Source organism: Acinetobacter sp. BSP-28, from assembly GCF_044130285.1.
GTDB lineage: Bacteria > Pseudomonadota > Gammaproteobacteria > Pseudomonadales > Moraxellaceae > Acinetobacter.
Genome location: NZ_JBIQOB010000003.1, coordinates 1 through 57,272, shown reverse-complemented (window position 1 = coordinate 57,272; position 57,272 = coordinate 1). Strand labels below are relative to the sequence as shown.

The 57,272-nt window shown below is 40.4% G+C and carries 60 protein-coding genes, 5 tRNA genes and 2 pseudogenes (1 of these 67 running past the window's edge); 35 read left to right on the top strand and 32 right to left on the bottom strand.

Annotated elements, in window-relative coordinates; genetic code table 11:
• Window positions 1–426, bottom strand: partial view of an N-6 DNA methylase gene (locus ACE01R_RS02830; RefSeq protein WP_395546000.1) — the 5' portion only. 822 nt of this gene lie to the left of the window's left edge; the window shows 426 of its 1,248 coding nt (coding positions 1–426); the start codon lies at window positions 424–426; its stop codon lies off the left edge, out of view.
• A 12-nt stretch (window positions 427–438) separates the two neighbouring features.
• Complete coding sequence (locus ACE01R_RS02825; protein WP_395545999.1) at window positions 439–1,083, bottom strand: restriction endonuclease subunit S; 645 nt, start codon at window positions 1,081–1,083, stop codon at window positions 439–441.
• A gap of 427 nt (window positions 1,084–1,510) precedes the next feature.
• Here ACE01R_RS02825 and ACE01R_RS02820 point away from each other — a divergent pair, with 427 nt between their 5' ends.
• Both ACE01R_RS02820 and ACE01R_RS02815 read left to right on the top strand, forming a co-directional pair.
• Window positions 1,511–1,681: a YhfG family protein gene (locus ACE01R_RS02820; protein WP_154320570.1), complete on the top strand. Its 171-nt coding sequence runs from the start codon at window positions 1,511–1,513 to the stop codon at window positions 1,679–1,681.
• Between the two features lie 15 nt (window positions 1,682–1,696).
• A complete protein-coding gene (locus ACE01R_RS02815; RefSeq protein WP_395545998.1) occupies window positions 1,697–2,293 on the top strand; it encodes a putative adenosine monophosphate-protein transferase Fic in 597 nt (198 codons plus the stop codon).
• Between the two features lie 25 nt (window positions 2,294–2,318).
• On the opposite strand, the gene ACE01R_RS02810 is transcribed toward ACE01R_RS02815, so the two are convergent.
• From ACE01R_RS02810 to ACE01R_RS02785, 6 genes are all read right to left on the bottom strand, one after another.
• On the bottom strand, window positions 2,319–2,549 hold the full coding sequence (locus tag ACE01R_RS02810) for a helix-turn-helix transcriptional regulator (protein ID WP_395545997.1): 231 nt from the start codon (window positions 2,547–2,549) through the stop codon (window positions 2,319–2,321).
• 79 nt (window positions 2,550–2,628) lie between these two features.
• Window positions 2,629–3,513: a hydrolase or metal-binding protein gene (locus ACE01R_RS02805; protein WP_395545971.1), complete on the bottom strand. Its 885-nt coding sequence runs from the start codon at window positions 3,511–3,513 to the stop codon at window positions 2,629–2,631.
• A 194-nt stretch (window positions 3,514–3,707) separates the two neighbouring features.
• Window positions 3,708–4,766, bottom strand: a complete 1,059-nt coding sequence (locus ACE01R_RS02800) for a YqaJ viral recombinase family protein (RefSeq protein ID WP_395545945.1) — start codon at window positions 4,764–4,766, stop codon at window positions 3,708–3,710.
• Between the two features lie 188 nt (window positions 4,767–4,954).
• Window positions 4,955–5,989 carry a DUF932 domain-containing protein gene (locus ACE01R_RS02795; protein ID WP_395545894.1) on the bottom strand — a complete coding sequence of 345 codons (1,035 nt, stop codon included), beginning with the start codon at window positions 5,987–5,989 and terminating at the stop codon, window positions 4,955–4,957.
• Between the two features lie 22 nt (window positions 5,990–6,011).
• Window positions 6,012–6,290 carry a hypothetical protein gene (locus ACE01R_RS02790; protein WP_395545892.1) on the bottom strand — a complete coding sequence of 93 codons (279 nt, stop codon included), beginning with the start codon at window positions 6,288–6,290 and terminating at the stop codon, window positions 6,012–6,014.
• Between the two features lie 103 nt (window positions 6,291–6,393).
• A complete protein-coding gene (locus ACE01R_RS02785; protein WP_395545890.1) occupies window positions 6,394–7,302 on the bottom strand; it encodes an inovirus-type Gp2 protein in 909 nt (302 codons plus the stop codon).
• 381 nt (window positions 7,303–7,683) lie between these two features.
• Between ACE01R_RS02785 and ACE01R_RS02780 the strand changes: the two genes are divergently transcribed.
• Window positions 7,684–8,565 carry a hypothetical protein gene (locus tag ACE01R_RS02780; protein WP_395545888.1) on the top strand — a complete coding sequence of 294 codons (882 nt, stop codon included), beginning with the start codon at window positions 7,684–7,686 and terminating at the stop codon, window positions 8,563–8,565.
• Here the strand turns inward: ACE01R_RS02780 and ACE01R_RS02775 are convergent.
• A pseudogene (locus ACE01R_RS02775) lies at window positions 8,562–8,686 on the bottom strand (integrase); the annotation flags it as partial. The gene ACE01R_RS02780 and the pseudogene ACE01R_RS02775 sit on opposite strands and share 4 nt — an antisense overlap.
• A 92-nt stretch (window positions 8,687–8,778) precedes the next feature.
• Between ACE01R_RS02775 and add the strand changes: the two are divergent.
• A complete protein-coding gene (gene add / locus ACE01R_RS02770; RefSeq protein WP_395545887.1) occupies window positions 8,779–9,801 on the top strand; it encodes an adenosine deaminase in 1,023 nt (340 codons plus the stop codon).
• A 109-nt stretch (window positions 9,802–9,910) separates the two neighbouring features.
• Here add and ACE01R_RS02765 read toward each other — a convergent pair whose 3' ends face one another.
• Both ACE01R_RS02765 and ACE01R_RS02760 read right to left on the bottom strand, forming a co-directional pair.
• Window positions 9,911–11,143 (bottom strand): tyrosine-type recombinase/integrase, encoded by a 1,233-nt coding sequence (locus ACE01R_RS02765; RefSeq protein ID WP_395546201.1) that lies wholly within the window; start codon window positions 11,141–11,143, stop codon window positions 9,911–9,913.
• Window positions 11,144–11,307: 164 nt separating this feature from the next.
• Window positions 11,308–11,383 (bottom strand) — tRNA-Arg (locus ACE01R_RS02760).
• A gap of 179 nt (window positions 11,384–11,562) precedes the next feature.
• Between ACE01R_RS02760 and ACE01R_RS02755 the strand changes: the two genes are divergently transcribed.
• From ACE01R_RS02755 to ACE01R_RS02725, 7 genes are all read left to right on the top strand, one after another.
• Entirely contained in the window at window positions 11,563–12,498 is a 936-nt protein-coding gene (locus ACE01R_RS02755) for an ABC transporter ATP-binding protein (protein WP_395545884.1), read from the top strand.
• A complete protein-coding gene (locus ACE01R_RS02750; protein WP_086195004.1) occupies window positions 12,495–13,268 on the top strand; it encodes an ABC transporter permease in 774 nt (257 codons plus the stop codon). The genes ACE01R_RS02755 and ACE01R_RS02750 overlap by 4 nt, the downstream gene beginning before the upstream one ends.
• Window positions 13,268–14,083, top strand: a complete 816-nt coding sequence (queF, locus tag ACE01R_RS02745; protein ID WP_395545881.1) for an NADPH-dependent 7-cyano-7-deazaguanine reductase QueF — start codon at window positions 13,268–13,270, stop codon at window positions 14,081–14,083. The genes ACE01R_RS02750 and queF overlap by 1 nt, the downstream gene beginning before the upstream one ends.
• Before the next feature lie 26 nt (window positions 14,084–14,109).
• Window positions 14,110–14,760, top strand: coding sequence for a hypothetical protein (locus ACE01R_RS02740; protein ID WP_395545879.1), 651 nt, complete (start codon window positions 14,110–14,112; stop codon window positions 14,758–14,760).
• A gap of 925 nt (window positions 14,761–15,685) precedes the next feature.
• Window positions 15,686–16,687, top strand: coding sequence for a lytic murein transglycosylase B (mltB, locus tag ACE01R_RS02735; RefSeq protein WP_395545877.1), 1,002 nt, complete (start codon window positions 15,686–15,688; stop codon window positions 16,685–16,687).
• A gap of 286 nt (window positions 16,688–16,973) precedes the next feature.
• Complete coding sequence (locus ACE01R_RS02730; protein ID WP_395545871.1) at window positions 16,974–17,582, top strand: septal ring lytic transglycosylase RlpA family protein; 609 nt, start codon at window positions 16,974–16,976, stop codon at window positions 17,580–17,582.
• 180 nt (window positions 17,583–17,762) lie between these two features.
• Window positions 17,763–18,182, top strand: coding sequence for a DUF962 domain-containing protein (locus ACE01R_RS02725; RefSeq protein ID WP_395545846.1), 420 nt, complete (start codon window positions 17,763–17,765; stop codon window positions 18,180–18,182).
• Between the two features lie 130 nt (window positions 18,183–18,312).
• On the opposite strand, the gene ACE01R_RS02720 is transcribed toward ACE01R_RS02725, so the two are convergent.
• The 6 genes from ACE01R_RS02720 to rpsB all read right to left on the bottom strand — a co-directional run bounded on the left by ACE01R_RS02720 (window position 18,313) and on the right by rpsB (window position 22,822).
• On the bottom strand, window positions 18,313–18,630 hold the full coding sequence (locus ACE01R_RS02720) for an AzlD domain-containing protein (RefSeq protein ID WP_395545795.1): 318 nt from the start codon (window positions 18,628–18,630) through the stop codon (window positions 18,313–18,315).
• 3 nt (window positions 18,631–18,633) lie between these two features.
• On the bottom strand, window positions 18,634–19,335 hold the full coding sequence (locus ACE01R_RS02715; protein WP_395545766.1) for an AzlC family ABC transporter permease: 702 nt from the start codon (window positions 19,333–19,335) through the stop codon (window positions 18,634–18,636).
• Window positions 19,336–19,404: 69 nt separating this feature from the next.
• The gene (locus ACE01R_RS02710; RefSeq protein WP_395545762.1) at window positions 19,405–20,238 is read right to left on the bottom strand and encodes an AraC family transcriptional regulator; all 834 of its coding nucleotides are present in this window, start codon (window positions 20,236–20,238) and stop codon (window positions 19,405–19,407) included.
• A gap of 66 nt (window positions 20,239–20,304) precedes the next feature.
• Window positions 20,305–20,841, bottom strand: a complete 537-nt coding sequence (locus tag ACE01R_RS02705) for a DUF3465 domain-containing protein (protein ID WP_395545749.1) — start codon at window positions 20,839–20,841, stop codon at window positions 20,305–20,307.
• A 213-nt stretch (window positions 20,842–21,054) separates the two neighbouring features.
• On the bottom strand, window positions 21,055–21,930 hold the full coding sequence (gene tsf / locus ACE01R_RS02700) for a translation elongation factor Ts (RefSeq protein ID WP_395545747.1): 876 nt from the start codon (window positions 21,928–21,930) through the stop codon (window positions 21,055–21,057).
• Between the two features lie 139 nt (window positions 21,931–22,069).
• A complete protein-coding gene (rpsB, locus tag ACE01R_RS02695; protein WP_086175302.1) occupies window positions 22,070–22,822 on the bottom strand; it encodes a 30S ribosomal protein S2 in 753 nt (250 codons plus the stop codon).
• A gap of 207 nt (window positions 22,823–23,029) precedes the next feature.
• Here rpsB and map point away from each other — a divergent pair, with 207 nt between their 5' ends.
• The 3 genes from map to ACE01R_RS02680 all read left to right on the top strand — a co-directional run bounded on the left by map (window position 23,030) and on the right by ACE01R_RS02680 (window position 25,980).
• Entirely contained in the window at window positions 23,030–23,857 is an 828-nt protein-coding gene (map, locus tag ACE01R_RS02690; protein WP_395545745.1) for a type I methionyl aminopeptidase, read from the top strand.
• Window positions 23,858–24,018: 161 nt separating this feature from the next.
• A complete protein-coding gene (locus ACE01R_RS02685) occupies window positions 24,019–24,438 on the top strand; it encodes a hypothetical protein (protein WP_395545743.1) in 420 nt (139 codons plus the stop codon).
• Window positions 24,439–24,753: 315 nt separating this feature from the next.
• Window positions 24,754–25,980 (top strand): pyridoxal phosphate-dependent aminotransferase, encoded by a 1,227-nt coding sequence (locus ACE01R_RS02680; RefSeq protein ID WP_395545737.1) that lies wholly within the window; start codon window positions 24,754–24,756, stop codon window positions 25,978–25,980.
• Between the two features lie 118 nt (window positions 25,981–26,098).
• Here the strand turns inward: ACE01R_RS02680 and ACE01R_RS02675 are convergent, their stop codons facing one another.
• A complete protein-coding gene (locus tag ACE01R_RS02675; RefSeq protein ID WP_395545717.1) occupies window positions 26,099–26,950 on the bottom strand; it encodes a DMT family transporter in 852 nt (283 codons plus the stop codon).
• Between the two features lie 125 nt (window positions 26,951–27,075).
• A pseudogene (locus ACE01R_RS02670) lies at window positions 27,076–27,491 on the bottom strand (GFA family protein).
• A gap of 199 nt (window positions 27,492–27,690) precedes the next feature.
• On the opposite strand from ACE01R_RS02670, the gene ACE01R_RS02665 reads away from it, so the two are divergent.
• Complete coding sequence (locus tag ACE01R_RS02665; RefSeq protein ID WP_395545713.1) at window positions 27,691–28,122, top strand: PaaI family thioesterase; 432 nt, start codon at window positions 27,691–27,693, stop codon at window positions 28,120–28,122.
• Between the two features lie 60 nt (window positions 28,123–28,182).
• Here the strand turns inward: ACE01R_RS02665 and ACE01R_RS02660 are convergent, their stop codons facing one another.
• Window positions 28,183–28,641, bottom strand: a complete 459-nt coding sequence (locus ACE01R_RS02660) for a hypothetical protein (RefSeq protein ID WP_395545711.1) — start codon at window positions 28,639–28,641, stop codon at window positions 28,183–28,185.
• Window positions 28,642–28,879: 238 nt separating this feature from the next.
• On the opposite strand from ACE01R_RS02660, the gene ACE01R_RS02655 reads away from it, so the two are divergent.
• Window positions 28,880–28,955: transfer RNA gene (locus ACE01R_RS02655), tRNA-Asn, on the top strand.
• A 278-nt stretch (window positions 28,956–29,233) separates the two neighbouring features.
• Here ACE01R_RS02655 and ACE01R_RS02650 read toward each other — a convergent pair.
• Window positions 29,234–30,415: a S1C family serine protease gene (locus tag ACE01R_RS02650; protein WP_395545709.1), complete on the bottom strand. Its 1,182-nt coding sequence runs from the start codon at window positions 30,413–30,415 to the stop codon at window positions 29,234–29,236.
• 169 nt (window positions 30,416–30,584) lie between these two features.
• Here ACE01R_RS02650 and ACE01R_RS02645 point away from each other — a divergent pair, with 169 nt between their 5' ends.
• The 7 genes from ACE01R_RS02645 (at window position 30,585) to ACE01R_RS02615 (ending at window position 33,626) form a co-directional block, all read left to right on the top strand.
• On the top strand, window positions 30,585–31,343 hold the full coding sequence (locus ACE01R_RS02645) for a Nif3-like dinuclear metal center hexameric protein (RefSeq protein ID WP_395545707.1): 759 nt from the start codon (window positions 30,585–30,587) through the stop codon (window positions 31,341–31,343).
• Window positions 31,344–31,496: 153 nt separating this feature from the next.
• Window positions 31,497–32,123 carry a superoxide dismutase gene (locus ACE01R_RS02640; RefSeq protein ID WP_395545705.1) on the top strand — a complete coding sequence of 209 codons (627 nt, stop codon included), beginning with the start codon at window positions 31,497–31,499 and terminating at the stop codon, window positions 32,121–32,123.
• 158 nt (window positions 32,124–32,281) lie between these two features.
• Window positions 32,282–32,357 (top strand) — tRNA-Asn (locus ACE01R_RS02635).
• Window positions 32,358–32,362: 5 nt separating this feature from the next.
• Window positions 32,363–32,438, top strand: a tRNA-Asn gene (locus ACE01R_RS02630).
• Window positions 32,439–32,640: 202 nt separating this feature from the next.
• A complete protein-coding gene (locus tag ACE01R_RS02625; protein WP_395545691.1) occupies window positions 32,641–32,946 on the top strand; it encodes a hypothetical protein in 306 nt (101 codons plus the stop codon).
• Window positions 32,947–33,049: 103 nt separating this feature from the next.
• Window positions 33,050–33,125, top strand: a tRNA-Asn gene (locus ACE01R_RS02620).
• A 54-nt stretch (window positions 33,126–33,179) separates the two neighbouring features.
• Window positions 33,180–33,626: a DUF2726 domain-containing protein gene (locus ACE01R_RS02615; RefSeq protein WP_395545671.1), complete on the top strand. Its 447-nt coding sequence runs from the start codon at window positions 33,180–33,182 to the stop codon at window positions 33,624–33,626.
• 56 nt (window positions 33,627–33,682) lie between these two features.
• Here the strand turns inward: ACE01R_RS02615 and ACE01R_RS02610 are convergent, their stop codons facing one another.
• Together ACE01R_RS02610 and ACE01R_RS02605 are read right to left on the bottom strand one after the other, a co-directional pair.
• Window positions 33,683–33,925: a hypothetical protein gene (locus ACE01R_RS02610; protein ID WP_395545663.1), complete on the bottom strand. Its 243-nt coding sequence runs from the start codon at window positions 33,923–33,925 to the stop codon at window positions 33,683–33,685.
• A 140-nt stretch (window positions 33,926–34,065) separates the two neighbouring features.
• Window positions 34,066–35,808 (bottom strand): FAD-dependent monooxygenase, encoded by a 1,743-nt coding sequence (locus ACE01R_RS02605; protein WP_395545617.1) that lies wholly within the window; start codon window positions 35,806–35,808, stop codon window positions 34,066–34,068.
• A gap of 209 nt (window positions 35,809–36,017) precedes the next feature.
• On the opposite strand from ACE01R_RS02605, the gene ACE01R_RS02600 reads away from it, so the two are divergent.
• Window positions 36,018–36,902 (top strand): LysR family transcriptional regulator, encoded by an 885-nt coding sequence (locus ACE01R_RS02600; RefSeq protein ID WP_395545598.1) that lies wholly within the window; start codon window positions 36,018–36,020, stop codon window positions 36,900–36,902.
• Between the two features lie 120 nt (window positions 36,903–37,022).
• Here the strand turns inward: ACE01R_RS02600 and ubiA are convergent, their stop codons facing one another.
• Both ubiA and ACE01R_RS02590 read right to left on the bottom strand, forming a co-directional pair.
• Window positions 37,023–37,901: a 4-hydroxybenzoate octaprenyltransferase gene (gene ubiA / locus ACE01R_RS02595; RefSeq protein ID WP_395545573.1), complete on the bottom strand. Its 879-nt coding sequence runs from the start codon at window positions 37,899–37,901 to the stop codon at window positions 37,023–37,025.
• Between the two features lie 24 nt (window positions 37,902–37,925).
• The gene (locus ACE01R_RS02590; RefSeq protein WP_395545558.1) at window positions 37,926–38,417 is read right to left on the bottom strand and encodes a chorismate--pyruvate lyase family protein; all 492 of its coding nucleotides are present in this window, start codon (window positions 38,415–38,417) and stop codon (window positions 37,926–37,928) included.
• A 317-nt stretch (window positions 38,418–38,734) separates the two neighbouring features.
• Here ACE01R_RS02590 and ACE01R_RS02585 point away from each other — a divergent pair, with 317 nt between their 5' ends.
• The gene (locus ACE01R_RS02585) at window positions 38,735–39,595 is read left to right on the top strand and encodes a polysaccharide deacetylase family protein (protein WP_395545532.1); all 861 of its coding nucleotides are present in this window, start codon (window positions 38,735–38,737) and stop codon (window positions 39,593–39,595) included.
• Window positions 39,596–39,665: 70 nt separating this feature from the next.
• Here ACE01R_RS02585 and ACE01R_RS02580 read toward each other — a convergent pair whose 3' ends face one another.
• Window positions 39,666–39,941, bottom strand: coding sequence for a hypothetical protein (locus tag ACE01R_RS02580; protein WP_395545514.1), 276 nt, complete (start codon window positions 39,939–39,941; stop codon window positions 39,666–39,668).
• A gap of 91 nt (window positions 39,942–40,032) precedes the next feature.
• On the bottom strand, window positions 40,033–41,448 hold the full coding sequence (glnA, locus tag ACE01R_RS02575) for a type I glutamate--ammonia ligase (protein WP_395545474.1): 1,416 nt from the start codon (window positions 41,446–41,448) through the stop codon (window positions 40,033–40,035).
• Window positions 41,449–42,417: 969 nt separating this feature from the next.
• Here glnA and ACE01R_RS02570 point away from each other — a divergent pair.
• The 7 genes from ACE01R_RS02570 to ACE01R_RS02540 all read left to right on the top strand — a co-directional run bounded on the left by ACE01R_RS02570 (window position 42,418) and on the right by ACE01R_RS02540 (window position 47,324).
• Window positions 42,418–43,002: an anthranilate synthase component II gene (locus tag ACE01R_RS02570; RefSeq protein WP_395545448.1), complete on the top strand. Its 585-nt coding sequence runs from the start codon at window positions 42,418–42,420 to the stop codon at window positions 43,000–43,002.
• Between the two features lie 17 nt (window positions 43,003–43,019).
• Window positions 43,020–44,066, top strand: coding sequence for an anthranilate phosphoribosyltransferase (trpD, locus tag ACE01R_RS02565; protein ID WP_395545446.1), 1,047 nt, complete (start codon window positions 43,020–43,022; stop codon window positions 44,064–44,066).
• 17 nt (window positions 44,067–44,083) lie between these two features.
• Window positions 44,084–44,890, top strand: coding sequence for an indole-3-glycerol phosphate synthase TrpC (gene trpC, locus ACE01R_RS02560; RefSeq protein WP_395545443.1), 807 nt, complete (start codon window positions 44,084–44,086; stop codon window positions 44,888–44,890).
• Window positions 44,891–45,143: 253 nt separating this feature from the next.
• Entirely contained in the window at window positions 45,144–45,371 is a 228-nt protein-coding gene (locus ACE01R_RS02555; protein ID WP_395545430.1) for a hypothetical protein, read from the top strand.
• 149 nt (window positions 45,372–45,520) lie between these two features.
• Window positions 45,521–46,210 carry a Smr/MutS family protein gene (locus ACE01R_RS02550; protein WP_395545428.1) on the top strand — a complete coding sequence of 230 codons (690 nt, stop codon included), beginning with the start codon at window positions 45,521–45,523 and terminating at the stop codon, window positions 46,208–46,210.
• A 94-nt stretch (window positions 46,211–46,304) separates the two neighbouring features.
• Window positions 46,305–46,853, top strand: coding sequence for a GTP cyclohydrolase I FolE (folE, locus tag ACE01R_RS02545; protein ID WP_395546200.1), 549 nt, complete (start codon window positions 46,305–46,307; stop codon window positions 46,851–46,853).
• 111 nt (window positions 46,854–46,964) lie between these two features.
• A complete protein-coding gene (locus tag ACE01R_RS02540; protein ID WP_395545426.1) occupies window positions 46,965–47,324 on the top strand; it encodes a cupin domain-containing protein in 360 nt (119 codons plus the stop codon).
• Between the two features lie 90 nt (window positions 47,325–47,414).
• On the opposite strand, the gene ACE01R_RS02535 is transcribed toward ACE01R_RS02540, so the two are convergent.
• The 5 genes from ACE01R_RS02535 to hemE form a co-directional block, all read right to left on the bottom strand.
• Window positions 47,415–48,791, bottom strand: a complete 1,377-nt coding sequence (locus tag ACE01R_RS02535) for a diguanylate cyclase domain-containing protein (RefSeq protein ID WP_395545424.1) — start codon at window positions 48,789–48,791, stop codon at window positions 47,415–47,417.
• Window positions 48,792–48,928: 137 nt separating this feature from the next.
• On the bottom strand, window positions 48,929–50,815 hold the full coding sequence (locus ACE01R_RS02530; protein WP_395545422.1) for a DUF4105 domain-containing protein: 1,887 nt from the start codon (window positions 50,813–50,815) through the stop codon (window positions 48,929–48,931).
• 86 nt (window positions 50,816–50,901) lie between these two features.
• A complete protein-coding gene (locus ACE01R_RS02525) occupies window positions 50,902–51,372 on the bottom strand; it encodes a DUF3015 family protein (protein ID WP_395545403.1) in 471 nt (156 codons plus the stop codon).
• Between the two features lie 146 nt (window positions 51,373–51,518).
• Window positions 51,519–52,319: a DUF817 domain-containing protein gene (locus ACE01R_RS02520; protein ID WP_395546199.1), complete on the bottom strand. Its 801-nt coding sequence runs from the start codon at window positions 52,317–52,319 to the stop codon at window positions 51,519–51,521.
• A 38-nt stretch (window positions 52,320–52,357) separates the two neighbouring features.
• Complete coding sequence (gene hemE / locus ACE01R_RS02515; protein WP_395545401.1) at window positions 52,358–53,428, bottom strand: uroporphyrinogen decarboxylase; 1,071 nt, start codon at window positions 53,426–53,428, stop codon at window positions 52,358–52,360.
• Between the two features lie 203 nt (window positions 53,429–53,631).
• On the opposite strand from hemE, the gene ACE01R_RS02510 reads away from it, so the two are divergent.
• From ACE01R_RS02510 to ACE01R_RS02500, 3 genes are all read left to right on the top strand, one after another.
• Window positions 53,632–54,867 carry a L,D-transpeptidase family protein gene (locus tag ACE01R_RS02510; protein ID WP_395545399.1) on the top strand — a complete coding sequence of 412 codons (1,236 nt, stop codon included), beginning with the start codon at window positions 53,632–53,634 and terminating at the stop codon, window positions 54,865–54,867.
• A gap of 192 nt (window positions 54,868–55,059) precedes the next feature.
• The gene (locus ACE01R_RS02505) at window positions 55,060–55,758 is read left to right on the top strand and encodes a pirin family protein (protein WP_395545396.1); all 699 of its coding nucleotides are present in this window, start codon (window positions 55,060–55,062) and stop codon (window positions 55,756–55,758) included.
• Window positions 55,759–56,075: 317 nt separating this feature from the next.
• Complete coding sequence (locus ACE01R_RS02500; protein WP_395545378.1) at window positions 56,076–57,047, top strand: methyltransferase; 972 nt, start codon at window positions 56,076–56,078, stop codon at window positions 57,045–57,047.
• Window positions 57,048–57,272 lie beyond the last annotated feature (225 nt).

Genomic DNA, 57,272 nt, shown 5'->3' with positions numbered 1-57,272 from the left:
TCCGTCGTATAAGATTTTACCTTTGCATGAACCAATCAACTTCTCAAATATATTGGTAATCACCTCAGAATCTATACTTTCAAATTTTAACGAGAGATATAGCTCTTTCAGCATTGTAAATACTTGAATATCATAGTCTGAATTAGAACGATGCAGATCTACAAAAAATTGTATGATTTCTTGCAATTGAGCACTACTAACTGTAAATAAGTTCGAATTAAACCACTGTAACTTTTCAACTGATGCAGTCTGTAATTTCAGTTGTTCTACAGTGTCTTGCTTACTTAAGCGCAATAAATCACTGATCCCATCTACATCATTTTTTACCATGACAGCAATGACTGAAAACAACTGCACTGATTCTTGTACAGGCATTTCACCACGTAGTAAATCTACATATTTAAAAATTTCTTTTGAAATATTCATTCTCATAGCCTCCTAAGCAATCAGCTTCTGGATTGTTGCTTCCATCACGTTTAAATGCGCTTTTTTCATCTCGTCCAATAACATCAATGCCTGATGATGTTGGTATAATGCTTGCGCAATAATTTCTTGCTTAGAAAGGTCAGGTAAATTGATTTCAATATCCTTTAAGCCACTGACAGGGATATTCATAATTACAGTGCCTTTATTCAGACTAGTGAGTACCGCTTGACCATACTCACTATTTAAGAACACGGTTAAAAATTCAGGCAACACAAGGTTTGAATTAACCTTGATCACTAGACAGGTTGCGGGAGCCAACAAATTTAATTGTTCTTGTTCAGCCGTCACAATTGCAGCACGTAAATTTGTTCCTTTTGCTAAGAAGACAATATCACCTGCTTTTAGCTTCTTTTTTTCGATCAGGTCTTGATCAACAAATACTGTTTTTGTTGTATCAGTATTTACATGAAGAAAACCGTTGTCATTCAGGCTCTGCCCTGTCAGCAAAGATGCCTCGACAAAATTTTCAGCTTCGGTATCATTAAACTTATTGATACCAACAATAATACTCGAGCATAATTCATTTAGTTTCATAGCTACCTCAAAATTGTTTTCAATAAAACTATTTTTAAATCCATGATCAGATAGTAGCTTCACCAAACTAACATGTCAATTGTTTTTGTAAAACCATTTATATTTTTTTATAAAAACCTATCAAATAAAGAAAATAAATATTAACGGAAACTACTTTTCTTTCACCACAAAGTCAAATCAACATAATGTTTTTATTAATTTTTAAAATTAATGCTATTTTTAACATCTTATACATAAGCCTATTTCTCTGCTTTACGTGAACACTCCTTATCCGTGAAAAAACAAAATATTCTATTGGAAACAAAAAAGAGCGCAAAAGCACCTATTACTCTCTACTATTTATACATTTGCATAGCTTGAAGTATCTAAGTCAAAATATTTAATACCAATTCCCCCAATCACTATGACTGTACCATCAAAGGTACAATCTGCTCTGATTGGCTATTCTTTGCTATACTCATTCTAGTGATTAAATTAATGGAGCCTCACAATGCTGAAGACCTCTGAACAAAAAAAAATATATATTCAAAAGACACGTCTGAAAAACTATCAAGCTAGTCTCAAACTTGAAGGAATCATTGCATCTACTGGTAATGCGACTCAACTGAGCAAAGCCCAGATTCTGCAAAAATATAAACAATATGCACAGCCTGAAAGCTGATCAAGAATTTTGCCTATGGATAAATATGGGGAACTAGGAGATAGCTTATATTGCTATTCTGGTACAAGCATTTTAAAAAATAAGCTAAACATTCATAATGAGCAGATTTTAGAGCAAGCAGAACTTGAGCTGACAACCTTCTCAAGTAGCTTGATTGAATATTCAGAACCACCCTATGATTTAGCCTACCTACAATTTATTCACCAACAACTATTTAGTGATGTGTACGAATGGGCAGGACAACTTCGGCAAATTGATATTTCTAAAGGCAATACTCGATTTTGTACATTTTCCCGTATTGACGCTGAAACTCATAAATTACTGAAACCGCTCCAAGAACAGCATTACTTTCAAGATTTAGAATTTCAACAACTCATACCGAAACTTGCTGATTTATACTGTGAACTCAATGTCATTCACCCATTTCGTGAAGGTAATGGGCGTACCCAACGTATTTTCTTTGAACACCTAATCGCCCACTGCGGTTATGGTATTGATTGGTCACATATCAACTCAAAATATCAATGGGTAGCAGCAAATATTGAAGGCTTCTATGGTAATTTACAGCCTCTCACTCAAATATTTGAATCTTGTATTACCCTACCCGACTAAAAAATAAGGGAGCAAAAGCTCCCTATCATTCACGGCTCGCCAACTTAGTTTCGATCCATTGATTAATCTCATAAGCTGACCAGCCAATACGGTTTTGAGTAATCTTTACTTTCTTTGGGAATGTAGGATCGTAGTAAGGTGAGTTTTCATCCATCATCTCATAAATGGTAGAACGCCCCACTCCAACAAATTCCATGACTTGCTTGATACCGATCAGCTGATTCATTTGAAAAGTTTGACCCACAAATACGTTCATGACGTTTACTCCTATCTCATGATTTTGAGCAACTCGCTCATGAGATACGGCAATCTCGTAAGGTTTTACTCTGTGCCATTTAGTTCAAAGCCGTCACTGATCCTTTTAATTCCTGCTGGATATTAAATGGCGTCTGAGCCTCTTCGATCTGCTGACCTTCGACAGGCTGATAAAACTCCTCGACCACATCCAAGCCTTCCTCCATGTCTACCTCCATCCTTCCATTTGCAAAACCCTGCTTTGCCGTAAAATCAACTGCCTCCTGATAAAACCCCGCCTGCTTACTCTGCTCATCTATTTGCTTCGCCTGAATAATGGCCTCATTCAGGCTAATCCCCTCCCTTAAAATCAGATCCACGTAGTACACAGGTTGACGATAACTCTGTGTCGTACTCTTGCCCCGCAATATCAGCTGCAATGGCAGGCATGACAGCAAACCATTTGATGCAGCATGGTAATAACTCAGCCGTGCAGCCAAAGTGCGAATACTGTTAAAACCTGTAGTTCTAAAGATGAAAGTCCCAAACTCATCCGATTCATCCAAATTCACATGTAAACGCCCATAAGGCTTGCAGTTCCCTCCTTGAGCCAATGGACATAAATCAGGTGATGGACAGGGATGTTGCTCAACACCTTGACTGGTTAAACGCTGACAGGTTTCCCCATTCCCTACACATACTGGCCGTCCGGTCTGCCGGTCAAACAGACTGTATTCCGCACGTAGGTTTAAGTCAGGATCATTGAAAATCATTCTGACTGGGATCGAACGTAGCTTTTGATTAGGTACTTGTGCTCGAAGCTGTTCATCCAGTGGGTGTTTCACCCAGCCTTCTTTACTCTGGATCTGACTGGTAATGGTGAATTGGTCATCTTTTTCAGGCAGCCGTTTACCATTTTTTTCGACAACGCGCCCGATACTGATACGCCCAAGTGTAGGCGGTGTGATCGCTAGACCTTTGATCATGTTGATACTCCTCTATTTAATTCCTTACAGATCTGAGTGCTTATATGTAGGTCAGAACACGGACCAAATAAGTTACCCAAATGTTGAAAAGCTAGTTGCTAGCTGCAAAGATCGCGACCGATTTGCTCTCTACCGAGGGGTAGAGGGCGGGGAGCGATTTTTGTGAATTTTTGATTTGGTGTTGTAGATAGGACTTAGTCGGTATAGATGTTGAATCGACGACTGCCTTGCTTTTCAAGCGGATAAAGCTCAATAAGCTCAGGCTGGTGCTGAAGCAATGCTTTGGTATTTAAACTGATTGAGTCCTTAGCTTTCTTCCAGACCACAGAGCCGTGAGCAAAGGTGGCTCGTTCTGCATCTTTCATCAACATCTGGATTTGATGCTTCAGCTCATCGAAGCGTTCCTGCTTATGCTGAATCTCTTCCTTCATTTTGATGAGCTTGTCGAACATCAAATTGGCATTTTCATTTTGCGAGAGATCTTCAACTGTCAACGGGATATGCGCTGGATAGAGTTGCAAGATGGCTTTAGCTGCGGATTCACTGGCATCCACAGATGGTGGAGTATCCGTTTCTACACATTCCCAGAAGTAACGCTCAGCATTGATGATGTGTTCAATCACTGACTCAGAACGTGTCACTTTAAATATCTTGGTTTCATGACCACAGAGCAATACACAAACATGCGCTGCCTGTTTGCCGGTTACGGCCAGTTGGTGCTGTACCTGACACAGTACGTATAAAGGCACACCATCACGCCAAAGTTTTACTCCATGTTCCCCTGCGGTTTTGCATTCAAGGATCTGGACTTCACCACTGCCTACAACGGAGTAATCCAAATTTGCCAACATGAAATGCTTATCAGGATCTGGATGCTGAAGCACTGCATTGATTCTGCGTACCTTGTTATTGGTATGCATGCTGTAATACTCAGCGACTAAAGGTTCAAGCTGCTTTCCCCAATACAGTGGTGCAACACCTGTGCTTTCATCTTCAATAGACTGAGCTTGTCGACCTGTTTTGATCAGCCAAAGTTCTAGCATCGACATGTATGGGTTTAAGCCACACGCTGTAGCGGCCTCACTACTGCCAATTCCTTGTTTACGGACTTCAAGCCAATCTTGATACGCCATGTCTTTGGTACTGACTAAGCGTTTTGCAGGACTTGCTCGTTTGGTTGCGGTTAATGGGTGTAGAGCTGTTTGCACACCTGCATGTACAGTCTGATTTGAAATCGGTGCAATTTGATTCATGGTTCTATCCTTATAAATTTCAGTTTTTGTAAAAAAGAAACGCATAAAAAAGCCATACCCGACACGAGGTCGGGTATGGCTATATGCATGCTGATTCAGATTGTTGATTGTGAGTTGAAAGTAGAGCAAGTTACGTGTGTGCTGTATTCAGCGATTGTTGAGACTTACGGAGTTAGGGTTGCATGAGCTTAGGCGATCAAGGACAACGCTTGTTCTAGTCCACGCTGCTTAAGACCTGCTCCTGCACCAAACCATGCTGAATCGAGACGATGATCAATACTCATGGCACGACGTTCATGATCGACGAATTCCGTGATCGAACACAGTAAGCCATAAGCCGTATCCTTCGCAGATGAAAGATCTGCTCCTCGTCCCTGTCCGTTAAACATGTCGAGTGCTTTAGTCATGGCTCTTCCATTGGGTTCTGTCTTGTTTTGCTGTGGTGGATTGCTTGCCACCTGACGGTAGAACTGAATGATGTTCTCCTCATGGTCAGAAATTGACATGGTGCTATTGTTGAACACGGCATCAAAGTAGGCCTTCGCTTCCTGTTGGCTCACCTTACGCTGTGAGAGCTGTTTCATTTCATACATATGGTCATCCCATGCACGCACTGAAATACCCAATTGCTGTTTCACCTTCTCCGCATCAAACTTGGTGCTGTGCGGTACTTTGACTACACCTGAACTTGCAGTTGCTCCTTTCAGAGCTATCGCAAGCGTGTTGTTACAGACGACACGAATACTGGTGAATTGTGCTGTGGTTGCTAAAGTGCCATCACATGCAGAAGCAAGCAGAATATAGCCATTACTGACATCCTTACCCTTTAATGCTGTGCTTTGACCCGTACGTGCTAAAGCCCAAAACTTTTTACCACCTTTCAGCACGCCTGCAGTTTCAAGCTCAAAGCCTGATTGTTCAGTCAGATCACGGTAGAACTCCAAAATCTCTTTCGGTTGTACTTCCTGATAACGCTGACTGACCACAGATAACGGTGCATGGGTATCTGAACGATACAACACACGCTGTTCTTCAAACGGCATGATGATGTTTTGACCACGTTCATTCTGAGCCATGTAACTGACATCAGATGATTCGATACGCCAATCCATCCCAGCTTGCTGTGCCCAAACTTCGAGTGGTTGATTTGGACTAAGTTGATTCCCTAAGCCATGCCAAGGGGTTTCACCGACATAGGCGATTTGTTCAATTTGATGTGCCATTGATTTGATCTCCTATACTGAGTCAACGAAAGTTCTGCTGACATTGGTTGCAGTGGTAATAGGTCATGGTGACAGGCTTTTTCGGCTCATCAAATACACTACTGAATAGACCACCAATGACTGCACCTGCAAGTCCACCGAGTAACGGTGATACAGGCAAAGGTAAGCTTTTTGAGATGGATGCACCAATGGTTGCGAATGATGCAGATGCTGCTAAGCCTGATGATTCAGCTCCATTCACCTGCTGATTCACAACCTGGATGACTTGATCGGATAGGCAGTAAGGACAAGTTAAACTCATAATATACATCTCCAAAATGACAAAGGCTTACCAATTGGCAAGCCCTGAAAGTTGAAATAACTTTGTTTTCATCTAGATGATGTATATCTGAGATTTGGTTCAATTAACGTCTTGATCTTTGATCCCTCAATTGACCTTTACCAAACGTCCTTCTGCTAGTTGGCTTGATACGCAGATATTGAGCTGTACGTTTGTCATGCTCTACAATATAGCTCATCGCTTCAATAAAGTTATTCACTTCACTGCGGTTACTGCGGTGAATTACACCTATACCTAACCGGCCTTGATTTCTCAATTCAGCAACACGCTCTCTGTTATAGCAGTTATATCCCTGACCATAGTCACTTGTGATTTCTTTCCAAAGCTTAATAATCTCATCACCCCAATGTCGTACATTTGAGTGACGATAAGCATTATCGTATATCACTCCTAAATGGCAGTGATACCCTTTGCTTTTACCTCCCTGTTCTAATCCCCATGCATAACCAAGCACATGCTTAAAAATACCATCTTTGTTCTGAATCCGATTAACCAGCTTATCCAAATCAAAATACAGATCATCTACTGTTATTCTATTTTGATATTCTTGAAGATAACCAAGATCAACACGTACAACCAATATCCTGCTGCATTTATTAATAATAGATTCACAGTATTCTTCTAATTCATTTTGATTTTCATTCTTCTGTATCTCAATATTTTCATAATCCTTTTCAAAACATTCAACCATATCCATAAACCACGACTTAATATCACGGTATCCAATACGCGTTAACTCTATCTGCAGTGATTCAAATCCAAAATCAATACTCTTTAAATCATAGTATAAGAATATAAAAAACTTTACATAACCTATGTACTCATAATCCGGATCGTATATCTCAGCAAAGTCCAATACTAGATCTGTGCATTGTTCATAAAACTCATTCCAAACTTTTCTTCTACGTTTAAGTCGTTTTAAAAAGTTCTCAATATCTAGAATGAGTTGTGCTTGGTTGATCTTATCTCTCATGTTTAAACCTATGTTTGTGATAGTTACATAAGAGATAGGGAGTGAAGTAAATTTAAACTTTTACTGTAATGAGATGTTCTAGTTGGAATAAGATAGTATTAAAACCAAAACTCAATGAACTTACATTTCACCATGAAATCCGTCTAAATCCACTTTGCCCACAACATTAAATTCAATGATTCATTGATAAAAATCTAGAATGAACGAGTTTTAAAAAGCTAGAATTAGCTGAATGAAAACCATATTTTTCAGTATGATGTAAAAAAATACACGTTATTAGCACTTGATTTTTATTTTTTGTATTGCAAAATACTACAAAAGTTACTACGTTATATTTACTAAAAATACTACTAATATTCCTACATCATGAAATGCAAAATATTGGATAAAGACCACCCCAACTACAAGTTGTGCAATCAATTTTTTCACGATTTTAAAGAAGAAGATCTTATATGGATTGGATATCTCTGGGAAAAAAAGCATGATACTAGAAAAAAAGATTATTTAAATTTCCTAAACACGAGAAGTGACTTTCAATTAATTACTTCACATCTTGAAAAAGAGTTTGAAAAAGCTACAGAAAATGATGTAAATGATTTTATAAATGAATGTCATAGAAATAAAATTCAATATATCCCTAGTAATGATCTTAATTTTTTATCAAAGGATAGTAGATTATGTTGGTTTATTATTAATTATCTAATAAACGAAAATATTCAACTTAAAGTTGGTTTTTATAAATTTAATAATCCATATTTCTCATTATTATTTTTGATTCATATTGAACTATTAGAAAATAGATATAAAGTTGAAAAATTTAGAGAACTATCCAAAATATTACATGATAAAAAAAATCCTTTAAATTTATTAAAAACTTATATCAATGATCAAAATTTCATTGAATGGGCATTAGGATATATGCAAGATAAACATTCAATTAGAACATACCCTTATTTCAACCCAGTTAATAATAATGAAATTTTTGAAAATTTAATCAGTTATTGGGATTTTCTATATTTTGATGATGAATATAGATATTTACATGAAATTAACTTGCTAAAAAAAGCATGGCAACAAAAACAATTCAGAGATAAAGGTGGCCTTAAAAAACCATACCATCTCCCTTTGACTAAAAAGACTAAATCACAGTTAGAACAATTGGCTGAGAAAATGAATATTTCTGAAACGAAGACCTTAGAAAAATTGATCGAAAACGCTTATAAAAATGAGATGCTAGATGAAAAAGGAAAGGCTTGTTATTAAGCCATCCATTCCTTCACATTCCCCCATACCACTCCATCAACCTTACCCGTTCATCCCAGTACTGAGCACGGTTATATGCGGAGCGAATACGGTTCTGTAGTACATGAACCGACTGGCGTTTATGATTATGCAGTAGCTGAATAAATCCACTTGCGATTATGCTGTGAGGACGTCACACTTTTTTTGACTGGATAAACACTTAGGTGAACAATAATGATTGATAAAAATATCCCGCTCACCGATTTACACCGCCACCTCGATGGCAACATCCGTCCGCAAACCATTTTAGAACTGGGGCAGCAATTTCAGATTCAACTGCCTGCCAACATCCTGCCGGAACTACTGCCGCATGTTCAGGTCATGGACAATCAGCCCGACCTGCTGAGCTTCTTAAGCAAACTGGACTGGGGCGTGAAAGTCTTGGGTGATCTGGAAGCCTGCCGCCGTGTCGCATGGGAAAATATGCAAGATGCAGCACAACAAGGTTTGGACTATGTCGAACTGCGCTTTTCACCCTTTTATATGGCGATGAGCCATCAACTTCCACTGGCTGGGGTAGTCGAAGCCGTGATTGATGGCGTTCAGCAAGGTAGCCGTGACTTTGATCTTCCTGCTAAGCTCATCGGTATTATGAGTCGTACCTTTGGGCAGGCTCGCTGCCAGCAAGAACTAGATGCCTTACTGACTCATCGTGACCAGATTACCGCACTAGATTTGGCAGGTGATGAACTTGGCTTTCCCGGAGAACTGTTTATTGATCATTTCAAGCAAGCTCGTGATGCAGGCTGGCACATCAGCATCCATGCAGGCGAAGCCGCAGGTGCAAGCAGTATTTGGCAAGCGATTCAAACCCTCGGTGCAACCCGTATCGGGCATGGGGTGAAAGCTGTTGAAGATACAAAATTACTGGATTATTTAGTTGAACATCAGATCGGGATTGAGTCCTGCATTACCTCAAACCTGCAAACCAGTACCATTGCCGATATTGCTCAACATCCGCTTAAAACCTTTCTTGAACATGGCATTTTAGCCACGATTAACAGTGATGACCCTGCGGTTGAAGGCATTGATATTCAACATGAATATTTAAACGCAGCACCACAGGCAGGCTTATCCGAAGCACAAATCCGGCAAGCGCAGCAAAACGGTTTGAGCATCGCCTTTTTATCCGCTCAGGAAAAACAGCAGCTTCAAGAGAAAGTATCGCAGCGTAACGCCTTTTCAGGAATCAATTAACCACTTGTTCTACAGCTAATGACCTAATTTCGAAGAATGACAAAAACCTTATAAAATAGTATTTTACAAAAATATTTACAATCAATTCCCTTTAGAATTTAAGTATAGGTTACTTAGCATATTTATCCATTAATCGATCCAAATAATCCGACCAGGCCTGCATCATTACCGTCCGCTCTTCCAAATACTTTGTACGGTTGTATGCCCGACCATGCATATCACGCACCTGATGAGCTAACTGCTGTTCAATACGTTCGATAGGAAACTTCAAAACTTCATCCAATAAGGTTCTTGCAGTTGCTCGGAATCCATGCCCGGTCGTCTCACCATTTTCAAAACCATATTGTTTCAAGCGTTTATTAATCGTCGATTCGCTAATCGTTTTGGACTGATCCCGCATCGATACAAAGCAATACTCCGTATAACCTGTTATTTGGTGTAATTCTTTAAACAAGATGATAACCTGATCTGACAGAGGAACAATATGCTGTAATGCGGTCTGATTCTTCGTTTTAGGAGGAGTGTATTTCCAAACCCGATTTTCAAAATCAATGTCTGCCCACTTGGCTCCTCTCAATTCTCCAGGACGCACAAATACATGGGGTAAAATTTTCACAGCGTAATCAATAGCAATATCACCACGCCCTACATTTGCATTTATATTTTTGAGTAGCTGCCCTAACTGTTGTTCGTCCGTGATAGCAGCCCTGTGCTTAGTTTTACCTACCTTCAAAACACGACTAATTTGATCAGCGACATTGAATTGACACAAACTTAAAGAGATTGCATAACGAAAGACTTGAGATGCTTTGCTTCTCATTCGCTTTGCAGAATCTGTTTTGCCTTGACGCTCGTAAATACGACATACTTCCAGAACTTGTGTAGGCGTTATTTCAGTAATGACTTGATCACCAAGGGCAGCATATAATTTATCCCAAACAAATTGATTCCTTCGCTGAGTACTCGGCTCTAACTCTTCAGTTTTACGGTATTCATCTGCGATCACCTTGAAAGTATTTTTTTTATATTGGGTTGTTTCATCTTCACGCTTTTTCTGAATGGTAGGATCAATATTCTGAGCAAGCTGCTCTCTGAACTCACTTCTTTTTGCACGTGCTGATGCCAATGTACAGCTTGGATACACACCAATAGCAATAGTGGCTCTTTTCTTCGTAATTGGTCGAATATAATCAAAACGCCAATATGCCCCGCCTTTTTTATCTAATAACAGATAAAGGCCACCACCATCTGAAAGCTTAATATTTTTTTCAAATGATTTCTTTTGCATTGATATTGCAGATTTAATTTTTGAGTCTGTAAGACTGATAACGAGTTTAGGCATTTTTTTACGGTATATTTTTTCAAAAAACAGGATGTACCGTAAAAAATACCGTAAAAACTTGCGGTATCCTAAAACGCCTTCGGACATTATCGGATAATAGACAGATATAAGTTATTAATTTTTAATAATATTAGGATTAAGTCGGATGTGATCAAACAGGAAAATGGTGCGCTCAGCGGGACTCGAACCCACGCCACAGGCTTCGGAGACCTGTACTCTATCCAGTTGAGCTATGAGCGCGCGATGCACATCATAACAAAAAAAACAGTAAGGTAAAGCAACTATATATAAGTCATCATTTTTTGTGCTTACACTTTGAGCAATGTTCCAAAATTGCAACAGACAATTCCTGCTTATTTACTTGGTTTATTTAGCAAGATCACTCACAATATCCCTACTATTCACCAGGTGAGAATTTCATGACTGATGCATTGACCTTGAGGGACGTATCCAAAACCTATCGTAATGGTTTTCAAGCACTAAAAGGGATCAACTTAACGGTACCCGAAGGTGAGTTTTATGCCCTCCTTGGTCCAAATGGTGCGGGTAAGTCAACCACCATCAGTATCATTAGCTCACTGACCAAAAAAACCTCAGGGACGGTGGAAATTTTTGGCCATAATCTGGATACCCACCCTTCAGAAGCCAAACAATGCCTAGGTGTAGTACCGCAAGAATTCAACTTTGGTCAGTTTGAAAAAACCTTTGATATTTTGGTGACCCAAGCCGGCTATTACGGTATTGCTAAAAAAATTGCAGAAAGCCGCGCTGAAGAATATTTGGAAAAATTAGGCTTATGGGAAAAACGTGGCATTCAGGCGCGTATGCTTTCTGGCGGTATGAAACGACGTTTGATGATTGCCCGTGCCATGATGCATCAACCTAGATTACTGATTTTGGATGAGCCGACGGCCGGTGTTGATATTGAATTGCGTCGTTCGATGTGGGATTTCCTCACCGAAATGAATGAAAAAGGCACATCCATCATTTTGACTACACATTATTTAGAAGAAGCTGAAATGCTGTGCCGTCGCATCGCGATTATTGACCGCGGTGTAATTAAAGAAGATACCAGCATGAAATCTTTCTTGAATCAGCTCAGTGAAGAATCATTTATTTTTGATCTGGTCGAGCCGATTCAACCGCTGCATCTGGAAATTATTGGCGTGCGCTTTAACTTGATCGATCCAGTGACTCTCGAAGTCACCATGGGCAAGGCACATACCTTGAATGAACTGTTCCAGCTACTAGAAGCACAAGGCATTCAAGTACGTAGTATGCGTAATAAGTCGAACCGCCTGGAAGAACTGTTTGTAAAAATGGTGGAAAAAAATCTTGAAGGAGCCGCGCAATGAACTTTAATCAACTCAGTGTTGCGCTCTATACTCTTGTGCATAAAGAAGTACGTCGCTTCATGCGCATCTGGCCGCAAACCTTATTACCGCCTGCCATTACCATGAGTTTGTATTTCGTGATCTTTGGTAATTTGGTCGGTTCACGGATTGGCACAATGGGTGGCTTTAGCTACATGCAGTTTATTGTACCTGGTCTGATTATGATGGCGGTGATCACCAACAGTTATGCCAATGTCTCCTCCAGTTTCTTTAGTGCCAAATTCCAAAAAAGCATTGAAGAACTGATTATGAGTCCTGTACCGCTGCATATGATTTTGTGGGGCTATGTAATTGGTGGTGTTTGCCGGGGTGCCTTGGTTGGTATCATTGTCACTGCCATGAGCCTGTTCTTTACTGACTTATATATTACCAACTGGTTCGTCACTATATATACAGTGCTGATTACTTCATTTTTATTTTCACTTGGTGGTTTTATTAATGCTGTTTATGCAAAATCATTTGATGATATTTCGATTATCCCCACTTTTGTACTGACTCCACTGACTTATTTAGGTGGTGTATTCTATGCCATTAGTGCTTTAAGTCCGTTTTGGCAAAATCTCTCTTTAATTAACCCGATTGTATATATGGTGAATGCCTTCCGTTTCGGCATTTTAGGTCATAGTGATGTCAATGTTTCCATTTCATTGACTGTAATTACCTTATGTTGTGCCGTACTTTACGGTATAGCTTACTATTTACTTTCTCGTGGTTCAGGAATGCGTGAATAATGAGTGTAGAACATTCTCTATTAGGTAAAGACACCAATTATCCAACAGAATATCAACCCGATATTCTGTTTCCAATTTCACGTGCCACTGCGCGTGAAAAATACGCCCATGTTGAAGGCATTCAACACGGCAAAGACTGGTGGCATGTTTTTGAAATTTCCTGGTTAAATGCGGCTGGCATTCCTCAGGTGGCGATTGGTCGTATCACCCTGCCGGCATCCTCACCCAACCTGATCGAATCGAAATCGCTCAAGCTCTACTTTAATAGTATGAACTTTACCAAATTCGATTCAAAAGAAGCTTTTATTGCGACAGTTGAAAAAGACTTAACAGCAGCGGCAGGTGCACCGACCACCCTGACTTTATTTCAGGCCGATGATTTAGAAATTACTCAGCCTGAAGGAATCTGTATTGATGATTTAAGCCCTGAACGCTTAGAGAACCATCCAGATGCGAGTTTATTAAAATTAGACACAGAAAATAGTGAACAAGTTGAAGTACAACTTTATTCACATTTATTACGCAGTAACTGTCCAGTCACCGGACAGCCGGACTGGGGCACAGTTTTTATACGTTATCAGGGTAAAAAACCTTGTTATCGCAGTATTTTAGCTTATATTATTTCTTACCGTCAGCATAATGGTTTCCATGAACAATGTGTGGAACAGATGTTTGCCGACATCTGGCAAAACCTTGCGCCAGAAAAACTGATGGTATATGCAACTTATACACGTCGTGGCGGATTAGACATTAATCCTTGCCGTGTATCGGATGCGACATGGATGCCTCGCCCCATTCGTTTGGCGCGACAATAAAATGAAGAACATTGAGGTTTTTTAACATGCCATTTTTTGGGTTTATTCCTTCTGCAGAATTATTAACCAGTATTCAAACAGCTCAGGAAAAGAAAAATTCCAGCGAACCGCTTTATCCTTTACGCGATAAAACAGCATTGCTGATTAATGACGAAATCATTGATGCAATTTTGACCGAGCTTGTGCGTCGTTTTCCAGCCAGCGATAAACGTGATACCGCTGAAAAACTGGCGGGTTATATCAAGTCAACCGTTGCTGTTTTATTGAAACAATTGCTGGGTAAATCTTCAAATGATGTGGTTAAGCAATCAATCGAGTTTTCTGAAAAAAGCTTATTTAAAGACGCGCAAGGTAACTTTCGTGTAGGTGAGCTTTTAGATGCTAGCCTGGTGACTAATCTCAAGCACAGTTATGCGGAAATTAAGGCTGGTAATGACGTCAATAAAGCCGCTTTAACTGAATCATATAAGCAATTTGCGGAAGCGACCGTGCGTCATTTCATGAATGACTTTAATAAGACCCTCGATTTAGGCATGATCAAGCGTAAAGCTGCGGATCTGGGTTCTACTGCCGTGATTAAAGCCGTTCATATTGCTGTGGAAAAAATCATTCCGCATCTAAGCAAAGGTGAGCTGTTGATACTGGCTGAATATCACGATACCTTATTTCATACTTGAGCACGTTTAGCTTAATCTAAAACCTGGCAATTGCCAGGTTTTTTTATAGCAAAATTTTGCTATCCAATAATGAGAGAATCATTACCTTGTTTATTGGCATTTATCTTGATCAATTTTACAGATTTACTGTCTATGACATGAATGTTAGAAGCAGGACATTCATCCTCCCCCCAGCTTTATGCAAATCATTTCTATATAAAGTGATGAGGGAAATTAAATCCTGCTAGATTGCACTCTCTCTACTATTTTTTCGGCTTTAAATTTTTCTCTATTTCAACTTTTTTATAATCCTGCGAATAAATAAAAGATTCAATTGAGGAACTTGCATATTTTTCGTTTAGCAGGGCGATTTTCTAATTTTTAAATAATGCATAAAGGACCACAGGTTCTCACCAGGGTTTGCCTTCAAATAGGCTTCTTTTTATAGATTTGACCCAAAAGACCATAACAGAACATCAATTGACCTCACAAGTAAATATCAGATGTTTGTTCACAACACAGTCCTATCCAACAGGACAAAACATTCTGATGTTTTTTCAAGCAAACACCGCCTGATAATGCAAAATTGTTACTAAATTTCATATTCTGGGCTTATATAAAACGTATCATTACAAATGATGCAAAAGACCAGACTTGATTGGCTAAAGCAGACTGATCTCTAATTTATGGCCCTTCTGCTGAGAACGCAAAGCATAGCTCAGAGAACCGACCTCAAATACACGGATTTATGCAAAAAACAACGATCTTTGTCTTTTTTTGTATATGTACTGGTTGATACAGCCCTGGTCAATGCTATCTTAACTGCTTGAAAAATTCCGTTATCTTTCATGAAATGGATTTTCAGTCATTATATTTGCAATACCGTTTTTTAGCCTCGTGATGTCAATTTACACACACTGATTATGTTTTTGGAACTTTGAGTAATATGTTAAGTATCAACTTTTATAACAGAATTAAACGTCTTCCTTTACTTCTCGGTGCACTTTCCATTACCAGTTTCTGCCAAGCCAATGATTTTTATAATCACCCGAGCTATATCAGCTTTAAACAAAAAACCATGCAAACTTATGGCTTGAGTGCCGAACAGGTCGATTGGGCCATGAATGGCTCAAAAAACCTGCCGAATATCATCAATATCATGAACCGCCCAGGTGAAAGTAAACCCTGGTACGAATATAAAACCAATTTCATGGCTGAAAGCACCATTCAGCGTGGGGTACGTTTTAAAACCCAATATGCCGACACCTTAAACCGTGCTGAACAGCAGTTTGGTGTACCACAATCGATCATTTTAGGTGTTTTAGGGGTAGAAACCGGTTTTGGTGCCAATAAAGGCAATTTTATTACCCGTGATGCCTTGGCAACCTTAAGCTTTGGCTATGAACGCCGTGCCCAGTATTTCCAAGATGAACTTGCAGCACTGATTGCATGGACCTATAAAGATGGAGTGCCCGTCAGTTCTGTAGTCGGTTCTTATGCTGGAGCAATTGGTTATCCTCAATTCATGCCAAGCAACATTACCAAAATGGGTGTGGACTATGATGGCAATGGACACATTGACTTAAGAAATTCAGCGGTAGATGCCATTGGTTCTATTGCCAATTATTTGGCCCAACACGGATGGCAACGCAATCAACCCATCGGCTTTGCTGCCCGCTATACTGGCAACACCCCCACTTCGATTATTACCAAAGATTTGGAACAGCCCACTCCCTATGGTGCTTTAAAAAATCAAGGCATCAAACCGATCAATCCGATTGTGAAAATTGATGACCTGGATATGGTAAATGTTATTCAACTTCAAGATAGTTATGGCCCAATTTACTATATTACTTATCCAAATTTTCAGGTCATTACTACGTATAACAAGAGTCGAATGTATGCCACAGCTGTATGGCAATTAGGTACCGAAATCGCCAGCCGTTAAGGCTGGATTTAACCAAAAGACAATAAAGTCAAGATTTTTTTTTGCAAAATAGCTCACTAAATGGACCTTTTTAATACAATGTTACAATATTGATCATATTTTGATCAAAAAATGGTATATTTCTGTACTTTTTGTAATTATTTTAATTAAAGAGTGGACAGCTTTAGCTTGGCATGAATATTATCCATCTCGTCAAATGTAGTTGCAAAAGAGAATTAACAGACTTGATAGCTTATATTTCAATCGCTTAATTGAAAGAAAAGTAGCAGTCTTTAGGAGTTTAATAATGCATTCATCGATTAAGTATATTTTAGCGTTAACCACCACTTTTGCCCTGAGTCAGTCTCAAGCGGAATTGGTGCAGTCATCATTCAATACAGATAATGACAACTCTCGCTTGGCCACTCGTGTGTTAAATAAAGATGCTCAAAAGTTTAACTCGCACTTTTCCAATTTAAATAGTCTTTCAATCACTGAGCGTTCTGGTGATAAAATTCGTCGTCAAACTATTGCAGCAAAAATTGAAATCCCTGCAGACGAGCCTTCAGTGATTGAAAAACTAAATACTGTCGCATCGAATACAGTACGTAAATTTAGTCAAACTGGTGCAGCTTCCTGGTACGGTCGTCAATTCCATGGCCGTAAAACTGCAAGTGGTGAAACATTCGATATGAATGGTTTAACTGCAGCTCATCGTAGCTTGCCATTGAACTGCTACATTCGTGTAACCAATAAAAACAATGGTAAGAGTGTGGTTGTAAAAGTAAATGACCGTGGTCCATTCCATGGTAACCGTGTTCTAGATTTATCTTATGGCGCTGCAAAACAACTCGGTATTACCAATGCAGGTACTGCAAAAGTAAATATCGAACGTGTGGATGGTCCAAATTCATAAGGACTTGCTAGACTCCTGATACATTTGACGCAAAAGCCACTTTATGTGGCTTTTTTAATGCCGATCAAAAAAGCCACTTACAAATAGCAATGATGAATTTTGCCTCGTCTTTCATTCTGATTTATATTTTTATTCAAATAAAAATAAGCCTATAAAACTTAAATCCCAAAGGAGTGGATGATGAAAACAATAACCGAATGGTTTGATGAATATGGTGAAAGCCATCAAAACAAAACCAATAAAATGTTGCACTGGATCTGTGTTCCAACGATCTATTTTTCCATTATTGGCAATTTGGCTCATTTTAGTGTCTTGCTAACTGCCCTAGTATTGGTATTCGCTTTAATTTTCTATGCACGTTTGGACCTTGTGTTGGCTGTAGCGATGGCTGCACTTACCCTGGTCATGGCATGGCTGATTTTCATCTTACCTGTAGGTGTCGGTTTCTATATTTCACTGTTTGTATTTGCCTGGATAGGTCAATTTTATGGCCACAAAATTGAAGGTAAAAAGCCTTCTTTTTTCAAAGACCTCCAATTTCTCCTGATTGGCCCTATTTGGTGTTTAGATGCTTACCTAAGCAAAGCACTACCAAAGTGAAAAACACGCCAAAAAACGAAATTAGCGAGCATTTAGAGCGATACAAATTTCATAGTGATGAAAAAGATCATTCTTCAGTGATTTTTCATCACTTTTGAGCGGTTTTATCTGCTTATTTTCTAATTTAACGTCAAAAATCAAAAAACAGATTCAGACCATAAAAAAATCCCAAACTGAGTAAAATACTCAGCAGCAACTTTTTTGAAAAAAGTGTAATAAACAGAGTAAAAATCGCGCCATAAAAATAGCTATTTTGCAGCATAGCTTTGGGCTGGCCATTTTCAAAAAAAACCAACGGCACACAAATAGAAATCATTAAACAAGGTGCCGCATATTTCAGCATACGCGTCACAAAAGGTGGCAGCCGAATCCGAGTTTTCGGTTCTAAAAATAGATTGCGATTAAAAAAAGTCACACAGGTTAAGCTAAATACAAATAACCACGTCATGTTTTAATCCTCCGAACGCTCAAGGATCGCAGCAACCCACATGCCCGCAAAGCCCGCCAACAAAATGGCAGATCTCACTTCCAACCAGCTCAGTATCAAAACACTCAGTGAGGATGCAATCACACTATAAATAGCAGCTCGATTTTGAATGAGCATCACAGCCATGACCAGGAACACCACAACCATTGAAAACTCCAAATGCAGATTTGAAAGATCAGGCACCGTATTTGCGAGTAAAATCCCGACTAAACTAAACCCCACCCAACTGACATAAAAACTCAAACCTGCTCCTAGCATATAGGCATACGAAGGCTGTTTTTTCAGCATGGCTGTTGCGTATAACTCATCTGTGAGCAAAAAACCGATGCAGAGTCTTTTCCTGAGCGGCCACGGTTTAACATCTTCCCTTAAACTCAGCGCATAGATAAAGTGCTGACTGGTCAGGAAAAATACCGTCAAAATAATACTCAGCAAAGATGCACCAGTCATGAGCATACTCAAACTGACCAACTGTGCAGCACCTGCAAATACCAAAGCAGACATGCCTACAGCCTGCATAATAGTCAGACCCGCATTCACCGCGGCAGAGCCTGCTAGTACCCCCCACGGAATCACAGCAACAGAAAGAGGCAGCATGTCTTGCACACCTCGAAAAAAAACCAGACTTTGCTGTTGAATTACTTGCTGTTGCACTAAAGACTCCATTATTGCCATTCACTGGAGTCAATATGCAAAATTTAGCAAAGGGCTTTCTTGTATGAAATTGCTGTTATTTTAAATTCTATGCGCAATATATTGTGCAGGCGTACAACCCAACGCTTTTTTGAAATGGCGGGTGTAATGACTCTGGTCAGAGAAGCCACACAGTTGTGCTGCAGTGGCAATTTCACACCCTTGTTTAAGTAGAGATAAAGATTTACGTAAACGGAACTGAACCAACCATGCATGTGGAGGGAGCCCGGAAAATTTTTTAAATTGGCGCAGTAAGTGCCACGGACTCATGCCCACCACAGCCGCAAGCTCGGCTAACTGATGCTCTTTTTCAGGTTCAGCCGCAAGTATTTCCTGCACCAGCACCACTTTACGATGCGCTTCGGGCAAATCTTTTAAAATCTTTACAGACTGACCATAACGACTTAATAAATAAGCCAAAGTTGAGATATATAAACTCTGTTTAAAGAGTATATTTTTCGGCTGTAACAACAAATCAAACAGTAAATTCAGCTGTTCGGCCAAGCCCTCATCATGAACCACTGCTTGCGGAAACCACGGCATGGTGCCCGCTTCATGAAAAAAATCTTGACTAATATCTTGAATCATTTCAGGTGTGGGATAAATCGCACGATAACACCACCCGGTTTCAACAGCAGATGAACCTGTATGCACTTCATCCGCATTGACTAAAATAATATCCCCTTGCGGTGCAATATGCTGATTTCCGGTTCGTAAAAAAGATTGGGCGCCTTCATCAATTAAACCAATACAGTAGCCTTCGTGAGTATGCTTGGAAAACTGGGTATGCTGATACGAGGCTTTCAACATTTCAAGTCCATCAAGTTCTTGAACATGATGATAATTTACAAATTCACCTGATCTGTTGTCATGCATGATTAGCCTCTCCTGAAGCTTAAGCATACTGCGATTCAGCTGCACGTATAGAACAAAATTGCTCTGCTACTGATAAGTTTTTCCTTGATGCTTTAGCCAGCCGTCCACATGACGACCATTCGGGTCATGATGTGTCCAGTGCATCACCCCACCTTTTTCAGAATATTCATATTCACCATTAAACGCGACGGTATCGCCTTTCTGTAAATTGTCGATGCGGGACGCCAAATCAATGTTATGTGCCACCAAAAGGGTTTGCCCGTTAGTTAATTGCAAGATGAATTTTTGGTGACGAGAACCTTCATGATCATCCCGAAGTACAGCCACGACTTGACCTAAACCTTCCACTTGAATATTACTAAGTTTATTATTAAACGCCTGTGCAATGACTTGATCTGCATGAGGAGCGAGTGAACTCGATGATTTATGCTCTACGGATGGGCGCTGTACACCCTCATTCAATGAATGATCCGCAGCAATATTTTCAGTAGAGTTTTGTTGCTGTGAAATTTCTGTCTTTTGTTGTTGTAGATCGATGCCATAGTAAGCAGCGACCAATGCAATCACTACCCCACCAATGGTCAGATTTGTCTTATTTACCATATTTTCCGTATAAGTATTAGATAACCCATATGAATTTTATACTTTAAATCCATTAAAAGACCGAAGTTATGGTTATAAAACTATATCTTCACATCTTCTTTTAAAAATAAAGGCTGATCTGCAATTATTTAAAAAATGTCATTGGATTATTTAAGTTGAACCAAACACAAAAAAGCCCTCAAATGAGGGCTTTTTTTAGCAAATAATCAGAGATTATTTTGCAGCAGCTTGAGCAGCAGCAACTTCTTCAGCGAAAGAAAGTTCAGCTTTTTTCTCAATACCCTCACCCACTTCGAAGCGAACGAATTGAGCAACTGTAGTAGCTGTTGATTTAAGAACATCAGCAACTTTCTTGTCGTTGTCGATTACGTACATTTGACGCTCAAGAACAACTTCGTTCAAGTATTTTTCAACTGAACCAGTCACCATTTTTTCAACGATGTTCGCAGGTTTACCTGATTCTAATGCTTTCGCTTCAGCAATTTCTTTTTCTTTAGCGATAAGATCAGCAGATACGCCTTCAGCTGTTACAGCAACCGGGTTGAACGCAGCAACGTGCATTGCAATACCTTTACCAGTCGCAGCATCACCTGTGTAAGACACAACAACACCGATTTTTAAACCGTGTTTGTAAACTGCAAGGTTTTCACCTTCAACAATTTTCGCACGACGTACTTGGATGTTTTCACCGATTTTTTGAACAAGAGCAATACGCGCTTCTTCAACAGTAACACCATCTTCAAGTTTCAATTCAGCAATTTTAGCAGCATCAGTTTCGTTTGCAGCAAGCGCAGCAGCAGCAACTTTAGCAGAGAAACCAGCAAAGTTTTCGTCTTTAGCAACGAAGTCAGTTTGGCAGTTTACTTCTAAAAGAATAGCTTTGTTGCCTTCTTGAGCAATCGTGATTGCACCGTCAGCAGCAATGTTACCAGCTTTTTTAGCTGCTTTTGCTTGACCAGATTTACGAAGGTTATCAATCGCTAATTCGATGTCACCGTTCGCTTCTGTTAATGCTTTTTTACATTCCATCATTGCTAAACCAGTACGGTCACGCAATTCTTTTACCATGCTCGCAGTAACTGCAGTCATGTTATTCTCCTAAATACGGTAGAAAATGAATCTGTTCAACAAAAACGGCCCAAAGTGTTCTCTGGGCCGTTTTGCTTTTTCGACGCTTAATTTGCCACGATTACATGTCGCAAAAATGACAATTTTGCGTCAAAACGCATTAAGCCTCTGGAGCTTCTTTAGCAGCTTCTTCGCCTTTAGCTTGAGCATTTGCTTGTGATTGAGCGTACTCTTTACCAGCAAGGATAGCATCAGCCATAGCAGAAGCGTAAAGTGTAACCGCACGGATCGCATCGTCATTACCAGGAATAACGTAATCTACGTTGTCTGGGTTAGAGTTTGTATCAACGATACCGATTACAGGAATACCAAGGTTTTTAGCTTCTTTAATCGCGATTGATTCGTGGTCAACGTCAATTACGAATAATGCGTCAGGTAAACCACCCATGTTTTTAACGCCGCCTAAAGCACGTTCAAGTTTTTCCATTTCACGAGTACGTTCTAAAGCTTCACGTTTAGTAAGTTTAGCGAAAGTACCGTCAGTAGATTGAGTTTGAAGATCTTTTAAACGGTTGATAGATTGACGAAGTGTTTTCCAGTTCGTCAACATACCACCTAACCAGCGGTGGTCTACATATGGTTGACCAGCGCGTTGAGCTTGTTCACGAATGATGTTAGAAGCAGCACGTTTAGTACCAACAAACAATACTTTGTTCTTTTTGCTTGCAAGATTGTTAACAAAGTTCAAAGCATCATTTAACGCAGGAACAGTGTGCTCAAGGTTGATGATGTGAATTTTGTTACGCGCACCAAAGATGTATTCGCGCATCTTTGGGTTCCAGAAACGAGTTTGGTGACCGAAGTGAGCGCCTGCTTGAAGAAGGTCGCGCATGCTTACGTTGTAATCTGCCATTTTCTTTACCTTAAAGTTTGGGTTAGGCCTCCATATATCCGCATTCTCCACTCTTGCGAGCACCCAGAGAAATGTGTCGATATATGTGCGGATTTTATTGCCCCATCGCACAAAGCCCGTGAAATTTATTCACGAAAAAGCATTTGATAAAATGGGCGGCTATTTATACCATAGTCACACACAAATTTCCAAAAGTTTTTAAAGATCATGAACAGTACTTACGAAGCTCCCCGCCGTTTAATTAAAACACCTGAAGAAATTGAAAAAATGCGTGTGGCGGGACGACTGGCGGCAGAAGTTTTGGATATGATCAAACCGCATATCAAACCGGGCGTATCGACGCTGGAACTAGATACAATCTGTCACGATTATATCGTGAATAAACAAGAGGCAATTCCTGCCTGCCTAGGCTATGGTGCAGCCCCTGGACGCCCTGCTTTCCAGCATGTCATTTGTACTTCAGTCAACCACGTAGTTTGTCACGGTATTCCATCTGCAAGCAAAATTCTGAAAAAAGGCGACATCTTGAATATTGATGTCACTGTGATTAAAGATGGTTATCACGGCGACACCAACATGATGTATATCGTCGGGGGTGAAACTTCAATTCTTGCCGACCGTTTATGTAAAGTGGCTCAAGAAGCCATGTACCGCGGTATTGAAACTGTAAAACCGGGTTCTACTATTGGTGATATTGGCAATGCTATCCAGAAATATGTTGAATCAGAACGTTTTGGCGTAGTACGTGAATATTGCGGTCATGGTATTGGTACCGTGTTCCATGATGAACCACAAGTTTTGCATTACGGCCAACCAAATACCGGTATGGTGCTTGAAGAAGGCATGACCTTTACCATTGAACCGATGGTGAACGGCGGTGACTGGAAAACTAAAATTTTAGGGGATAAATGGACTGTGGTGACTAAGGACCATAGTTTGTCTGCACAATATGAACACACCCTTTTAGTGACTAAAACCGGTGTTGAAGTATTGACTGCACGTCCAGAAGAAGACCTGTCTCGCTTTAATCAATAAGTTCATTTCAAATTGATTTAAATGGCTACAACGAATGTAGCCATTTTTATTTGAAGTCCTCTTCATTGAAACGTTTTGCTGAAAATCTGTACCAGGCTCAATTGATTTTCAGTCTATTTTCCACATACTAAAGCCCAGTCCAATTTACCACAGAGATTTCCATGTCCGATTTTAGCAATGTCACCGTAACCCAAAATGATGATGATACCGTTTCCTTACTGATCGACCACAAGCCTATCTCTGAACGCTATGGCATGAAATTTAGTGCCAGCATTGTGGATGAACTCAAAGCCTTAGCAAACGGTCAAAATATGAAACTGTTTGATCAGTTTGTATTTTCACATACCGATTTGAATTTTGAGCATCAGTACCTCTATGTGACCTGCATTGTAAAAAATGAAGACGGCTATAAAGTGACGCGTAATTTCGTTTACACCATTACTGCTCAAGGTCAACAACCAATTGAACATGTCATTACCAAACAGGGGCAACCGATGACCACTGCTGATGTACATGAGTTTATTAATACCCATCTGCAAAAATCATTAAATGATTACACCGACCTGAATTATGCCTATTAATGTTTTGTTTTTTATAACCTCGTAATAACTTGATAACGCCACACACTACAATTAAATCGGTTCTCATCTAATTGTAGTGTTCTTTTTCACTTAGTCATTCACATTAAAATATTCCTTTTTAATGTCATTTTTTAATCATTTTCAGCTCTTTTATTTAAACTAAGCTACTCAATTATTTATCGTTCTTGCTCGGTTTATTCAATCTGATTAAATACTTTTTCCAATATTGGTACATTGGAGCTCCCCTTTTTGGCGCAATTTAAGCTAAGATAGTGTGCTTTTTATTTTTTAATCCCTATAAGAAGGAATACTGCCGTGGACGTACGTCTCTCTGATCGTGTAAATGCCATCAAACCGTCCCCTACACTTGCTGTTACCAACAAAGCTGCTGAACTTAAAGCTGCTGGTAAAAACGTAATTGGTTTGGGTGCAGGTGAACCAGATTTTGACACCCCACAACACATCAAAGATGCAGCAATTACAGCTATTAACAACGGTTTCACAAAATACACCGCTGTTGACGGTACTCCAGGTCTTAAAAAAGCAATTATTGCGAAATTAAAACGCGATAATAATCTTGATTACGCTGCAAACCAGATCTTGGTTTCTTGCGGTGGTAAACAGTCATTCTTTAACTTAGCACTTGCCTTGTTAAACAAAGGTGATGAAGTAATCATCCCTGCACCATACTGGGTAAGCTATCCAGACATGGTAATCATCGCTGAAGGTGTTCCAGTGATCGTGAAATGTGGTGAAGAACAACGTTTCAAAATCACTCCTGCTCAATTAGAAGCTGCAATCACTGACAAAACCCGTTTAGTGGTGCTTAACAGCCCATCTAACCCTACAGGCATGATCTACACTAAAGCTGAATTAGAAGCTTTGGCTGAAGTACTTCGTAAATATCCAGAAGTATTGGTTGCGTCTGATGACATGTACGAACCAATCCGTTGGGACGACGAATTCTACAACATCGCAACTGTTGCACCAGACCTTTACGACCGCGTAATCGTACTTAACGGTGTATCTAAAGCTTATGCAATGACTGGCTGGCGTATTGGCTATGCAGCGGGTCCTGCTAAACTGATTGGTGCGATGAAAAAAATCCAGTCTCAATCAACTTCTAACCCAACTTCTATTTCACAAGTTGCTGCTGAAGCTGCATTGAATGGCCCTCAAGACGTTCTTGAGCCAATGATTGAAGCATTCAAACGTCGTCACGACCTGGTTGTGAAAGGCTTGAATGACATCAATGGTATTACTTGCTTACCTGCTGATGGTGCATTCTATGCGTATGCAAACATCCGCCCATTGATTCGTGCCAAAGGCTTAAAATCTTGCACAGAATTCTCTGCATGGTTATTGGAAGAAACTGGTGTTGCAGTTGTTCCTGGTGATGCATTCGGTCTTGGCGGTTACATGCGTATTTCATATGCAACTGCTGACGAAGTTCTTGTAGATGCACTTGCTCGTATCAAGAAAGCGGCTGATTCAATCGAAGGCGTTGACGCTGCGATTGCTTCAATTGCTGCTGAAAAATAATCTGCTTTTTCTAAAGTAAGATAAAAAAAACCCGCGATTTTCGCGGGTTTTTTTATCTCAGGATTTATCTTTTAAAACCTAAAAAATCCAGATTAATTCTGCTTTAAACACATTTTGATTATTGCAATGTGCTCTTCGCATGCGTCTGATCAGGCATGGTTCTAATTACCAATGCTATTCCCGCTAGAACAATGATGGCAGACATAATAATGCGCCAGCTAAGCGCCTCGCCAATAAACAGCGCACCACCCATAATCGCTAAACACGGCACAGATAACTGCACACTGCTGGCTGTGACACGGTCAATCTGTTTCACAATGACGTACCAAAGTACATAGGCACCGCTTGAGGCCAAACCGCCTGACAGCACCGCCAAAAGTACACCTTGAGGCAATGCAAAACTTTTTGTGTAAAACACAGCATAAGCCAGCAGTACAAAAGGAATCGCCATAACAAAATTGGCCAAGGTACTTGCCAACGGGTTTTGCATCTTCTTACCCGCAATGCTGTACATAGCCCAACCTATTCCTGAAAGCACCATAATGGCCGCATAAATTAAATTTGGTGCAGCTGCGCCCGGCAGTAAGAGAATGAAAATACCGATAATGGCAATACACAATCCGGCACCTCGGCGCATATTGATTTTTTCACCATGACATAGACCATAGCCAACCATGCTTAGCTGTACCGTGCCAAATAACAGCAATGCCCCGACACCTGCATCAAGATGCAAATAGGCCAATGAAAAAGCAACTATATACAGCGCCAGAAAAAATCCGTTTTTAACACTCCATTCAATTTTGGCTTTTTGTGCAGAAAACAGGTAAAGCACCAATAAAACGACGGCGCCACTACAGACACGAATCAAACTGAAACTCATCGGGTCAATTTGCTGGCCTGCCAATGCCAAACGGCATAAAACCGAATTGGCAGCAAAAGCCAGCATGGCAATCATGATTTTAAACAGCATGGTTGAGCATCCCTATCAACAACCTGCTTTAGATATAGCCAATCTAGCTTTTTAAATCCATAGAGATTTGCTGATTCAATTTATAAAAAACACAAATAAGCAAATCCCCTGATATTCATCAACCATTATTTTTCTTCTTGAGCTTTAGAAAACAACGCAATCACCTCTGCTTCAGTCAGCTTTTGGGTATCATTGGCAAAATTATAAAACTCTGGTTTATGATCAATATAGATTTTCATATCCAACTTCAAATCTTCAGGTTGCTCATTTAAAGCAAAGACATTGATGGCGCAATAGCTAAAATCACGGCTACGCTAAAACAAAGTAGTCCCACACTGATTACAAAAACCTCGCTCAGCCCATTCTGAAGAAGGATAGATCGATAAATTCTGATCCCTGTCAAAACCCAAACTTCCCTGTTTGGCATCTATGCTCATCATCATCGCACTGTTTTGTCTGCGGTACATTGAACATGAGGCGGTCACGCCGCAAGAACATGCACATCAAAAGTGGTTGAACCACACAAGCATTGACCTTGCATCTTTTTATCAATTTTTTGTTTTTCTAAAAAATAGCACGCTTATGCTTTGACGTTCTACGATCACGCATTTACTTACAATTCCTACCGTTGTCATTGAATTAAATGCACTGGAATATTTCTTGACCATTTTTATGATGATCGCTAATTTAAACCACAAGTTCTTTTTTGGAACTTATAAATTAATAAGGAAATAATGACGATGAATCCAAAAGAAATGACTGGGCTGCAACTTTTACAAGCGATGTGTGAGGGTAAAATTCCACCTGCCAGTATTAGTGAAACTATGTCGATGCAACCCTATGAAGTGGCTGAAGGCACCATTCATTTCAAAGTGAAAGCGGATAGCCGTCATTTGAACCCCTTAGGTGGCGTACACGGCGGTTTTGCAGCAACAGTGCTGGATTCCGTCACTGGTTGTGCCGTCCACAGTATGCTGGAAGCAGGTGTAGGTTATGGCACCATCGACTTAAATATAAAAATGTGCCGCCCCATTCCTAAAGATCAGCAACTACTAGCTATAGGCAAAGTGATTAATATCAGCAAAAATCTGGGTATTTCTGAAGGTAAAATTGTGGATGAAGATGGCAAACTTTATGCCCATGCCACTGCGACCTGTATGCTTATTCGTTAATACGCAATATGCTGGATTTAGAGCTTAAGTCATTGCCTAAGCTCTTATGCTAATACATGATTAAACAGCCGATTTAAACGATTTTGTGAGTGCAGATAAAGACACTTCCGGACGTGAAGTTCCCTTATAAATACATAAATACTTAAATACGCTATCGAGAGATACAGAGAGTTTCTTCTGTTCCGATACCGACCACACTTTGGAATTATTGCGTCCAGATAAGGCACTGCCATTCAATTGATACAAATACAGGTCATGATCACGCTGCAAGGGTTGCTTACGACCATTGGAATAACTATCTAAAAGTAATTGACAAGGTGAGTTAATCAACCATTTATCGCTAAACCAAAGCTGCAATAAGTCACCCAGATACAAGGCTTGGGTTCCAACAGGCCATACTTGGATATAGGCATCCTCAACGGCAGTCTGATAGCGCGCTGGATCTTGAATGATAGAAAGGTAATTGTCTTGATAAAAAGATAAATTTGAAAAAATTTCGGCAATCGTCAGCGTATGCATTCGCTTTCTCCTGTTTAGCCATTTTAGTGCTGGCAAGTTGGTTTAAATCCACACTGTTTGAACTTTTATTCAAACGTTCTGTTATGCATTTAATCTAACAAGCCAGTTTTGGCTGTGCAAGCTTTTTTAGGATTTTTGACTTAGTTGTTTAAATAAAAAGCATACGGCATAAAAATTAAGGAATCATGACACATTTAGCTTGACCCCCTGTAAAATCTGCTTATAATCGCATGCAGATTCTCCAATAGCTCAGTCGGTAGAGCGACGGACTGTTAATCCGCAGGTCCCTGGTTCGAGCCCAGGTTGGAGAGCCAAATACAAAAAAGCCCGCAGCATTAAAGCGGGCTTTTTTATTGCCTGAATAATCTATAACTATTTAAGTTATCCATAAAAAATAGCATCCCCACTCCCTCTTTTTTAAGTCAAATCTGCAAAGATCCACTCTGTATCAAGTCATGCTATACATCGCAATTAAATATGTTGAAATATAAAATTCACAGTGAAATATGAGTCAACCATAAAAGAAAAAGCGCATCGAAATGCGCTTTTTATCCCTTAACACCATCTCAATATGGATGATCTAAAGATTGTTTTATTGCTGAGGTAGAGGAATATATTGTGAATTATTATTCTGCGCTTTACGTTCAGTTACTACCACATTCAGGGTTAAGGGTTGCTCATTTCGAACCACTTCAACTTTAATGGTGCTGTTCGGCGCTTGCAAGGCCACATAATTAATCAAGTGGGAAGCAGAAGTAATCAGCTCTCCATTGACCTGGATAATTTTATCGCCCTTTTTAATTCCCGCTTTGGCTGCCGGACCTTGAGGAAGCACATCTGCAACAACCACACCGGTTTGCTTAGGTTCAAGAATGTTTTCCTGTTGCACTGGCATCAGGCTGATACCTAACCAGCCACGCACCACACGACCATCTTTCAAAATGGAATTGAGGATTTGCTGACACACTTTCGCAGGAATAGCAAACCCAATCCCAAGTGAACCACCGGATTGAGAGAAAATAGCCGTATTTACACCAATCAGATTACCCGCGACATCAATCAGTGCCCCACCCGAGTTACCCGGATTAATCGCAGCATCGGTTTGAATGAAGTCTTCATAGGTGTTGATGCCCAAATCTGAACGGTTAGTTGCAGAAATAATCCCCTGAGTAACCGTTTGCCCCACACCGAACGGGTTACCAATGGCAAGCACCACATCGCCGACTTCATTACCACTGAGCTTGAAAGGCAAAACAGGTAGTTTGTCGAGTTCAATCTTAATCACCGCCAGGTCAGAATCCGGGTCTGTGCCGATAATTTTAGCCACCGCACGACGTCCATCATTCAGACCTACCACAATCTGTTCAGCCTGAGCAATCACATGGTTATTCGTTAAGATATAACCATCCGCACGGACAATAACACCTGAACCCAGGCTGTTTTCATTTTGCTCCTGATCAAACTGTTCAGGGACTTGATCACCAAAAAATTCACGAAATGCAGGATCATTTAATAAAGGATGCTCTACTTTATTCACCTTCTGGGTCGTAAAAATATTCACCACCGCCGGAGCAGCCACCTTCACAGCAGTACTATAAGATTCGACTGCACCTGCCCTGTTGGTATTGACTAAAGGCTCGACATTTTCTCTTGGCATTTTTACACCGTCAGCCGCAACAGGGGCTTGTGGCTTCTGAGAATGCTGCCAAACAAGAAAACCAAGAGTGACTAAAACAAGTAAAATCCAAGGTAACCACGAAAAGGTGCGACGCACGTTAATTTCCTCTAACAATATTTTAATTCGTTGATGACTAAGTAATTTATCCGCCATTGTAAAATGAAATACATCAGGAAACATAAAATAGTTCAAGAGTTTTGTGATGCTTTAGTTACAATTCAAAATATGTTTTGATGATATTCAATTTAAGGCTTTTGAGAAATTTATGGCAAAGCTCAACGAGATTATTCAGTGGTGTGATCAAATCCTGAAATCACACGAATTTAAAGACTATGCACCAAATGGCTTGCAAATAGAAGGCAAACTAGAGATTAATAAAATTTTGTGTGCTGTTACGGCATCTCAGGATGCGATTCAGGCTGCAATTGAACAGGGCGCAGACTTACTCTTGGTTCATCATGGCTATTTCTGGAAAGGTGAACCCTACCCGATTACCGGTATGCGTGGTAAACGAATCAAGAGCCTGATTCAGCATGATATCTCACTGGTGGGTTATCACTTACCTTTAGATAGCCACCCTACCTTAGGTAATAATGCAGCCATTGCTGATATTTTAGACTTAGAAAATATTGAAGCTCTAGACCCAAGCGAACGCAATCCGATTGGCAATATTGGCTATTTAAAAACAGCCATGTCTGCTGAAGACTTTAAGCAATATGTGTCTGAGCGTTTGAACTTTAATGCCATTCATCTTCCTGCCGAAAAAACTAGCATCCAGAAAGTGGCTTATTGTACCGGTGGCGCTCAGGATTTTATTGGTAAAGGTGCCGCTCAAAATTGTGATGCTTACATTTCCGGAGAGGTCAGTGAACGCACCTTTTATGAAGCCAAAGAACTGAATGTGCACTACTATGCCTGCGGCCATCATGCTACCGAACGTTATGGGGTACAACGTCTGGCAAAAGCTATTTCAGAACAGTTCGATATTGAGTATAGTTACTTCGAATTAAACAATCCGATTTAATTCAACATGAGCGGTTTAACATTTTCTTTATACGTATAAATTCAGGCTTTATTCTGTATTGTTATTTATAAGCAATGCGCAATTTTCCTCAAGAATCTATTACAATAAAGCCACTTAATGTTAAAACCCAGCAAAACGCAAGGAATTGAAGACATGACAACGATTACTTTACCGGCACTTCCATTCGGTTATGAAGATCTTGCTCCACACATCAGCAAAGAAACTTTAGAATATCATCACGACAAGCACCACAACACTTACGTTGTAAACTTGAACAACCTGATCAAAGGTACTGACCTTGAAGGTAAAACTTTAGAAGAAATCATTACAGCAACTGCTGGTGATGCATCTAAAGCGGGTGTATTCAACAATGCTGCGCAAGTTTGGAACCACACTTTCTACTGGAACTGCTTGGCTAAAAACGGTGGCGGTAAAGCAACTGGCGCTTTGGCTGCAAAAATTGATGAAGCTTTCGGTTCTTACGAAAAATTTGCTGAAGAATTTGCAAATGCTGCTGCGACTCAATTCGGTTCAGGTTGGGCTTGGTTAGTTGCTGATAAAGTAAATGGTAACCTTTCTATCCTTAAAACGTCTAACGCTGACACTCCACTTGCTCACGGTCAAGTTGCTGTTCTTACAATCGACGTTTGGGAACATGCTTATTACATCGACTACCGCAATGCCCGTCCTGCTTACATTAAAACTTTCCTAGAAAGCCTAGCAAACTGGGATTACGCGAATGCGAAATATGCTGGTCAAGCTGCTGGCGTAGAAAAATAAGAAATAAAATATTTTTTATTTTCTGCTTAAAAAATCACCCTTTATGGGTGATTTTTTTATTTTCCGGTCCTAAACGCATATTTATAAAGCAAACAATTCATTTCTTTACATTATCTTGTTGACGACTTTAGTTTTCATCCCTAAAATGCGCTTCAGATTCTCCAATAGCTCAGTCGGTAGAGCGACGGACTGTTAATCCGCAGGTCCCTGGTTCGAGCCCAGGTTGGAGAGCCATCTATTCTTCCATAGCTCAGTCGGTAGAGCGACGGACTGTTAATCCGCAGGTCCCTGGTTCGAGCCCAGGTGGAAGAGCCAAGATTCTAAAAAGCCCACTCATTGCGAAGTGGGCTTTTTTTATTCCCCGGATTTCTATTTACATTTCCTGTAACACGTACTTTTTAAAGCTCTGTTTTTGAATCATCATTTTTATAAAAATTGTAGATCATTCCCCTACCTATTGTTCGCTGATTAAAATTTGGTTATGTTCATTCTAATAAAAATATTCTAATAAACTGCTATGAATACCACCTGGTTAAAATCTCTCACTTTCTGGATTATTTTGATTATTGTCATGTTTGTCGTGTTTCAATGCAGTCAAAATTCTGAAAATAAAAAGCAGGCTTCCGCGCTCATGTATGAACGCCTGTTTCATTGCACCCGTAATTTACCGCAAAAAAATCAGGATGTCTTAAAACACATTCAGCAACAACTCAAACCCGAGCTCACCCAAGCAGAGCTGATGAAATTGATCAACGAATGCCGGCAAGCTCAACCCTTACAAAGTAAAGAAAATTATATAAACTTAATAAAATCACTTAAATAATCAGCAATAAGTTTATTTTTAAAACATTCGATTCATTTTCATGGCTTTTTTAACCCTAAGCCCTTGACCCTTTAAGCTTAGATACATAGAATGCGTATCAGATTCTCCAATAGCTCAGTCGGTAGAGCGACGGACTGTTAATCCGCAGGTCCCTGGTTCGAGCCCAGGTTGGAGAGCCAGATTCTAAAAACCCACTCTGTTGAGTGGGTTTTTTCTTATATCAAGATTTTATTGTGTTCGATTCAAGTCAAGCCACTTTTTTCATTATTGGTTGCATTGCTACACTTACCTTGCTAACCATTGTTTTTCAGCAACTGTTCAAACCACAGCAAAAGTTTTTTCCTAAGCGCGTAATCACGCCTTTTGAAAGTAAAATGTTTATCCGGCTGAAAGAAACCTTCCCTCAACATCACATCTTGGCTCAAGTCGCTTTTAGTGCCTTAATCACCAACAATAACTTTAAGATACGCAACAAGTTCAATCGCAAAGTTACCGACTTCGTTTTACTGAATCAAAAGCTGGAAGTGGTTGCTGTAATTGAGCTGGATGATCATTCGCATATAGGCAAAGAACAGGAAGATGCAGAGCGCGATGCCATGCTGCATGAAGCCGGCTATCAAGTTTATCGCTATACGGATATTCCGAGTGCCCATAACTTAAGAAAAGACATTTTAAATTAATTTAACCTAGCAATAAAAAGCCACCTTAATAGGTGGCTGAGTTTTATAAATCTAGATCATTTTTGTTCTTGCTGTTCAGATGATGCTATAACCGCTTCTGAAGCTGATTGTTCAGCTGCTTCACGGGCTTTAATCCGTTCCAGCATTTCAGCCTGTTGCTGCTTGTATTTTTGCTGGTTTTTCTCATCGCTACTGACTGCCAGATAAGCCATAGAGACAAGAAAAATCGGGATAAGTAACCCAAGACTCATCAGAATAATCATCTTCTTGGGATTTGGCTTCGAGCCTGATTGCGACATAATCAATACCTGTCAATCTATCTACACACTAAATTTGCCTGTCCACTATAACAAAACCCTGAGCTGTCTCAATAGAACATTCACCTGGTTTGTAAATCCACATCAAAAAGCCGGTCGAAACCGGCTTTTTATCTCCACAGTCAGACAGCAAGCTGAATTTGCTGCAATACCTCTTGCAAGGTTTTTAAATAATCAAAACCAGCTTCAGGCTTGTCCTGCATCCGCCAAGCCACATAACCATCCGGACGTACCAGTACAGCACCCGCTTCATGAATTTCAGATTTTTGGTTCCATGTTCCATAAACATCGCGATATTCGCGGGAACCAATCTGAATCACGTCCAGATAAGGTAGATTCAACGCCTGCACTGCATTTTTCCAGCCTGTACCGGAAAGTCCGGTGAGCAAGGTAAAGCGGCCTTCTCCTACAATATCCAGCGTCGATTGCTTCTGTCCTTTGGCATTAATCAGCCAGGTATGCGGCACTTTTGCCCCCGGGCGTGTCGTTGCCTGCAAGTAAAGCTGCGGATCTTGGGCAAAGGTTTCCGCTGTCGCCTCGGCAATGACAGCATTTGAATCATAACGCTGATTCAACTCTACCCCTTGGGCATTAAATTCGAAATGCTTAATCTCAAGCGCCTGGAATAATTTTTGACGAATCTCTGCACCCGTATCATCTTCAGCAAAAATGCGCTGTAACATGTCTGCCTGTGTCGCCACCCCCTGATCAAATCCAAAGACATCTTTCAGATGCTTATAGTCAAAGCGGGATTGATTGGCGCGGGCTACAATCTGCTTGCCCACAGGTGCACGTTCAGCTGTATAAGAATCTAGCAAACTTTCTTTTGCCCAGCCACGAACCGCATAGGCTAGCTTCCAGCCCAGGTTAAAGGCATCCTGCATACAGGTATTGGAACCCAAACCACTCGAAGGTGGATGACGATGCACGGCATCACCACCACAGAATACCCGTCCTACCGAATACTCTGTAGCCCAGGTCTGATTCACATACCAATAAGACAGTTTTTCAATTTCCACGTCCTGAACTTCAGCCCCGACAAAAGCATTCAGGCGCGCACGAACCTGTGCTTCCGTTACCTGTGGCTCACCTTTACTGATGTCAAAGCCCCAACCCATGATCCATTGATTCCATGGGGTAATGGCACGTAACAAGCCCATACCCAAATCACCAAAACTGGCTTCAGGATTAACAATCCATTGCAGGATTGCCGGACGATGCTGCACATATTGGCTTAAATCCGCTTTGAAGGTGACATATACCGTACCGGCACGTGCCATGACCCCTTCCAGCGGCAGATTTAACTGTTCGACAATTTTAGAACGTGCCCCATCCATACCCACCAAATATTTAGCACGCAAGCTAAACTCGGTATTGGTAATCCGGTTTAAAAAGGTTGCCGTCACACCGTGTTCATCCTGGGTATGAGACAGGTATTCGGTATTGAAATTATAAATCGCACCGCGTTCGGCGGCATTCTTTGCTAACAACGCTTCCATTTTCGGCTGAATCAAATCCACCAATGGACACGGACTGCCTTTAATATAATCGCCATGACGTTCATCCCCAGTGCCCCAGGCGCTAAGACGGGCAATTTCTTCCCCGACCAGACTGGTGGTAATCAGGCTTTCCCCCATCTGTTCCCACGGCGTGGCAATTTGCTTGACCTGTTCTTCTATGCCCAGATCACGCAACACTTCCATGGCACGCTGATTGGTAATATGCGCGCGCGGACTGTTCGCCAGCCAATTAAACTGGGTAAAAAGCTGGACTTTAATACCATAATTGGCCAGTGCCAGCCCCAAGGTTGACCCCGCAGGACCTGTTCCCACCACCAGCACATCCGTATCAAATTGCTCAGACATTCGCTACTCCTTTTCAATACCACCCTTCAGCTGTCAGATATCAGATATCAGATATCAGATATCAGTGTATGTAACATCCTTATTTCACAGAACACCCATAGGCTTAAACTATGGTTGCATAGTTTTTAGGTCTGCCACATTTCATAATCCTGTTTGCAGCATCGGCATAGGATGAGACTGCACAATCGGGTTTATACGTGTGGTGATTTATGGAATTACGTCATTTAAGATATTTTGTCAGCGTGGTTCAGCAAGGCAGTTTTACCAAGGCTGCTGAAAAAATGTTTACTGCACAACCGTCATTAAGCCAGCAGATTAAAGACCTGGAAGAAGAAGTTGGGGTATTACTGTTTGACCGCTCTGCTAAAAAAATCCGTCTGACCGATGAAGGTGAAGCCTTTTTACCTTATGCACAGAATGCGCTGGAAAATGCCCAGCTGGCCATATCCGCTGCACGACAGGTGGCTTATAACAAAAACAACCAGATTTATATCGGCTTTTTAAATGTGGCAGAACTGAAGGTCATGCCCTTAATTCTGGATAAACTCAAACAGCAAATTCCGGATCTGCAGATCCATGTACAGAGCCTGACCTGCCTTGAACAGATTCAGCGCCTCAAGAATGCTGAACTCGACCTGACCTTTACCCGTTATGCCGTGCAGCATGATGACTATGAAAACCTGTGCCTGTTGACTGAAAAAATCTATGTCGTAGCAGCACAGAAACTTCATCCTTCCAAACATCAGATTAACCGTGAATATCTGAGCAAACAGAACATCATCATGTGTGAACAAAGCGCCTCACCGGTTTTCTATGAAAAGATCAATAAACAATTACAGCTCAAACATCTGCCACATCATCAGATGCACTGGGTGACCAATGTCCTGCAACATATCAACATGATCAATATGGGCTTGGGCTTTAGTTTCGTTCCGGAATACCTGCTCAAATTTCTCGGCGATCATGTGCAAGTGATTGCGACCGATTTTGAACTTCCAACCCTGCAGCTGTATGCCAGTTTTAGAAAAAATTCTAAAAATACAGCGCTGCAGTTCATTACCCAGCAACTGAAGATGCAAACTCAGTTGGGCTGATGTCGCAACTTACCTTTAACCCATAATAAAAAATTATCCGTATGGACAGTGCTGTCCCATAATTTGGATCTTATTTCAGCACTGAATCAACATAATGACCTGTTTTACTTCAAATGATCGCTAAAACAAGGCAAGGAAAATTCCGGCAAAAATCATGACACCTACCCAGCGGTTATGGCGAAATGCCCAGAAACAGCGCTGCGGATCGCGGTCATGGGTTTTGCTCCATTGATAGATAAAATCGGCTGCCACACAGAGCAATGCGATTAAACCAAATGGCATCAACAGATTTTCCAGATATAGGGCACCGCCAATCAATACAAGGCTCGTCAATTGCAACCCTGAAATAATCTCAATGTCGTATTTACCAAATAAAATCGCTGTGGATTTCACCCCAATCTTTAAATCATATTCACGGTCGGTAATGGCATACTGCGTGTCATAAGCCACGGTCCAGGCCAGATTGCCAAAGTATAAAAGCCAGCAGGTTAAATCCGGTGTCTGCCCCACTGCGGTATAGGCCATTGGAATGGACCAGGAAAATGCTGCGCCCAAAAATACCTGTGGCAAGTGGGTATAGCGTTTCATAAACGGATAGATAAACGCCAAAAATAACGCACCAAACGACCAATAGAACGTTTCAATAGGCAAGAAAAATAACGTGCATGCGCTCGCGAGTACTAAAATGAGGAACACATAAATAGCTTCTTTAGCGCTGATTACACCTGTCGCCAGCGGACGGGTTTTGGTTCGTTCAACAGCGCCATCAACTTTACGATCTGCAAAATCATTAATGGCACAACCTGCGGCACGCATAAAAATGGTGCCCAAAATCATGGGAATTAAAATCCCAATGCTTGGTACGCCTTGATTGGCAATCCATAACGCCCACATGGTTGGCCAAAACACCAGTTCCGTACCAATAGGCTTATCAAAACGACAAAGATAATAATAAGCTTCCAGACGTTCACGCCAGGTAATTTGATGCGCAGTTGCCATGACAATCCTTAACCACATTACTGTTTAGTTTTTCTGTTGAATAAATTGTTCAAATTCAGGTAAAAAAGTTTCCTGCACAATGAATTTACAACCATGCCAAGTATAACAACTTTGTCGTGTCCAGCCATCTTCAAGCAGAATGACACGGCGCTGACATATCGGGTTTGTGCGTTGAAATAAAAACCATCCGATCGGTTTTTTGCCAATATGTTTAAAAAGTCGTGCCCGACGCTGCAAGCTTAATATTGGAAAAATACTTTTCGCTTTGACCCAAGGCTGAGCTTCACAGCCATATAAATAACTTTCACGTACCCACGAGGTATGCTGTGCAGGCATCTGCATCCATTGCGCATCTATGCGGTTTAAACGTTGATAATGTTCTTTTAAAGGCTCAACTTGAAAAGTACCACCAGCCAAATCAGTCAATTGTTGTGTCAAAGACCCCGAAGCATAAAGCCACTTTTTTAAGGCTTCTGGAATTTGATGCTGTAATTGATGTTTTGCTGCTGTCCGCATGTCCCTCGCCTTTATAAAACCAATATTATCAATGCACTTGTGCATCTTGAGATTATACACAGCGCTTAGGCTGTTGATGACCTGATTTACAGTCATTTATGTTAAGGTGATTAATGCTTCAATTGAGCTAAACATTCCTTGCCATGCAAGGAAATTAAAATCTACGAATGATTTCATTAACAATAACCCTTAAAGCCTATCACCATTCAAATTTAAATCACTTAAGAATAGCTAATGACAACAATGATCTACAGAAAATCAAGTTTTAAAAACTAAAACCCTTCATGGCTTATTCTGGGCTATCACTGAGCCTAGCCATGTCTTCATTTACACACGCAAAAGACATTGCCCTTAGTTTTGATGACGGTTTAAATCCACAACAAAACCCAAAAGCTGCATTAATCAATCAACAGATTTTAACGCAACTCAATGAACAGCAAATTAAGAGTATCGTTTTTCCTAGTTTAATTAAAATTGGAGATTATCAAGGTAAGCAACTGATTGCCAATTGGGGGAAAGATGGACATATCATTGGTAATCACAGCGCATTACATCAAAACTTAAATAAAGATACAGTCTCAACCAAACACTATATTCAAGCCATTATCGATGCTGACACCATCCTAAACACTCTGCCAAATTATCAACGCATTTACCGTTATCCTTTTTTAAAGCAAGGAAATACCACTGAGAAGAGAGATGCAGTCTATCTGTGGCTCAATCAAAACCATTATAAAATTGGCGCGGTCAGTATTGATGCCAGCGACTGGTTTTATAATCGAAAATATTTAGATTATGCAAAACAAGCAGATACAGCTAAACTCGAACGCTTAAAACAGGCCTATATAACTCATCTCTTAGATCGAGCCAGCTACTATGATCAACTCGCAGTTCACACCCTGCAACGCTCACCCAAACATGTTTTGCTATTACATGTGAATCAAATCAATGCTGCGTTTTTAGCAGATATGATTACAGCATTTGAACAAGCTGATTGGACATTTGTTTCAGCCAAGCAAGCATTCCAAGACCCTCTTTATATGCAGCACAGTCAAAACATCCCTGCAGGTGAAAGCATTATTTGGTCGATTGCTAAAACTCAAGGTCAAGCGCTTCGCTATCCTGCTGAAGATGCGCCTTATGAATTAGATAATTTAAAGCTGCATCAGCTTGATTAAATTATTAACCAAAAATAAAAATGGCTTAAAACCATCTGAAGTTTAAGCCATGTCGCATAGAAAATTAAAATTATGCATTATCCGTTTTGGCAATCACTTCAAACTTTCCTTGCGGAGTTTTAATTAAAACCAAACCTTCTGCACTGATATAAAAACTTTTTGGATAGTCAAAATCCAATGCCAGTTCCGGATTTTTTAAAGCAACAAATTCAGCTTGCTTATATCCTTCCACAGTACGTCCAACCTCTATATAAATCACTTCTGAAAAGTTCAGCTTAAATCCCTTTTCATGATCTTTAGGATCAATCCATGGGAAAAAACCGGTGTGCTTTTTACGCTGTGCCATTTTATTCGATACTTTTAAATAAACATTGATTTGATCATACAAAAAAGACCCGCACAAGGCGGGTCTTTTTTACAGTGAATTCTCGGAAGAATTACAGGCTGTAGTACATGTCGAATTCAACTGGGTGAGTAGTCGTATTCAAACGGCGTACTTCTTCAGTTTTAAGTTCGATGTAGGCATCAAGCATTTCTTTCGTGAACACACCGCCTTTTAGCAGGTAGTCGTGGTCAGCAGCAAGAGCTTCAAGCGCCATATCCAGGCTGTGAGCAACTGTAGGGATTTTCGCTTCTTCTTCAGGAGGAAGATCGTACAAGTTCTTGTCAGCAGCTTCACCTGGGTGGATCTTGTTTTGAATACCGTCGATACCCGCCATCAACAATGCCGCGAAACCTAGGTACGGGTTCATCATTGGATCAGGGAAACGTGCTTCGATACGTTTACCTTTAGGGCTAGAAACGTAAGGAATACGGATAGAAGCAGAACGGTTACGTGCTGAGTAAGCAAGCATGATCGGTGCTTCGAAGTGTGGTACTAAACGTTTGTACGAGTTAGTAGATGGGTTGGTGATTGCGTTCAATGAACGAGCATGCTTGATCACACCACCGATGAAGTACAATGCCATTTCAGAAAGGCCTGCATATTCATCACCAGCGAACAGGTTCTTGCCATCTTTAGAGATCGACATGTGAACGTGCATACCAGAACCGTTATCACCTACCATTGGTTTAGGCATGAAAGTCGCAGTTTTAGCGTATTGGTGTGCAACGTTCCAAACAGCATATTTGAACTGTTGAACTTCGTCCGCTTTACGAACCATAGTGTTGAAACTTACACCAATTTCAAGCTGGCAAGATGCAACTTCGTGGTGATGTACTTCTACACGGCCTGGGCCCATGATGTCTTCAATTTTTGCACACATGTCTGCACGCATATCTTGTGAAGAATCTACTGGTGGAACTGGGAAGTAACCGCCTTTAACACGTGGACGGTGACCAGAGTTACCCGCTTCATAATCTTTACCGGTAGACCAGGCAGCTTCTTCAGCGATCAAAGTATGGCGCGCGCCAGACATGTCGATGTCCCATTTCACTTCGTCAAAAACAAAGAATTCTGGTTCTGGACCGAAGAATGCAGTATCACCGATACCTGTTGATTTTAAGTATTCTTCTGCACGGCGAGCAATAGAGCGTGGGTCACGTTCATAACCTTGACCAGTAGATGGCTCGATTACGTCACAAGTTACCACAACTGTAGCTTCAGCGAAGAACGGGTCAAGGAAACATGTTTCAGCGTCTGGACGCAAGATCATGTCAGAAGCTTCAATGCCTTTCCAACCAGCAATTGAAGAACCATCAAACATTTTACCGTCTTCAAAAGTATCTTCGTCGATTGTATCTGCAGGGTAAGTTACATGCTGCTCTTTACCCTTAGTATCAGTAAAGCGAAAATCGACCCATTTTGCGCCACTTTCTTGGATGAGTTGAAGGACCTTGTTCGCCATGCTCATTTTGCTCCGATGATTTTTTGTTGCACCTGCTAAGTGCGTGTTAGTAGTTGGTGTCTATAAAGCAATTCTCGTACCAACTTTTAAAAAGCAAAGCTAAAATATTGAATTCTTTATCAGAATAGAAGATTTGAGCCTTTTGCTTTGTTGCTATTATACTGTGTGTAAATCTAAATGCACCATATTCAAACACTCATAATCACATTTACTTGAAAAGTAGCTTTCAATGTATCAAATTGGTGCAAATTTATTTTCTATCCCTGATAGAAGTCCTGCTTTACTGGCTTTTTGCCTGAATATCCATCAGTTTCGCTTAAAATAAATTCTTAATAATTTATTATCTGTCATGTTGATGATTTCATTATTGAATATTTTCAACATTTTCGCTTTGACGGTCAAAATTGCTTAAATCACAAATAAATACTATCTTATTATTATTTATATATTTTTTATTATTTTAACATGCAAACTGAAGATATTTCAAACAATCAAAGATATGAAACACTCTGCGCCATTTTGGTGACAACATAAAAATTTTAATTATCACTCTTTTATGTCCCTTTATGAAGCCAAACTTCAATGACGCTAATTTCACCAGCACCATACTTACTTATATATAGTTTATTACCAATAAAAACTAAATATCTTATATTAAGCTTTTAAATGGGTATCGTGTTTGTAGTATATTTTCAAAATAGCATGAAATGATTAACCTCATCTTCAATGAATTTTCTTCAACATAAAATGCAAATAAATCAGCCTATTCTCATGTAGTGATTTCTCTAAAATCATTATCATAGAAATAGTTCAGCAGAAAATGCTTATTTTTTGCTATGATTATTCGCACTCCATTTTTTTAGCCCTTTTACTGCCTTTAGTTTAAATTGGACTAGGCAATGAAAATCTGAATCATGCGAGTATTCTTGGACTATTCGAGCACAGTTAAGTGCGCAAATTTCAATAGGTTAGCTCATGCTTTTAATGATCGACAACTATGACTCTTTTACCTACAACATCGTCCAGTATTTTGGCGAGTTAAATCAGGAAGTAAAAGTGGTCCGTAATGATGCCGTGACCTTGGAAGATATTGAGCGATGGCAACCGAAGTATCTCGTCATTGGTCCTGGCCCCTGTTCTCCTTCCGAAGCAGGCATTTCCATTCCAGCAATCCAGCACTTTGCCGGCAAAATTCCTTTATTGGGCGTATGTCTGGGACATCAAAGTATTGGTCAAGCTTTTGGTGGCAATGTTATTCGGGCCAAAAAAGTCATGCATGGCCGTTTATCAGACATGTATCACAGCGATAAAGGGATTTTCAGTAATCTTCCTTGTCCATTTTCTGCAACGCGTTATCACTCACTGGTGATTGATCAGGCGACATTGCCGGAATGTTTGGAAGTGACCTGCTGGACCAATGAAGAAGATGGCTCCATGGAAGAAATTATGGGCGTGAAACATAAGACATTGCCGGTCGAAGGCGTGCAGTTCCATCCTGAATCCATTCTGAGTGAGCACGGCCATCAAATCTTTAAAAACTTTTTAGAAATTTACGCATAACGAGCGCGATTAACATTATGAATATTCAACAAGCTTTAAATAACATCACTAAAAATATTGAACTCACTCAACCGCAAATGGAAGACGTGATGCGTACCATCATGAATGGTCAAGCCACTGATGCACAGATTGGTGCCTTGATGATGGGACTGCGCTTAAAAGGCGAAAGTATTGACGAAATTACTGCAGCTGCACGCGTGATGCGTGAGTTTGCGATTAAAATTGACGTCAGCGATCTGCCTCATCTGGTGGATATTGTCGGTACAGGCGGTGACGGCCAAAACCTGTTTAACGTATCTACTGCATCAAGTTTTGTGATTGCTGCTGCAGGTGCAACCATTGCCAAACATGGCGGCCGCGGTGTTTCCTCTAAATCAGGTTCTTCTGACTTGTTGGAACAAGCCGGAATTAATCTTGACCTGAACATGGAACAAACAGAACGTTGTATCCGGGAAATGGGCGTCGGTTTCCTGTTTGCACCAAATCATCATAAAGCAATGAAATATGCTGCTGGTCCGCGTAAAGAACTCGGCTTTCGCAGTATTTTCAACCTGCTTGGCCCGCTCACCAATCCGGCCGGGGTGAAACGCTTTGTGATTGGTGTATTTTCCACTGAACTTTGTCGCCCAATGGCTGAAGTATTAAAACAGCTGGGTGCAGAACATGCCATGGTGGTGCATTCTAAAGATGGCTTAGATGAAATCAGTCTTGCCTCTTCAACCTATGTGGCTGAACTGAAAGACGGTGAAATCACGGAATGGGAAATTCAACCTGAAGCGGTAGATATTGAATCTCAAACTTTAACCGGCCTTTCTGTTGATAGTTCAGCTGAAAGCTTAACTTTAATTAAAGATGCTTTAGGCAAGAAAAAATCTGCTATTGGTGAAAAAGCAGCGAATATGATCGCACTCAATGCAGGCGCTGGTATTTATGTTTCTGGCTTAACTAACAGCTATAAACAAGGTGTGGCTTTGGCGCATGACATTATCTATGGCGGACAAGCCATAGAAAAAATGGGCATTTTGTCTGAATTCACCAAAACTTTAAAAGAATACGAAGCTTAAGCCTTAGGACACAGATCATGGTAGATATCGCAAATACAATTTTGGGTAAAATTGTAGATCGTAAACAGGAAGAATTTGCTGTTCGTCTTAAGCAACGCAGCTATAAAGATGTTGAAGAATTGGCTCAAGCAGCAACACCTGTTCGTGGTTTTGCTCAATCCTTGCAAAGTAAACGTCCAGGCGTGATTGCTGAAATCAAGAAAGCCTCGCCATCGAAAGGCGTGATTCGTGAAAACTTCAACCCTGCAGAAATTGCACAGCAGTATGAAGACGCTGGCGCGGCTTGTCTGTCTGTACTAACAGATGTAGACTTTTTCCACGGTGCGGATGAAAATATCCAGATTGCCCGTTCACACTGTGCCCTGCCTGCATTACGCAAGGATTTTCTGATTGATCCTTATGGTGTGATTGAAGCACGTGCGTTGCATGCGGACTGTATTCTTCTGATTGTGGCGTGCCTGTCTGACCAGCAACTGGAAGAAATGTCGAAAACTGCATTTGAGCACAACTTAGATGTACTGGTTGAAGTGCATGATGAAGATGAACTTGAAAGAGCGATGAAACTTTCAGATCGTTGCTTGCTGGGTGTAAATAACCGTAATTTGAAAACTTTTGATGTCGACTTAAATACATCACTGCGTTTGAAAAAGTTACTGCCTGCTTCACGTTTACTCGTAACTGAAAGCGGTATTGCTACACCTGCTGATGTCGCAATGATGCAAGAGCATGATATTCATGCCTTCCTGGTTGGTGAAAGCTTTATGAAACAACCTCGTCCTGATCATGCATTTACTGAATTATTTGGTACGCCAAAGACTGTATAGCTTCGATAAAGTTCAGGGTGATGATTTGCCCTGAACTTTTTATTTGAAATCGAAATGATGAAAAGTTAAAGGCTGATTTTTTCCATTCTATAAATTCAAATTATAACTTTAATTGGAAATACCAAGTCTTATCTTAGCTATGAAATACTTTTATTCAAATTCTGCCTTAATATTTATTTTTTATCTTATTACTCAAAAACATTCAAACAACGTTATTGTTGAAAATATTTTCCGCTTTAACATGATTTGCTTGATGTTGACACTTATACCATTTCAATTTAATCACTTTAGAAATACATCAAACACGACTGAAGAAGAAAAAATAACCACCATATTTGAAGAAAAACAATTGGCTGAAGAGCAGCATAAAAAATTAAGCGAATCCCCTCAGCTGCGAAACAAATCACATTTAACAAGCCTATTGTTGGGTTTTTGGATGTCTAGCTTAATGATGAATTTTATTCTAAGGCTAGATAAGTAAAACATACTTTTAATAATATCTTTTACTAGGGTTAGGTTAATACCCAGCTTTAAATAGACTAAATATTCAATGAATCCATTTCAGTTCTAATCAAAGCCTTTTCAGGCTATAATTTATCTAAATTTTTTCATCTTTTCTGTTTTTTCAATATGAGCAAACATGATTCTTCGCTTTCTAAAGATCAGTATAATTTACTGAAATCTTTTAAAAAGCAAATCACCAATCCGCATTCCTCAAATATTGCGAAGCAGCCTGAGCCTGTGCAAAAGACTGCGGAACAAGAGCAGGAAGATGACTTCGCGCTTTTTCAAAAGCAAATGCAAGGTGTAAAGAAAATGAACACCAGCAACATTGCAAAACTTGAAAAAGCGTCAAAGAAAAAACCGGATGCACAAACTTTAGTAAAACGTGCAGCGGCAACCGGCCCTATGGAAACGGATCAGGCCGAATTGTCCGATACGCAAGCCATGCTCAATCCAGTAGCCAGCCAAGCTTCTCTCAGCTATCGTATTGCAACTTTGCAGCATAAAGTATTTGAAGACTTAAAAGCCGGTAACCTGCGCTGGTTTGAAGCGGTTGACTTACATGGCTGTACTGTAGAAGAAGCACGTGTTGCAGTACTACAGATTATTCAAATGGCCAAAGATGAAAATCAGAATGTCATTAAAATTGTGCATGGCAAAGGGCCTGAAGCCATTTTAAAAACCTATGTCAATGGCTGGCTGCGTCAGCACCGTGATGTTTTGGCATTTGTCAGTGCGCCTGAAAAGCAAGGTGGCACTGGTGCGGTTCTGGTTCTGCTAAAACGAGCAGAAAAAAACCCTAAATTCAAACAGTAATCGGAATTTTTCCCTAAAACAGGGCATTGTAGCGGTTTTCTGCTACAATGCCGTCCTTGTTCAATATCAGTGTAAGTGAACACGTCTTATGTCTATGCAGCAATCCTACGCCAACATTTTAACTGCCGTTGGTGAAGATCTTAATCGTCCTGGTCTTAAAGATACGCCAATGCGTGCTGCTAAAGCTTTTTCGTATTTAACGTCTGGATATAGCAAAACTTTAGAAGAAGTCACCAATAGTGCAGTCTTCCCTTCTGACAACCGTGAAATGGTATTGGTAAAAAATATCGAATTCTATTCGCTCTGCGAACATCATTTATTGCCTTTTTACGGTCGTGTGCATATTGCTTATCTACCTGAAGGCAATGTGCTCGGTTTATCCAAATTTGCCCGTATTACTGAAATGTTTGCCCGTCGTCTGCAAATTCAGGAAAACCTGACTCAGCAAATTGCTGAAGCAGTGGCTGAAGTGACTAAAGCACGTGGTGTTGCGGTGATGATTGATTCTGCGCATATGTGCATGATGATGCGCGGTGTGGGCAAACAGGAATCAACTACCCGTACGGTTTCTTTTGTCGGTGATTTTAAAACCAATAAAGAAGAACGTCGTGAATTTTTGGCTGCTCTACCTGAAAGCTATTAATTTAATTCTAAAAAAGCCTCAATAGATATTGAGGCTTTTTTTATGTGTGGTTAAATACACTGCAAAAATTGATACATTCATAACTGAAGTACATATATTTTAGGATCGCTCATGTCGCAAATTTTGTTAGCAGGTCACGGTTCAACGCAAGCTGAAAAATCAATTGATTACCCTCGTCCTGATCGTTTGGTACAAGGTAATCCTAAACGTGAAACGTATAGCCTGTATGAACATCCAAATATGGAATGTGGCATCTGGCACTGTGAAGTGGGTAGCTGGAATATTCAGTTTGCCGACAATAAACAGGAATTCTTTCAAGTGATTGAAGGTGTCGTTCGCATCCATGACCAAGCGACTGCAACTTATATTGAAGTGAGCGCTGGAAATGCGGGGATTATTCCACCAGGCTTTGTTGGACGCTTCGAAGTAGTTGAAGCAGTAAAAAAATACTATGTTATTGTCGAAGCCTGACTTTTAAAAATATAACTCACCATAAATTTTCAAATAAAAAAACTCCCTGAATATGAGGAGTTTTTTATTCATCGATTTGATTTTTCCAGATTAAGAGCTCGCAACCTGCTTGGTGACTTGAATACAGTTTCGGCCATTATTTTTTGCCGCATAGAGTGCTGCATCTGCTGCATCCAGAAAACGCTGATAGTCTGGATGACCATCATAAAGTGCACAGCCAATACTGACTGTAAAATTAAAACTGATGCCCATAGTCGTACGAATGGTGGTTTCCTGAATCCTGCTACGTACGTGTTCTGCAATCTCTTGCGCCCGAACCAAATCACTGTCTACCAGCAGCAATAAAAACTCTTCCCCACCGACACGGAATGCATAATCACTGCCCTTAATGGAATCGAGCAATACTTCACCAATAAACTTTAAAGCCGAATCACCTGCTGCATGTCCAAATTTGTCATTAATCCGTTTAAAGTAATCTGCATCTATGGCCAGCAAAGACAACGGCGTATGGTTTTTACGTGAGAAATTAATTTCACGCGAAACAATGGTATGCAAATAGCGTCGATTGAGCAGTTGAGTGAGTGAATCACTGCCCGAGTCGATATAATCAGCCACCTGAAAAAGTTGATCGACCAGATGTTGAATCTCTCTATTGTTTTCACGAATATTCTGAATCAACTGAATGGCCTTCTCTCTTTCAGCAGCATCCAAAACTTGCTGACTCAGCGAATCAGTCTGGTAAATACGGTCAATAATAACCGAAACCTGCTCAGACCCAGTAAATGCATAAGCGGCTTTATGGATAAACCATAAGCCAAATTCAGATTTTGACAGCAAGGAATGCGTAAATTTCGGCTCATCCGAAAATACCTTGAACATCAGCTCATTTTCCCAGTCTAATAAGGAGCTGCGCTGTTTGTCCTTTTGCGAAGCTACATCCTGCATGGCAGAAAATAAACGATAGGTATGTTTTGTATCATTATTCTTTTCCAGATTGACTTCGTAGGAGCGACACATGATTTCGGAAGCAAAACCCAGTATCTGCACAATATACTCAGCAATGGCCAGAGTGTTTTCTTGTATCTGCTCGGTCTGAAGTAAAAAGACTTTCTTTTTAATTTCACCGACACCCCGCATAATCAGCCAGGATGGAATACCAATACGCGCATGGACTTTACCGACCATCAACTGCTTTTCGACAATCTCGGTAAAATTCTGCTGTAATGGCACATTAAAGCAATCTATTAACCATTTATTCAGCGTGGTTTTTAAGCGGTTCTGAACAACGTCATCCGATAAGAAATATGAAGCTTCCTTCTCCTGCATGATATTTTTATAAAACTCATGGACCAGTATCTGAGAATGCGTTTGAATAAATTGAAAAGTGTCATTTAAATCAGCTGTTGAAAAATCCTGACAAACCGACTTCCATTGTGCAGCAAGCGTGGCAATATTTTCAGAATTCATACAATTGATTCCAACAGCTTTAGAATATGAGGGAGATAATTATGTGACTAATATAACAAAATTTTACAAAAATAACTGTGTAAGATATTCGATGTTTTTCATAAATAATGGGGAAATAAATTTCTTCTCGTAAGCGATTAAAAAAATCGCACATATGCCGCACTGGTTTTCATCCAGTCTTTACTGTCTTGTTGTTGATAGTGCCAATTGAAACGAATTGCATTTTGCTTATTAAGGACATATTGCAATTGGGTATTCAGTTTCAGCTGCCATTGCTTGGAATCTTCCCAATACGGCAATTCTACTTGAATTAAAGAATTAATTTTATCTGACCAAATATTCTGACAGCCTATGCTTGGTCCCATCCCTATGCGCCAGCCCTGATTTAGAGCTTTTCCTGCCTGTATATGGTTTTGAATTTGTACATAACACAAATGCTCACGCTCGGGGTCTGCATAGCTATAGCCCATCTGAACTTGTAAATTGGCAATGCCATGTTGTTCATGTTCACTAAACTGACCATTTTGATCCAAAGCTTCCTGCTTCCAGCCAAAGTTAAACCCCCAGCTGAGTGGCGTTTTAAATGGAGTTATAGGGTTATAAGAGTTCACGTTGAGAAAATCAAAATGCTCCAGTTTCAGTTCATCATCACGATACTGGATTGAACCATCCCAAAACAGTAACTGGGTACCCGTCCGAAAACCTCCTTGCGGGTCAATCAGGTCATGATAAGCCTGTCGGTGTCCCAGCTCGACAAACTTTTCCCCCTGCACTTCCCCGATATTAACCGAAAAATGACGGGCATCATGGGCTTGGGTAGGGTCTACTTTAGGACGTTGCGGTTGTTGGCGCTGTTTTTCCAGATCAATTTCACTGCGCAAACTCAATAACTGACGTAACCGTGGCTGGGCAAAACTTGGCTCAACTTTACGCCCGATGAACTGTAGATATAAATCATCATAGGCCATTTCTAAAATTTTGGCGCGATCTCGTCCCTGATACTGTTCTAAAATAGTCGGCATGTCTTTTAGTTCAGCAAAAGCGACCTGATGTGCCACTTTGGCCAGGATTTTACCATGCTGTCTAACTTGTGATAGCAACTGGGTTTCTAAGGCAGGACGATAAACTGTCTCTTTGACCAAACCTTGCTGCTCAATGGCTTTAATGGTTTCTACCGGAATGGCTGCAACTTTAAATTGCCGTTTTAAATTCAGCGCTGGACGAACCAGATCCATTAAACCCAATAAACGATATGCACAGTTGTCACTGACAAAATAATAGGGAAAACTTACATGTTTCATTTCCCAAATATGCTGCACTAAAAATCGGGTTTCGTCTGGAGTTAGACTGAGTTCATATTCCCACAAATCACGGCTTTCCAGATCACCATATTCTTTGACCTTACGATAATAAGGCATTAAGGAATATTCTCCCGGATACTGCCCGGTTAGGCCATTCCATGCAAAAGACCAGCCTTCGCCATTCGTGACAGTTGCTGCATAATTCACGGCATAGGAAACTAAATTCAGTTGTTTTTGATCTTTAGGATCCAGACGCAACAAGGTATGCCCAAACATGGAACTGGGATTGCCCATAAAGTCGGTTGCATAGATTAGTGTGGCTTTATAGGGCTTGATCTGTCCAATCCAGTCCTCCAGTTCCGGGCAAGTGACCTTAGGTAATTGTTGTTCTGAAATATTGAGTTGTTGCATTAACCACTGACTGCGTGCCGGAAAGCGGCAACGTAGCGATTGATTCGGCTCTGACACTTGAAATATGGCTTGAATATTGGCCTGCAATTCTTGTTTTAAATCCGTTTTGCCATTGGGCGATAAGAAATAGCCAGCATAACTGACTTCACTTTGCCCTTTTTCATCAACATACATCAGCCTTTGCCAAGTAATGTCCTGATCTAGTTTTTGTTGTTCTGCATGATCGATATAGCGTTGAACTATTGGGGAATTTGCTGCCGAATAAGCAACGTTTGAGAACATTAAAGCAAAAACTAAAGCGAGTGGTTTCATGCAAATCGGGTATTTATGTTTTATTTAATAAGAAATGTTAAATAAGAAAAAACCCCGTCAGGATGACAGGGTTTTGTGATCAAGTCTTATACGTAGGCTTTCAGCACTTCATCTTTAGCCATCACAGCTTGTAAAGATGCCAAAACCTGGAGTGAATCGTGATTTTCTGCAGAATAAATTTTAGAGAAGTTTTGTTTAGATAGAGCAAAGAAACGGGCTTTATCTTGTGCTTTAATATTTAAAAGTTCAGCCAGTACATTCAGGCTTTCCCCTTCTCCAACTGCCATATCACGTGCCAGAGATTCAGCATTTTCATTGGTAAAAGTCACCGCTTGAGCAGTCACTGTACCTGTACCGCTACAACCTAGCGTACCAAAAGTAATACCGAATAACTGGTTGGCAAAAAGGCCATTGGTTGTTGCAGCAAGAATTTTAGGTACTTTACCGGATTGGCCCGCCCAGACTTGTGAACCGATACCACAACCAGCATCTCGATCTGCAAATGCCGCTGTAGAACCGAGTGCTACAACTGCAGCTAAAGCTAATTTTTTCAACATGGTTATTCTCCAAAATTTATTATTCAAGCGTTCTAATTCTTCACAATTGTGTAAATTTTATTACACCTCTGTAAGATAGCTACAACTTTCTTATAACGCAAAGCAATTCATACTAAAGTTATTTTTCACTATATAAACTTTTGAAGTTATTTGTTTTTTAAAGTCCAAACCCCATCTTTACTGCGATTACCCAGTATTTTTAACACTAACACCAGACTCAAAAGGAGCAACAAATACCAGGAACCCATCTTGCCCCAACCGACCATATGCCAGGCCTCGACTTGACTGGGGTACAACCAGATTCTGTAAAAGGTACTGATATTTTCGGCAATCCAGATCAGGAATGCTAAAACAATCAGTACGGGTAACATCGGTAGCTGAATCTGATGTTGTTGTAACTGAAAACGAATTTTGGTTTTCCAGAAAATGATTATGCTCCATGCAAACAGCACAAGGCGAATATCGGGAACGAAAAACTTGCTCATGAAGTTAATATAGGAAAGCACCGCCAAAGCCAGCATGTTGGGAAAGCTTGGCAGTTTCTCAAAGGATACCTGATACAGTCTGAGTGAGCGCGCAAAAAAGCTACCCACTGCTGAATACATAAATCCGGCAAATAAGGGTACCGTCAGTATTTTAAATACAGCCGGCTGTGGATATTGCCAGGATGCAATCTGTGGATGGGTCAGAAAAATTTCCATGCCCATAGCCAAGATATGGAACAAGGCAATGACTTTGGCTTCAGCCCACGATTCCAGTCTTAAATACAGTAAACAGGCCTGAATAATCAGAGCATAGAACAGCAGATAGTCATAACGGAACAAGCCATAAAACTCCTGACTCCCCATAGAGGCGGTCAGTGCAAAAGCAATCAGCAGTAATATCCCAAATAAGGCAGCCGAAGCTGCCTTAAATGAGAACTCAAAACATGATTTAAAAAAACTGATCAAGGTTGAATCCTAACAATGAATGAACTCATACATATTTAAAGATATTTAGCGCTGTATTCATGCACCGTATCAATAAACACTTTAGGATTCGCAGGATCAACCCACTGGGTAATACCATGGCCCAGGTTGGCCACATAACCGGTTTTCTCACCACCCGCATAAGCATCATCTAGCATGGCTTTCGTGGCTTTTTCAATCGATGCAGGTGTGCCATATAAGGTAGCCGGATCGAGGTTGCCTTGTAATGCAGCACGGCCATTCACGGTTTGACGTGCCACGTTCAAAGGTGTAGTCCAGTCCAGTCCAAAGGCATCAGCACCAGTTGCCACCATAGGTTCAAGCCACTGACCGCCGCCTTTGGTGAATAAAATGACCGGAACTTTACGTCCGTCTTTTTCACGTTTTAAACCGGCAACAATTTTTTGCATGTAATTTAGTGAAAATTCGATGTATTCACGATGTGCAAGCGCACCGCCCCAGCTGTCAAAAATCTGTACAGCTTGCGCACCGGCATCAATTTGCGCATTTAAATAATCAATCACCGCAATGGCCAAGCGATCCAGCAAGGCATGCAAAACGTCTGGCTGTGCATACATCATCTGTTTGGTATAGCGGAAATCCTTGCTGGAACCGCCTTCCACCATATAGGTGGCCAGTGTCCACGGGCTGCCAGAAAAACCAATCAGCGGCACTTGACCACCCAAGGCAGAACGGATGGTGCTAACTGCATTCATCACATAATCCAGATCGGATTTGGCATTGAAATTGGGCAAGTTTGCTACATCCTGCTCAGTGCGGATGGTTTTATGGAATTTTGGCCCTTCCCCGGCTTCAAAATATAAACCTAGCCCCAAAGCATCAGGCACGGTTAAAATATCTGAAAACAGAATGGCAGCATCCAGGTCATAACGACGCAAAGGTTGTAAGGTCACTTCACAGGCAAAATCATTATTTTTGCACAGGGAAAGGAAATCGCCTGCTTTGGCACGGGTTTCGCGATATTCAGGCAAATAACGTCCTGCTTGACGCATCATCCAAACTGGTGTGGTATCTACAGGCTCACGTAATAAGGCCCGTAGAAAACGATCGTTTTTTAGCGTCGTCATTTACTTTCCCATCTCATTTTTAATCTTCGAACCATCATAACAAAAAGGTCGAAAATTTAGTAACTTCTCTTGCAGCTAAAAATCGATCACGTTAAATGTAAAATAATTTTTACACAAAACAAATACTGCATCTCCTCATTTTTTCTGCAATACTTGCGTAGTTTTGTCACATAGTTAATGAATAATTCTTAAGGTTGAATTACATGTACGTTCGCACATTACTCGCCATGAGTTTAAGTTGCATTTTTGCAGGTACAGCATTTGCCGCATCCACTGCTGAACAACCATTAAATCCTAAAAAGATTACCAATATTGCCGTTCAAGATCCGATTGATCCATTGGCGACCGATGCCGCATCTGGTGCTGCAAGCACTGCGAATACGCAGATTACACCACAAGAACAACATGACCTGAACAAGGCTTCAGAAACCCTGCAAGATCTCCAAAATACTGAAGATGATAATGCTGCGATCGGTGCTGCACCGACAACAAAAACACTGAGCACACCAAGCAGTACAAGTCCTGCTGCGAAAGCATCCTGGACTTTAGAAGGTTTAAATAGCGCTACATGGTATGACAATATTGGTAAAGGCCAATTCCCTGTTTATGCACGTGCGCATGTAATGCTCAATAATGCCCATGCTTCTCCGGGTGCAATTGATGGCGCAAGTGGTAAAAATACCCTGAAAGCCATTGCATCCTTCCAGCAAATCAATGGCATTAAACCGACAGGTATTCTAACTCAGGAAACCTGGGATGCCTTGATTGCTCGCCAAGGTTCCAAACCTGCATTTATTGAATACACCATAACCGATGCAGACCTTAAAGGTCCTTATGCACAAACTATTCCGCACGATTATGCTTTGCAAGCCAAAATGAAAGGTCTGTATTACACGCGCGTAACGGAAATGTTGGGTGAAAAATTCCATATGGATGAAGACTTTTTGAAAAAGTTAAATCCTAAGGCAACTTTCAAAAAAGCCGGTGAGAAAATTATTGTGGCCAATATCCGCAATGAAGTTCCGGAAGATATTCACCTGATCGTTGCGCATAAAGGTGCGAAACAACTGTACTTATTTAATAGTCGTAACCAGATGATTGGCTCATTCCCTGCCACGATTGGTAGTTCAGATACTCCATCACCTACAGGTACTTATAAAATTACCGGTGTAGCGCAAAACCCATGGTACAGCTATTCACCAAGTAACTTTATTCAAGGTAAAAATACTAAACCACTTTCTTTACCACCGGGTCCTAACGGTCCTGTAGGTAATATCTGGATTGGTTTAAGTAAAAAATCTTTTGGTATTCACGGTACACCAAACCCGTCTGCTATTTCTAAAACAGCATCACACGGTTGTATCCGTTTGACCAACTGGGATGCCAATGATTTGGGTAAAAAAGTCAAATCAGGTGTAACAGTTAAATTCTTAGAATGATCCCGGTACACAGCATCAAAAAAAGCCTGCATTTATTGCAGGCTTTTTTTATAAACCGCTACTTTAACAATAAACAATATAAACACCATCATCGTTTCAAAAATAGGATGATTTGTTGCCGTTTTATGATTTCTATGACGTTTTTAAACCATTAAAATAAGTTCAAGTTAAAAATAATTTAGGAGCATCAACATGAATGCTTTTTTACATCCAAGTGACAACCGCGGCCACGTCAAAATGGGCTGGCTGGAATCTAAACACAGCTTCTCTTTTGGTAGCTGGTATAACCCAAAACTCATGGGGGTTAGTGCCCTGCGTGTGATTAATGACGACATTATTGCTGCACATAACGGTTTTGGCACACATCCCCATGACAATATGGAAATCTTAACCTGTGTACTGGATGGCACCATCTCACACCGTGACAGTATGGGCAACGAACGTCATATTTCTGCGGGCGAATGGCAACTGATGAGCGCCGGTACCGGTGTTCAGCATAGCGAAATAAACAATGGCGATATTCCAGTGCATATGCTGCAAATCTGGATCATTCCAAATGAACGCAATGCAGAGCCGAGATATCAGCAAATTTTACGTGATCCACGTGAACAGCCCAACCAATGGCATTTGATTGCAGGACCGAACACTGATGCACCGATGCACATCCGGCAAAATACTGAAGTAAAAACCGCGGTAATTGAACAAGGTCAGCATTTGCCTCTTGAAGCAACTCAACATATCAATTATGTGCATGTGATTTCAGGTGCAGTACAAATTGCCGAGCATAAAGTTGAAGCGGGTGGTGCAATTGCATTCCTTGAAGCCAGTCAGATTGAAGCGCTGGAAGATGCACAAGTGATCTGGTTTGATTTGCCCGAAGTGCAAAATTAAAGCTATTTTTATCACTCCCGATCCGAGATGATTATTGTCAAATAGTCATCTCGACATATTTAAATAAAATATAAAATTAATAGCTTAATATTTTAAATCTTGTTATCTCCCTACATCCGAAAAATACAAATTAAACCAATTTCCCTCATATTTTTACCTAAAAAAACCATCTTTTCTGTGAATATCAAACTGATCCATTTTTAAACAACCCAGTGAACTTAAATCAGTGACAGCCACGAAGATCATTACCCTGTAAAAGGTTAAATCGTTGGTAGAGCAGTTAAATTGGTTTTTAATAATCAGAAGAGAAAATCCATATGAACCCGATTTTGAATATTAATACCGCTCAACAACAGGCTTTGCTTTTTTTATTAGATTTTTTAAAACAACGAAACTATCAGTTTACTGCCATAACGCCACTTTCCCATCAACGTATCCTGGAACGAAAAGGGAAGAAAAAAAATACTGCAATTACACTTCGAGATATCTTTGGCTGGAATTTGGCATTTGCCGAAACTGATCTAGATCCCACCCTTTTTGCAATTCTGAAAGAAAATCAGCTCATCCATCTTCAGGGTCATCAATGGTTAAGTGATGTACGTGTCGCTTCACTCGATCATGAATTATTTATTCATTCCAGTTTCCCTACCGTTCAGCATGACTCGGTATTTTTTGGTCCCGATACCTATCGCTTTGCTTATCATTTAAAACAGTATTTAACTACCAAGCCTCAGTCTTTCAAGCGGGGTTTAGAATTGTGCTGCGGTACTTCAGCAGCTGCGATTAATCTGGCAAAATCCTGTCCCAACCTGAATGAAATTATTGTGGCTGATCTCAATCCTAAAGCATTGTTGTATAGTCAAATCAATGCGAAATTTGCAAGTTTGAATAACATCTATCCAGTTTACAGCAATTTATTTGGCCATCTGGAAGGACAGTTCGATCTTATTTTTGCCAATCCTCCCTATTTAATGGATGCAGATCAGCGGCAATATCGTCATGGTGGTAATATGCTGGATGGCAGTGAATTATCATTTAGAATATTACAAGAAGGTATTGAGCGACTTAATCCTCAAGGTTGTCTGTTTTTATATACCGGAGTGGCCATCCGTCCAGACGGTAATCCTTTTTTAGAACAGCTTGAAAAGTTAATGGTGTCTAAACCGAACATAAACTGGTGTTATGAAGAAATTGATCCCGATGTTTTTGGGGAAGAACTGGAGCAACCCGCTTATCAGCATATTGAACGGATTGCTTTGGTTTTGGTGAAGGCGGAGTTGATGGGTTAAAAATAGCTGTATTGTAAATATATTTAAAGGTTAAAAATTATTTAAGATCAATAGTTAGTTTAATTTCTTTATTACATTCAATTTTTACATAAAACAAAATTGCAGTCATTAAAAAAGCCCCTGTTTTCACAGGGGCTTTTGAATTTGGCGGAAGCGGTGAGATTCGAACTCACGGAGGACTCGCACCCTCGTCGGTTTTCAAGACCGGTGCATTAAACCGCTCTG

Bases quoted from the DNA above. Each gene is read 5' to 3' on its own strand.
- ACE01R_RS02820 (WP_154320570.1), top strand. From the start codon at position 1,511: ATGCTGAAGACCTCTGAACAAAAAAAAATATATATTCAAAAGACACGT.
- ACE01R_RS02815 (WP_395545998.1), top strand. From the start codon at position 1,697: ATGGATAAATATGGGGAACTAGGAGATAGCTTATATTGCTATTCTGGT.
- ACE01R_RS02810 (WP_395545997.1), bottom strand. From the start codon at position 2,549: ATGAACGTATTTGTGGGTCAAACTTTTCAAATGAATCAGCTGATCGGT.
- ACE01R_RS02805 (WP_395545971.1), bottom strand. From the start codon at position 3,513: ATGATCAAAGGTCTAGCGATCACACCGCCTACACTTGGGCGTATCAGT.
- ACE01R_RS02800 (WP_395545945.1), bottom strand. From the start codon at position 4,766: ATGAATCAAATTGCACCGATTTCAAATCAGACTGTACATGCAGGTGTG.
- ACE01R_RS02795 (WP_395545894.1), bottom strand. From the start codon at position 5,989: ATGGCACATCAAATTGAACAAATCGCCTATGTCGGTGAAACCCCTTGG.
- ACE01R_RS02790 (WP_395545892.1), bottom strand. From the start codon at position 6,290: ATGAGTTTAACTTGTCCTTACTGCCTATCCGATCAAGTCATCCAGGTT.
- ACE01R_RS02785 (WP_395545890.1), bottom strand. From the start codon at position 7,302: ATGAGAGATAAGATCAACCAAGCACAACTCATTCTAGATATTGAGAAC.
- add (WP_395545887.1), top strand. From the start codon at position 8,779: ATGATTGATAAAAATATCCCGCTCACCGATTTACACCGCCACCTCGAT.
- ACE01R_RS02765 (WP_395546201.1), bottom strand. From the start codon at position 11,143: ATGCCTAAACTCGTTATCAGTCTTACAGACTCAAAAATTAAATCTGCA.
- ACE01R_RS02755 (WP_395545884.1), top strand. From the start codon at position 11,563: ATGACTGATGCATTGACCTTGAGGGACGTATCCAAAACCTATCGTAAT.
- ACE01R_RS02750 (WP_086195004.1), top strand. From the start codon at position 12,495: ATGAACTTTAATCAACTCAGTGTTGCGCTCTATACTCTTGTGCATAAA.
- queF (WP_395545881.1), top strand. From the start codon at position 13,268: ATGAGTGTAGAACATTCTCTATTAGGTAAAGACACCAATTATCCAACA.
- ACE01R_RS02740 (WP_395545879.1), top strand. From the start codon at position 14,110: ATGCCATTTTTTGGGTTTATTCCTTCTGCAGAATTATTAACCAGTATT.
- mltB (WP_395545877.1), top strand. From the start codon at position 15,686: ATGTTAAGTATCAACTTTTATAACAGAATTAAACGTCTTCCTTTACTT.
- ACE01R_RS02730 (WP_395545871.1), top strand. From the start codon at position 16,974: ATGCATTCATCGATTAAGTATATTTTAGCGTTAACCACCACTTTTGCC.
- ACE01R_RS02725 (WP_395545846.1), top strand. From the start codon at position 17,763: ATGAAAACAATAACCGAATGGTTTGATGAATATGGTGAAAGCCATCAA.
- ACE01R_RS02720 (WP_395545795.1), bottom strand. From the start codon at position 18,630: ATGACGTGGTTATTTGTATTTAGCTTAACCTGTGTGACTTTTTTTAAT.
- ACE01R_RS02715 (WP_395545766.1), bottom strand. From the start codon at position 19,335: ATGGAGTCTTTAGTGCAACAGCAAGTAATTCAACAGCAAAGTCTGGTT.
- ACE01R_RS02710 (WP_395545762.1), bottom strand. From the start codon at position 20,238: ATGCATGACAACAGATCAGGTGAATTTGTAAATTATCATCATGTTCAA.
- ACE01R_RS02705 (WP_395545749.1), bottom strand. From the start codon at position 20,841: ATGGTAAATAAGACAAATCTGACCATTGGTGGGGTAGTGATTGCATTG.
- tsf (WP_395545747.1), bottom strand. From the start codon at position 21,930: ATGACTGCAGTTACTGCGAGCATGGTAAAAGAATTGCGTGACCGTACT.
- rpsB (WP_086175302.1), bottom strand. From the start codon at position 22,822: ATGGCAGATTACAACGTAAGCATGCGCGACCTTCTTCAAGCAGGCGCT.
- map (WP_395545745.1), top strand. From the start codon at position 23,030: ATGAACAGTACTTACGAAGCTCCCCGCCGTTTAATTAAAACACCTGAA.
- ACE01R_RS02685 (WP_395545743.1), top strand. From the start codon at position 24,019: ATGTCCGATTTTAGCAATGTCACCGTAACCCAAAATGATGATGATACC.
- ACE01R_RS02675 (WP_395545717.1), bottom strand. From the start codon at position 26,950: ATGCTGTTTAAAATCATGATTGCCATGCTGGCTTTTGCTGCCAATTCG.
- ACE01R_RS02665 (WP_395545713.1), top strand. From the start codon at position 27,691: ATGAATCCAAAAGAAATGACTGGGCTGCAACTTTTACAAGCGATGTGT.
- ACE01R_RS02660 (WP_395545711.1), bottom strand. From the start codon at position 28,641: ATGCATACGCTGACGATTGCCGAAATTTTTTCAAATTTATCTTTTTAT.
- ACE01R_RS02645 (WP_395545707.1), top strand. From the start codon at position 30,585: ATGGCAAAGCTCAACGAGATTATTCAGTGGTGTGATCAAATCCTGAAA.
- ACE01R_RS02640 (WP_395545705.1), top strand. From the start codon at position 31,497: ATGACAACGATTACTTTACCGGCACTTCCATTCGGTTATGAAGATCTT.
- ACE01R_RS02625 (WP_395545691.1), top strand. From the start codon at position 32,641: ATGAATACCACCTGGTTAAAATCTCTCACTTTCTGGATTATTTTGATT.
- ACE01R_RS02610 (WP_395545663.1), bottom strand. From the start codon at position 33,925: ATGTCGCAATCAGGCTCGAAGCCAAATCCCAAGAAGATGATTATTCTG.
- ACE01R_RS02605 (WP_395545617.1), bottom strand. From the start codon at position 35,808: ATGTCTGAGCAATTTGATACGGATGTGCTGGTGGTGGGAACAGGTCCT.
- ACE01R_RS02600 (WP_395545598.1), top strand. From the start codon at position 36,018: ATGGAATTACGTCATTTAAGATATTTTGTCAGCGTGGTTCAGCAAGGC.
- ubiA (WP_395545573.1), bottom strand. From the start codon at position 37,901: ATGGCAACTGCGCATCAAATTACCTGGCGTGAACGTCTGGAAGCTTAT.
- ACE01R_RS02590 (WP_395545558.1), bottom strand. From the start codon at position 38,417: ATGCGGACAGCAGCAAAACATCAATTACAGCATCAAATTCCAGAAGCC.
- ACE01R_RS02585 (WP_395545532.1), top strand. From the start codon at position 38,735: ATGTCTTCATTTACACACGCAAAAGACATTGCCCTTAGTTTTGATGAC.
- ACE01R_RS02580 (WP_395545514.1), bottom strand. From the start codon at position 39,941: ATGGCACAGCGTAAAAAGCACACCGGTTTTTTCCCATGGATTGATCCT.
- glnA (WP_395545474.1), bottom strand. From the start codon at position 41,448: ATGAGCATGGCGAACAAGGTCCTTCAACTCATCCAAGAAAGTGGCGCA.
- ACE01R_RS02570 (WP_395545448.1), top strand. From the start codon at position 42,418: ATGCTTTTAATGATCGACAACTATGACTCTTTTACCTACAACATCGTC.
- trpD (WP_395545446.1), top strand. From the start codon at position 43,020: ATGAATATTCAACAAGCTTTAAATAACATCACTAAAAATATTGAACTC.
- trpC (WP_395545443.1), top strand. From the start codon at position 44,084: ATGGTAGATATCGCAAATACAATTTTGGGTAAAATTGTAGATCGTAAA.
- ACE01R_RS02555 (WP_395545430.1), top strand. From the start codon at position 45,144: ATGTTGACACTTATACCATTTCAATTTAATCACTTTAGAAATACATCA.
- ACE01R_RS02550 (WP_395545428.1), top strand. From the start codon at position 45,521: ATGAGCAAACATGATTCTTCGCTTTCTAAAGATCAGTATAATTTACTG.
- folE (WP_395546200.1), top strand. From the start codon at position 46,305: ATGCAGCAATCCTACGCCAACATTTTAACTGCCGTTGGTGAAGATCTT.
- ACE01R_RS02540 (WP_395545426.1), top strand. From the start codon at position 46,965: ATGTCGCAAATTTTGTTAGCAGGTCACGGTTCAACGCAAGCTGAAAAA.
- ACE01R_RS02535 (WP_395545424.1), bottom strand. From the start codon at position 48,791: ATGAATTCTGAAAATATTGCCACGCTTGCTGCACAATGGAAGTCGGTT.
- ACE01R_RS02530 (WP_395545422.1), bottom strand. From the start codon at position 50,815: ATGAAACCACTCGCTTTAGTTTTTGCTTTAATGTTCTCAAACGTTGCT.
- ACE01R_RS02525 (WP_395545403.1), bottom strand. From the start codon at position 51,372: ATGTTGAAAAAATTAGCTTTAGCTGCAGTTGTAGCACTCGGTTCTACA.
- hemE (WP_395545401.1), bottom strand. From the start codon at position 53,428: ATGACGACGCTAAAAAACGATCGTTTTCTACGGGCCTTATTACGTGAG.
- ACE01R_RS02510 (WP_395545399.1), top strand. From the start codon at position 53,632: ATGTACGTTCGCACATTACTCGCCATGAGTTTAAGTTGCATTTTTGCA.
- ACE01R_RS02505 (WP_395545396.1), top strand. From the start codon at position 55,060: ATGAATGCTTTTTTACATCCAAGTGACAACCGCGGCCACGTCAAAATG.
- ACE01R_RS02500 (WP_395545378.1), top strand. From the start codon at position 56,076: ATGAACCCGATTTTGAATATTAATACCGCTCAACAACAGGCTTTGCTT.